We start from the raw sequence: 57,671 nt of genomic DNA, 5'->3' as shown, positions 1-57,671 counted from the left end.
GCCTCGACCTCGTCGGCCTCGATCGTGCCCTTGGCCGCGAACTTCTCCAGCGACGTACGGATGCCGGACAGGCCGCGGCGGGTGGCGGCGTCGTCGAGGTCGCGCAGGGTGACCTGCCAGCCCGCCCGCGCCGCGACCTGGGCGATGCCCGAACCCATCAGACCGGCCCCGATGACCGCGAGTCGACCCGCCATGTGCTCACTCCTTCGGCTGGTTTGTGTCCTCGCAGAGCACCTTAACGGTCGACCCGACCACCGCTACCCGCCGGTAACAGGTGCGCGGCGGCGGCATCCGGGGGCACGTCCGCCGGAGCCGCCGGCCGACGGTGACCGCCGCGGGGCCGCGACGGGTCAGCTGGCGCGCAGCGGCGCGAGCGCGGTGCTCCAGGCGACGGTCTGGTCCAGTACGACGCCGAGGGCGTCCGCCTGGTGCGAACCGGGAATGAAGACGCTGTAGTTCTCGAAGTCGGTGTGCAGTGAGAGCGCCACCTGGGCCCGTACGTCGGCCATCATCAGCTCACCGGCGATCAGACGCAGGTGCTCGACCGCCCGGGCCCCGCCGACGGTGCCGTAACTGACGAACCCGACCGCCTTGTTGTTCCACTCGGCGAAGAGGAAGTCGATGGCGTTCTTCAGGGCGCCCGAGGTGGAGTGGTTGTACTCCGGCGTCACCATGACGAACCCGTCGAACGAGGCGACCTTGGCGGCCCACTCCAGGGTGTGCGGGTTCGCGTACTGGCCCATGCTCGGCGGGATCGCCTCGTCGAGGTGCGGCAGCTTGTAGTCGAGCAGGTCGACCAGCTCGTACTCGGCGTCGGTGCGTTGCCGGGCGATGTCGTACACCCAGCGGGCCACGGCCTCGCCGTTGCGGCCGGGACGAGTGCTGCCCAGGATGATGCCAATTCTGGTCATTGCTGATTTTTCTCCTCTGAATTGCGCAGCACTCATGTGCTTGCCGCGTCAAGCAAATAACCCGATAGTTGCTTTGTCAAGCAACCGCCGTGCTAGTGTGTTCTCCATGACAGCCCCGTTGCCTCCGTTGAGCAGCGAGGAAGAAGCCGTCGTCCGGGCACTGGGCCGGGCGATCATCGTCGTGCCGCGGGCCCTGGACGCCGACCTGACCCGCGAGCAGCACCTGTCGATCAACGAGTACAGCGCGCTGATGCACCTCTCCGAGGCGTCCGACCGCCGGATGCGGATGAACGAGCTGGCCACCGCCTGCGACCTCTCGCTGAGCGGAATGACCCGGATCGTCACCCGGCTGGAGCAGCAGGGCTTCATCGAGCGGATCCGCTGCGCCGAGGACGCCAGGGGCTGGAACGCCGTGCTCACCGACGCCGGGCTGGCCCGGCTGGAGGCGGCCTACCCGACCCACCTGGCCAGCGTCCGGCGGCACATCGTCGACCACCTCGACGGGCTGGACCTCGGGCAGCTCGCGGACGCGCTGCGCCGGTTCGCGACGACCGGCACCTGCGCGGAGCACTCGGACCCGGAGTCCCGGTCCGCCTCCTGAACTGGCCGGCCGCCGCCCGGTCACAACGTGAACGCCGGCTCTTCGGGAGCGGTCGCCCGCTCCACCTCGACCCCCAGGCTCCGCAGGTCGGCGATGAAGTCCGGATAGCCCCGGTCGACATGGTGCACGTGCGAGATCTCGGTTACCCCGTCGGCGCAGAGTCCGGCGATCACCAGGCCCGCACCGGCCCGGATGTCGGTGGCCCGCACCGGGGCGCTGGAGAGCCGCTCCCGGCCGCGCACCACCGCGTGGTGCCCGTCGGTCTTGATGTCCGCACCCAGCCGGGCCATCTCGTTCACGAACATGAACCGGCCGTCGAAGATGTTCTCGGTGACCAGCGAGGCTCCCTCGCTCACCGAGGCCAGCCCGATCGCCATCGGCAGCAGGTCGGTGGCGAAGCCCGGGAAGGGCAGGGTCACCACGTCCACCGCCGACGGCCGCCGGTCCAGTTGCACCCGGAACGCGTCGGTCCGGGTCTCGACCAGGCACCCGGCCGAGACCAGCTTGTCGAGCGCGATCTCCAGGAAGGCCGGGCTCGCGCCGGTCACCGTGACGTCGCCCCGGGTCATCGCCGCCGCGAAGGCCCAGGTGCCGGCGACGATCCGGTCGCCGACCGTGGCGTGCCGGACCGGGCGCAGCTCCGAGACGCCCTCGATGCGCAGCATGGAGGTGCCAGCCCCGTCGATCTTGGCACCCATCTGGGTGAGCATGGTGCAGATGTCCACGATCTCCGGCTCGCGGGCGGCGTTGTCGATCTCGGTGACGCCCCGGGCGAGTACCGCCGCCATCACCAGGTTTTCGGTGGCGCCGACGCTGGGGAAGTCGAGCCAGATCGTCGCGCCGTGCAGCCCCCGGGGTGCCGAGGCGATGACGAAGCCGTGCTCGCCGGAGATCTCCGCACCCATCCGGGCCAGCCCGGCCACGTGCATGTCCAGCCCGCGCGAGCCGATGGCGTCGCCGCCGGGGTGCGCCACCCGGACGTACCCGCGCCGGGCCAGCAGCGGGCCGAGCACGCAGATCGAGGCGCGGAGCCGGCGTACCAGGTCGTAGTCGGCCTCGGTGCCGGGATCCGTCGGCACGTCGATCGTCACCGAACAGGACCGGGGCGGGCCGCCGTCCCCGCCCGCCGCACCCTCACCCTCGTCGTCGGCGAACGACACCGCACAGCCGAGCCGGCGCAGCACCTCGGCCATGATCGCGATGTCGGTGATCCGGGGTACGTTCGTGATCACGCTCCGCCCCGGGGCGAGCAGCGCTGCCGCCATCAGTTTCAGCGCGGAATTCTTGGCACCCACGACGTGCACCTGGCCCTCCAGCCGGGCGCCGCCACTGACTCTGATCACGTCCACGTCGCAAATCGTAGAGTCGTCCGCCCCACCCGGCCCGGTGCCGTCCGGCCAGCCCTGGCCGGTTCCCGGCTCGGGCCGGGCCGGCGTCGCCGGGCTCGACGTCCGTACGCTGTTCGTCATGGCCGTCCACCTCACCCGCATCTACACCAGGACCGGCGACGCCGGCACGACCAGGCTGAGCAACAACGAAGAGGTCGCCAAGACCGACCCGCGGATCGGCGCGTACGCCGACGTCGACGAGTGCAACGCGGCGATCGGGGTGGCGCTGGCCCTCGGGCAGCTCGACGAGGACCTCCGCACCGTGCTCGGCACGATCCAGAACGACCTCTTCGACGTCGGCGCCGACCTCGCCACCCCGGTCGAGCCGGAGCCGGCGTACCCGCCGCTGCGCGTCACCGAGGAGTACGTGCGGCGGCTGGAGGGCTGGTGCGACCGGTACAACGCCCGACTGGCCAAACTCGACTCCTTCGTCCTGCCCGGCGGCACTCCGGGAGCAGCCCTGCTGCACGTGGCACGCACGATCGCCCGGCGGGCCGAGCGCTCGGCATGGGCCCTGGTCAGCTCCGAACCAGATCGAACCAGCACTCTTCCGGCAAAGTATCTCAACCGCCTCTCGGATTTGCTGTTCATCCTGGCAAGAACCGCAAATCCGGCCGGAGATGTGCTATGGGTGCCCGGTGGCCAGCGCTGACCCGACCGGTCCCGGCGACGCCCCGAGCGGGGTGACCCCCGACCGGCCCTCCGTCCCGCCTGGCGGCTTGCACCACGTCGAGATCTGGGTACCGGACCTCGACCGGGCCACCACGAGCTGGGGCTGGCTCCTCGGCGAGCTGGGCTGGACGCCGTACCAGAGCTGGCCGGCCGCTCCTGGCGGCACGGCCCGACCTACCTGGTGCTGGAGGAGTCCCCGCGCTGTCGTCCCGGCGGCACGACCGGCTCGCGCCGGGCCTCAACCACCTGGCCTTCCACGCCGGCCCGCCCGCCGCCGTGGACCGGCCGGTCGCGCTGGCCCCCGGGTACGGCTGGTCGCTGCTCTTCGCCGACCGCCACCCGTACGCGGGCGGGCCGGAGAACTACGCCGGCTACCTCTCCCCTAGGGGCAGTCCCCGTCGGGATCAGCGGAACGCTGGCGGGACGGTGCCCGGAGTGCTGTCGTCGCGGGTGGTGCTGTCCCGGCCGGGTCCGTCCAGGCCGATCGGCCGGAAGTCGTCGTCGACCAGACCGAGCCGGTGCGCGACCACCGCGGCCTGGACCCGGTTGCGCAGCCCGAGCTTCTCCATCGCCGCCGAGACGTGCGTCTTGACGGTGGTCACCCCCAGGTGCATCCGGGAAGCGATCTCGGCGTTGGAGAGCCCGGCGCCGACCAGGGCCAGCACCTCGCGCTCCCGGCCGCTGAGCAGCCGGCGCCCCGACGGCCGTACGGCGTCGGAGCCGCGTTCGGTGTCCTCGGTGTGCGCCTGCAACGCCCGGTGCACGATCCGGGCCAGTACGGCCGGCGCCAGCAGCGGCTCACCCCGGGCGGCCCGGCCGACCGCGTCCACCAGGTCCTCCGGGGCGCCGTCCTTGACCAGGTAGCCGATCGCCCCGGCGCCGAGCGCCCCGTAGATGTTGGCGTCGTCGGCGAAGGTGGTCAGCACCAGTACCCGGGTCGCGGGATGCTGGTCGAGGATCCGCCGGGTGGCCTCGATGCCGTCCATCCGGGGCATCCGCAGGTCCATCAGCACCACGTCCGGGCGGAGCCGCTCGGCCAGCCGGACCGCCTCCCGCCCGTCGCCGGCCTCGCCGACGATGTCGAACCCGCCGGCGGTGCGGAGCAGCAGGGTCACGCCGGCCCGGACCAGGGCCTGGTCGTCGACGACGAGGACTCGTACGGTCACCGGGACCGCCCGGTCGGCTCCGCGTCGACCGCCCGGGCCGCCGGCTTCGCGCAGATCGCCGCCGTCTTCTCCCGGATCGGCAGGTGCGCGGCGAGCCGCCAGCCACCGCTGCCGGTGGGGCCGGCGAGCAGCGTGCCGCCGAGCAGCCGGACCCGTTCCCGCATCCCGGCCAACCCGTGCCCGGAGGGCGGCAGCAGGGACGGCCGGGGCTGCTCCGGGCCGGTGTCGAGCACCTCGACCAGCAGGCCGGTACCGTCCGGCCGGATGTCCACCGAGGCGGTCGCGCCCGGTCCGGCGTGCTTGAGCGTGTTGGTCAGCCCCTCCTGCACCACCCGTGCGGCGGTGGTACGCACCACCAGCGGCGCCTCGCCGACGTCGGTGGCCAGGTTCATCCGGACCGCCACCCCGGCCGCCCGGACCCGCTGCTCAGCGTCCATGATCAACTGCTCGGGCTCGATCGGCGGTCCGCCCGCCACGATCGCGTCCGGGTCACGCAGCACCTCCAGCAGCGCCCGCAGTTCGTCGAGCACCTGGCCGGCGGTGACCCGCAACTCCCCCAGCGCCTGCACCGCGTCGTCCACCCGGCCGGTACGCCGGGCCGCGTACTGCGCCGCGCCGGCCTGCAATGCGATCGCCCCCACGTGGTGCGCGACGATGTCGTGCAGGTCCCGGGCGATCGCCGCCCGCTCGGCCAGCCGGGCCGCCCGGGTCTGCACCTCCTGCTGCGCCTCGACCTCCCGGGCGCGCTCCTCGGCCGACTGGGCCACCCGGCGCACCCGGCCCAGATAGCGGGCCAGGACGACCGGGGCGACGGAGATCCCGAAGAAGCCGGCGAGCTGGACGAACCCCTGCTGCCCGGGAAGCAGCCCCTCGCTGTCGGGGCCGATCAGGTGGACCAGCAACGCCGCGTACGACAGCCCCAGCGCCACGGCGGTGGCCGGCCAGTTCGCGGCGTACGCGATGATCCCGAGCGCGGTCAGGGCGCCGAACTGGGCGACGTCGCCGCCCAGCGGGGCGGTCCAGTTGGCGACGCTGAGCAGCAGGCACTCGACCAGCAGCACCGGCCAGGGCCACCGGCGGGCCGCCACCAGGATCAGCCCGGCGGCCACCGTCAGCAGCAGTGGCAGCGGTTCGCTCCGCACCACGGGCCAGCCCAGCTTGGCCAGCCCGAAGGCGCCTCCGACCAGGCCCATCAGCACATCTGGCCACCATCTCCGCCGCACCCGCACGCCGCAACGATACGGAGCCGCAACTCCGGCTGCGACTCCTGCCACCGATCTCGGCGCCTCCTCCGAATGGCCGGGTACACCGGCCGGCCGGATGACATCCGAGATTGATCAGTTCGCCTAGCTTCGGTCCGTGCCCACCGAGATGATCTCGTTTCTGGCCCAGTTGGCCCGCGACCCCCGGGCGGTCGGTGCCATCGCGCCCAGCGGAACGCCGCTCGCCGAGCGGATCACCGCGACGATCCCCCGAAGCGGGCAGCCGCTGGTGGTCGAACTCGGCCCCGGCACCGGGGCGTTCACCCGGGTGATCCAGCGCCGGCTGGCCGGTCAGGGCCGACACCTCGCGGTGGAGGTCAACTCGACCTTCGCGGACCGGCTGGCCCGGGAGCATCCGGCGGTCGACGTGCTCCAAGCCGACGCCGGAGCGCTGGCCGGTCTGCTCTCCGAGCGGAACCTGCCACCGGCCGAGGTGATCGTCAGCGGCCTGCCGTGGGCCGTGTTCAGCGCGCAGAAGCAGCGGGAGATCCTCACCGCCGTCGTCGCGGCGCTCGCCGACGACGGGGTCTTCACCACCTTCGCCTACCAGCACGCCCGCTGGTCGCCGCCGGCCCGGCGGCTGCACCGCAACCTCCGGGAACTGTTCGAGGAGGTCGTGGTCGGCGGGACGGTCTGGGCCAACCTGCCGCCCGCGGTGGTCTACCACTGCCGGCGGCCGATCCGGCAACCGGCCGGATCGGCCGGCGAGGAGCGCGGCGGACCCGGTCGGCACCCCGGACCGGTCCGCCCGGGAACCCGCTCCGCCTCGCGCGGCCCGGAGCCGAGCCGCCCCTGATCCCCCGTCCGCTCCCCGCCCCGGCCGCCCGCTCGATCAGGCGGACCGGGGCACAGTCGTGCCGGGCGACGGGTTGGCGGCCGCCGGGAGGGTCGGCTTCGCCGCTCACCGGCGCAGAGTCGTGTCGGACCGACCGGTGACCGGCCGACGGGTGGCCTCGCCGCGAACCCGGCTCAGTCGCGGAGGACCAAATGAGAAACCGCCCCCGGAGGGGCGGACTCAAGCCAGGAGAGAAAACCGGTGACCGTGGACTTCGCCATCGCGATCTCCACGGGTGCCTGGTGACTGACACATCGCAGGATCACCCAGTCGGCGGGCATGATGAGCCGTTCCTGACCCTCGGGCAGCCGGCGGCGCTCCACCGCGAGGCCGCGCCGGGAGAGTACCCGCTTCGGCCGGAGCGCGAAGCTGAACATCCGGTACCAGCGGAGTTCGGTCTCAGCGAACCGCGCGAAGCCCGGCGACCAGCCGCGACCGTCGAGGATCGTCGAGACCCGCACGCTGAGCCGGATGATGCCGCCGGAACGGGTCATCAGGGCCCGCCGAACGAAGAGTGCCGCAACCGCGAGGAGCAGCACCAGGACGCCGATTCCGATCCAACGCAAGACCAGCATCGACGTGTCGGGTCAGCGGCTCGAGGACTCGGTCACCGGGCTGGCGCTCTCGGCCAGGACCGTTACCCCTGAGCTGGTCACCGAGAGGAAGCCGCCGTTCACGTCGTAGGCCAACTGCTCGCCGCCGGCCAACTTGATGCGTACCTGGCCGGGCTCGGCGAGCTGCCCGAGCAGCGGCGCGTGTCCCGGCAGCACTCCGAGCTCACCGTCGGTCGTCCGTGCGACGACCATCTCGGCCTCGCCCGTCCAGATCTTTTCCTCGACGGCGACGAGTTCGACCTGAAGCTGTGCCACGCTGTCTCCTTGCTGCGGCGGCGGGATTGTGGAAAGTCTAGTCCGGCTCCCGCCGCCGCTCCCAGCCGGGTGGCTCCGACCGGTACCGCTCACTTGACCTTGTTCAGCAACTCCGGATTATTGATCACAAAGCTGTCGACCGTCCCGCCCTTGATCGCGGCGAAGAACTCCTGCGCGATCGGCTTGAACTGCTCGCCCTTGTAGTTGTTGCCGGTGCCGACACCGCCCCCGGGCAGCTTGATCATCTGGATCGAGTCCGACCTCAGGTTGCGCAACGCAAAGCCGAAGTCGAGCAGCTTGTGCCCACGGCCGCTGAAGATCAGCGACTTGCCGGCCGCCTGGATCACCTTGTCCAGCTTGATCGGGTTGGTCACCACGTCCTTGCTCAGCGCCTGGTCGGCCATGGCCCGGACGAACTGCTGCTGGTGCCGCTGCCGGCCGTAGTCGCCGTCGGTCACCCCGTTTTCCGGGTACCGCTGCCGGACGTAGTCCAGGGCCTGCCAGCCCTCAAGGTGCCGGGTGCCCTTCTTGTACTGCGCCTGCGGGCCGACGTAGCCTTCCCCGACGGATTTGTGCGTCCGGTGCGTACCGTCCGGGCGGCGGTGCTCCGACTTGACGTTCTGATCGATGTACATCGTGACGCCGCCCATGGCATCGACGATCTTCAGGAAGCCGCCGAAGTTGATGATCGCGCCCGCGTCGAACCGCTTGATCCCGGTCACCTTGGAGACCGTCAGGGAGAGCAGTTCGAAGCCCTGGGCCGCGCTCGGCAGCTTCTGGCCGGGCACCTTGCTGCCGTACGACATCGCGGCGTTCAGCTTCGTCCGGTCGCCCGGGAAGTCGGCCTTGGCGAACCGGGGTATGTCGACCAGCAGGTCCCGGGGCATCGAGAAGAGGTACGCCGAGTCAAGCGTCTCGTTCACGTGCAGCACCATGATCGAGTCAGCCAGCGGCGGGGTCTCCGGCTTCCGCGGGTCGATGCCGACCAGCAGGATGTTGAGCGGGCCCTTGATGTCCGACTTCTTCTCCGCCGCCGGTGCACCGACGGCCTGGTCGCCGAAGAGGTCCTCCTCGGTCACCGCGCCCTCGAACCGGGCCAGCACCGCCTCCAGGCCGACCAGCACGCCGCCGCTGAGCACCACCAGCACGGCGCCGAGGATCGTGCAGAGCCGGGCCCAGGTCGGCACGGACGACTTCTTGCGCCGCCCCTGGATGATCGGCCGTCCGCCGCCCGACAGGTCACCCACCCCACCGTGGCCGATCAGTCCGACGTCGCCGTCCCGGCCGCGTTCCGACCGACCCGCCCGCCTGGTGGACCGGCCAGCGCCCTTGCCACCCTCGCTCACTGCATCTCCATCCGTCGCGCCCTGCGAATTCTGCGCCCGTCAATAAGGACGGGCCGACGGGGCGGAAATGTTGCAGAGACTAGCCATGGATCCTGGTGCCTGTGGCGCCGGTACCCGGCGCCCCGGCCGCACCAGCGCGGATGTCCCGGATGGCTCCGGCACCGAGCGGCTACTTCGCCTTGTTCAGTAGTTCGGGGTTGTTGATGACGAAGCTGTCGACGGTGCCGGCCCTGATCGCGGCGAAGAACTCGTCCGCGATCGGCTGGAACTTCTCGCCCCGGTATGAGCCGCCCTGGGTCACCCCACCACCCGGCAACTTGATCATCTGGATCGAGTCGGACCGGAGCCCGCGCAGCGCGAAGGCGAAGTCGACCAGGTCGTGACCGCGACCATTGAAGATCAGCGACTCGCCGGCCGCGCGGAGCACAGAATCCAGCTTGATCGGGTTGGTCACCACGTCCTTGCTCAGCGCCTGGTCGGCCATGGCCCGGACGAACTGCTGCTGGTGCCGCTGCCGGTCGTAGTCGCCGTTCGGCAGGCCGTACCGCTGCCGGACGTAGTCCAGCGCCTGCCAGCCCTTGAGGTGGGCGTTGCCCTTCGTGTACTGCGCCTGCGGCCCGGTGTACCCGCCACCACCCGGCTTCAGCGTGCGCATCTTGCCGTTCGGCTGCCGGTGCTCCGACTTGACGTTCGTGTCGATGTACATGTCGACGCCGCCCATGGCGTCGACGATCTTCTGAAAACCGTTGAAGTTGATGATCGCCCCGGCGTCGAACCGCTGGATGCCGGTCACCTGGGAGACGGTCCTGGAGAGCAGTTCGAAGCCCTGGGCCGCGCTCGGCAGCTTCCCGCCAGGCACCTTGCTGCCGTGCGCCATCGCGGCGTTCAGCTTCTCCGTACCACCGTCGTAGTCGGCCTTGGCGAAGGCCGGGATATCCACAAGCAGGTCCCGGGGCATCGAGAAGAGGTACGCCGAGTCCAGCGTCTCGTTCACGTGCAGCACCATGACCGAGTCGGCCAGCGGAGCCCACTCCGGCGTCCGCGGGTCGATCCCGACCAGCAGCACGTTCAGCGGGCCCTTGATGTCCGACTTCTTCTCCGGCACCGCGCCGGCCGCCTCGTCGCCGAAGAGGTCGGCCTCCCGCACCGCTCCTTCGTAGCGGGCGAGCACCGCCTCGAAGCCGACCAGCCCGGCGCCGCTGACGAGCACCAGAAGCGCACCGAGCATGGTGCAGACCCGGGCCCAGCGCGGCGCACTGGACCTGCCCGGGTGCCGCTGACCCGAGCCCGTCCGCCCGGGACCCAGCCGCTCCGGGCCAGGCTCGTCGGCGGCCGGGTGCCCCGACGTGGCGCGCCGCCGCTGCCGGGCCAACCGGTGGGTCCTGCCGCCCGACCGACCGTCCCCGCTGCCGCCTTCACCCACCAGACACTCCGTTCGTAGCACCCCGTGACCAGGACGGGCCCACTGCACAGAGACGTTCGCCGGTCAGCCGGGGTTGCGGGCCGCCCACGACGGTACCCGGCAAAGTCGGGTTACCAAAGCACCGGAACCGGATGAAGATCGAGCAAATCGACCAGAGCGCACTGGTGAACAGCGGGTGAAGACGCCGGAGCCGCACCGGCGACTGCCGGTGCGGCTCCGTACGCGTCCTCGCCGGTGAACTAGTCCTTCATCAGCTCACGGGCGTTGCGCTCCAGGTCGTCGAGCCCACCGCACATGAAGAAGGCCTGCTCCGGGAAGTGGTCGTACTCACCCTCGCTGATCTTCTTGAACGCCTCGACGGTGTCCTTGACCGGCACGTACGAGCCCTTGATGCCGGTGAAGACCTCGGCCGCGTAGGTGTTCTGGGAGAGGAACCGCTCGATCCGGCGGGCCCGGCCGACGGTGAGCTTGTCCTCCTCGGAGAGCTCCTCGATGCCGAGGATGGCGATGATGTCCTGCAGGTCCTTGTAGCGCTGCAGGATCCGCTTCACCTCGGAGGCGACCGCGAAGTGCTCGGCACCGACGAACTCCGGCGCGAGGATCCGGGACGAGGACGCCAGCGGGTCCACCGCCGGGTAGATGCCCTTGTCGGAGATCGACCGCTCCAGGTTGGTGGTGGCGTCCAGGTGGGCGAAGGTGGTGGCCGGCGCCGGGTCGGTGTAGTCGTCCGCCGGCACGTAGATCGCCTGCATCGAGGTGATCGCCTGGCCCCGGACCGAGGTGATCCGCTCCTGGAGCTCGCCCATCTCGTCGGCCAGGGTCGGCTGGTAGCCCACCGCGCTCGGCATCCGGCCGAGCAGGGTGGAGACCTCCGAACCCGCCTGGGTGAACCGGAAGATGTTGTCGATGAAGAGCAGCACTTCCTGCTTGTTCACGTCCCGGAAGTACTCCGCCATGGTCAGCGCGGAGAGCGCCACCCGGAGCCGGGTGCCCGGCGGCTCGTCCATCTGGCCGTAGACCAGCGCGGTCTTGTCGATGACGCCGGACTCGGTCATCTCGTGGATGAGGTCGTTGCCCTCACGGGTCCGCTCACCCACCCCGGCGAAGACCGAGGTACCACCGAAGTTGTTGGCGACCCGGGTGATCATTTCCTGGATGAGCACCGTCTTGCCCACACCGGCACCGCCGAACAGGCCGATCTTGCCGCCCTTGACGTACGGGGCGAGCAGGTCGATGACCTTGATGCCGGTCTCCAGCATCTCGGTCTTCGGCTCCAGGTCGGCGAAGGCCGGCGCCTTGCGGTGGATCTGCCACCGGTCGGCCGCCTCGAAGGTCTCACCCTCCTTGAGGTTGAGCACCTCGCCGATGGTGTTGAAGACCCGGCCCTTGACCGCGTCACCGACCGGCACCATGATCGGCGAGCCGGTGTCCCGGACCTCGGTGCCCCGGACCAGACCGTCGGTCGGCTGCATCGAGATCGCCCGGATCATGTTGTCGCCCAGGTGCTGGGCGACCTCCAGGGTCAGCGTCTTGGTGCCCCCGGAGAGGGTCACGTCGACGTGCATGGCGTTGAAGATTTCCGGCATGGCGTCGCGCGGGAACTCGGCGTCGACGACCGGGCCGATGACCCGGACCACGCGGCCCGTCGCGGTCTTGGTCTCTGAAGGAGCAGTCATCACACTTCACTTCCCGACGCGGCCAGCGCGTTGGCGCCGCCGACGATCTCACTGATCTCCTGGGTGATCCCGGCCTGGCGGGCCGAGTTCATCTCACGCGTGTAGGTTTCGATCATTTCCTCGGCGTTGTCCGTCGCGCTCTTCATCGCCCGACGACGCGAGGCCGACTCGCTGGCCGCCGATTCGAGCAACGCCGCGTAGATCCGCGTGTTGATGTATTTCGGCAGCAGCGCGTCCAGCAGCGCGTCCGCCTCCGGCTCGAACTCGTACGCCGGCAGCAGCCCCTCGGAGCGCGGCCGGTCCTCGACCTCCATCGGCCCGATGATCCGGGCCACCGGGGTCTGCGACATCAGCGACTTGAACTGCGTGTAGACGATGTGCAGTTCGTCGACGCCGAGCACGCCGTCGATCCCCGGGTCACCGCCCTCCAGGTCGTCCGCGCCGGAGACGAACGCCTTGATCAGCGTCTCGCCCACCTGCTTGGCGTCGGCGAAGGTCGGCTGCTCGGAGAAGCCCGTCCAGCTCGCCTCCACCTTCCGCTGCCGGAACCGGTAGAAGCCGACGCCCTTGCGGCCGATGACGTAGAGCACCGGCTCCTTGCCGTCGGCCTTCAACCGGGCGATCAGCGACTCCGCCGCCTTGATCGCGTTGGAGGTGTAACCGCCGGCCAGGCCGCGGTCGCTGGTGACCACGACCACCCCGGCCCGGCGGACCTTCGGCCGGGCGGTGAGCAGCGGGTGGTCGATGGCCGCGTTGGACGCCAGCGCGGTGAGCACGCCGGTGATGGCCTGGGCGTACGGCAGCGACGCCGCGACCCGGGACTGGGCCTTGGCGAGTCGGCTCGTCGCGACGAGCTCCATCGCCTTGGTGATCTTCTTCATCGACTTCGCCGAGCGGATCCGTTGACGAAGAACGCGTACCTGGGCAGCCACCGGTCAGCCCTACTGCTTCTCGGCCGGGGCCGACTCGCCGCCGCGGTACCGGGTGACCGTCTCGCGGTCCTGCTCGCCCTCCATCGGCTGGGCCGGTGCCTCGTTGAGCCGCACCTCGTCCTCCTTGCCGAGGAACATCTGCTTAAACCGGGTGACGGCCTCGTTCAGCGCGTTGATGATGTCGTCGTCCCAGTTGTTGTCCGCGATCGACTGCATCGTCGGCTTGTACTGGTGGCGGAGGAACTCCAGGAACTCGGACTCGAAGCGCCGGACCTCGCCGATCGGGACGTCGTCCAGCTTGCCCTCGGTGCCGATCCAGACCGAGACGACCTGCTCCTGCACCGGGAACGGCGAGTAGTTGGTCTGCTTCAGCAGCTCGACCAGCCGGGCACCCCGGCTGAGCTGGTCCTGGGACGCCTTGTCCAGGTCCGAGGCGAGCGCGGCGAACGCCTCCAGCTCGCGGTACTGCGCCAGGTCCAGCCGGAGCCGGCCGGCCACCTTCTTCATCGGCTTCACCTGGGCGGCGCCGCCGACCCGGGAGACCGAGGTACCCACGTTGATCGCCGGCCGGACACCCTGGTTGAACAGGTCGGTTTCCAGGAAGATCTGGCCGTCGGTGATCGAGATCACGTTGGTCGGGATGAACGCGGAGATGTCGTTGCCCTTGGTCTCGATGATCGGCAGACCGGTCATCGAGCCGCCGCCCATCTCGTCCGAGAGCTTCGCGCAGCGCTCCAGCAGCCGGGAGTGCAGGTAGAAGACGTCACCCGGGTACGCCTCGCGGCCCGGTGGGCGACGCAGCAGCAGCGACACCGCCCGGTACGCCTCGGCCTGCTTGGTCAGGTCGTCGAAGACGATCAGGACGTGCTTGCCGGCGTACATCCAGTGCTGGCCGATGGCCGAGCCGGCGTACGGGGCGATGTACTTGTAGCCGGCCGGGTCGGAGGCGGGCGAGGCGACGATGGTGGTGTACTCCATCGCGCCCTGCTCCTCCAGCAGGCCCTTGACCGAGGCGATCGTCGAGCCCTTCTGGCCGATCGCCACGTAGATGCAGCGGACCTGCTTGGCCGGGTCGCCGGAGCGCCAGTTGTCCCGCTGGTTGAGGATGGTGTCCAGCGCGACGGTGGTCTTGCCGGTCCGCCGGTCGCCGATGATGAGCTGGCGCTGGCCCCGGCCGATCGCGGTCATCGCGTCGATGGCCTTGATGCCGGTCTGCAACGCCTCGTTGACGCTCTGCCGGGCCATCACGTTCGGCGCTTGGAGCTCCAGCTCGCGGTAGCCCTCGTTGGCGATGTCGCCGAGGCCGTCGATCGGCTGGCCGAGCGGGTTCACCACCCGGCCGAGGAACGCGTCGCCGACCGGCACCGAGAGGACCCGGCCGGTCCGCTTGACCCGCTGCCCCTCCTCGATGCCACCGTAGTCACCGAGCACCACGACGCCGATCTCGCGGACGTCGAGGTTGAGCGCCAGCCCGAGGGTGCCGTCCTCGAACTCCAGCAGCTCGTTGGTCATGGTCGAGGGCAGGCCCTCGACGTGGGCGATGCCGTCACCGGCGTCGGCGACGGTGCCGACCTCCTCACGGGAGACGTCGGGCGAATAGGAGGAGACGTAGCGCTCCAGCGCGCCGCGGATCTCCTCCGACGAGATGGTCAGCTCGGCCATCCTCTTCTTCCTCTATTCAGGGCCCGGTTAACCGGAACGGCGTGGATGTCTTTCTCGGCGCTACGCGGAGGCGTCAGTGGTGGTCAGCCCCGCGCGAGCGCGTTTCTGGTGTCGGTGAGGCGGCGCAGGATCGTGCCGTCGTAGAGGTCGGACCCGATCTGGACGCGCAGCCCGCCCAGCACGGTCGGATCCACCGTCTGCTTGACGCTGACCTCCCGACCGTATAGCTCGGTGAGCTTGCTACCCAACCGGCGCTCCTCCTCCTCGGCCAGCGGGGCCGCAACGGTGACGTACGCCACCTGACGGTCCCGCCGGTCAGCGGCCAGCTCGACCAGCCGGGTCAGCGCCCCGGAGAAGGAGCGCCCGCCGAACCCGGCGAGCGCGACCTCGACCAGCTTGATCGTCACCGGTCTGGCCTTGCCGGACAGCAGCGCACCGGTCAGCTCGGCCCGCTGCGCCACCGGCGCGATCGGGTCGGAGAGCGTGTTGCTCAGCTCCGCGTCGGCGGCGACCACCTGACCGAAGCGGAACAGCTCGTCCTCCACCTCGCCCAGGTCGCCGGCCCGGTCGGCGCTGGCCAGCAGCGCCTCCACCCCGAGCCGCTCGGTGCCCTCGAGTAGCTGGGACGGCGCCGACCAGCGGCCGGAGACCAGCACGCGGAGCAGCTCCCTGGCGTCCGCGTCGACCTTGTCGCCGATCACCGACTCCAGCAGTGCGGCCCGGTCCTCGCCGGCCCGTGCCGGGTCGGAGAGCGCCCGGCGCAGCCGCGGCTCGCGCCGCAGCAGGCCGGCGACCGACCCGAGGTCGTCACCGGTGGCAACGATCCGGTCCGCGTCCGTCTGGCCGGCGTACGCGTCGAGACGCTGCCGTGCGGCGGCGTACGACTCCCGGCTGGCGGCCTGCATCAGCTCGCCCGTACGGCAGAGCCGTTGGCCGAGCCGTTGCCGGCGCCGACGCCTTCCAGGTCGGCCAGGAACCGCTCGACGGTGCCCTTGCGCCGTGCCTCGTCGGCCAGCGACTCACCGACGATCCGGCTCGCCAGGTCGACCGCGATCGTGCCCACCTCGGTGCGCAGCTCGCGCACGATGGTGGCCCGCTCGGCGGCGAGCTGATCCTTGCCGGCCGCGATGATCCGGTCGGACTCCTCCCTGGCCTTGGCCAGGACGTCCTGCCGGATGCCCTCGGCGTCGGCCCGGGCGTCGTCGCGGATCTTCGCCGCGTCGGTCCGCGCCTCGGCGAGCTGTGCGCGGTACTGCTCGAGGAGCTGGTTGGCCTCGGCCTGGGCGGCCTCGGCGCGCTTGATCCCGCCCTCGATGGCGTCCACCCGAGCCTGGAAGGTCTGCTCCATCCGCGGGAAGACGAACTTCATCAGCATGAAGCAGAGGATGGCGAAGGCGATCGACCCGATCACGATCTCCCGCCAGTCCGGCAGGATCGGGTTGTGGGTAACGCCCTCCGCAGCCCAGTAAAGCATCAGAACCTCCCGGTTCGAGGAGTACGGCTAGACGCTGAAGGCGTAGCCGAAGGCGATGCCCAGCAGCGCCAGCAGCTCGATGACGGCGAAGCCGATCCAGACGTACGGCAGGGTGATCCGGGACGACTCCGGCTGCCGGGCGGTCGACTGGATGTAGGCGCTGAAGACCAGGCCGACACCGATACCCGGACCGATGGCCGCGAGGCCGTAGCCGATGGCGCTGAGGTTGCCGGTGATTTCAACGGCGGCGAGGGTCGACGACAACATTAGTTGGTTCCTCCTGGAATCACGCGTGAGGGCTCACGCGGGACGACAACGGGTGTGCGGTTGTATGCGGGTCGGTGTTCGTCGGGTGCGCGTCAGTGTTCGTCGGCGAGCGCGCCCTGCACGTAGCTGGCGGTCAGCACGGTGAAGATGTAGGCCTGCAGGACGATGACCAGCGCCTCCAGGAAGGTGATCGCGATCGACACCGCCCAGGAGAGCACCGAGATCGGCTTCAGGAAGAACGACTCCGAATTCAGCAGCACGAAGCCGCCCATCGTAAAGACCAGCAGGATGATGTGCCCGGCGAACAGGTTGGCGAACAACCGCAGCGCCAGCGACACCGGCCGGGCGATGAACGTCGAGAAGAGTTCGATCGGGATCAGCAGCGGCTGCATGAACCACGGCGCCGGCGGCATCAGTGAATGCTTGAAGAACTTTCCGAAACCGTGGTGCCGGATGCCCACCCAGATGAACATCACGTAACTGATGATCGCCAGGAGCGCCGGAAACGCGATGTGTGACATCGGCGAGATCTGGACGAACGGAATAATCTGCCACAGGTTGTTGATGAAGATGAAGCAGAACAGCGTGGCGAGGTACGGCGCGAACGCCACGCCCCGGTGCCCGATCATGTCGACCGCGATGCTGTTCCGGACGAAACCGTAGATCGACTCCGCGATCCACTGCTTCTTGGTCGGCACCAGCTGCGGCTTCCGGTAGGTAACCAGGAAGAAAATGATCGTGACGGCGGCGCCCAGCCATATGAGTGCGGTGAACTTGGTGAACCACACACTGTGCTCGCCCCACGGCACGATGCTCGGCAGAAAGAAATCCTCCACGCTGGGTGGAAACGGAACCTTGCCGTCCTCCGCCAGGACGATCGACTGTCCGATCACCGCGTCCCTTTCCTAGCTAGGGGTGCCGAGTCGGCGGATGACCAGGTAGACACCCCCGGCTCCGCCGAGCAGGAACCCGATCCCGGTGGCCAGGCCACCTGTTTCGAGCCACTGGTCGACCAACCAACCGATGCAGCCCCACACCGCCAGACCTCCGATGAGGTATGCCAGCGCGGTCCACCCCTCGCCGGCCTCGGGAGTGCCCGAGCCACCGGGGGGTTGGGGGGTTTGGTCACCGGTCATGACGGCCGAACGATATCAGCCGGGGATACGAGGCTGTGCCTCACCCCCCGCACAACCTCGTTGTGTGGGCCTCTGGGCGGGCGCGTCGTCTGTGGGCACGCTACTCCGGTTCCGCCACCGGGAAAATGACCGATCACTGACAGTTTCCTGTGCCGTCCCGTCAACGGGACTCGGAGCAGGCCCGACCCGAGGCTGGTGACCCGGATCACGCCTCGGGCGGCCGGTGCGTCCGTACGGCGTGCACGGTGGCCACCCACCAGATGTTCGCGCCGGTCCAGGCCACCACCCCGGCGAGGACTCCCCAGCCGAACGGCTCCAGCCCGGCCCAGCCCCGGCCGGCGACCCCGGCCATCACCACACCGATCACGCTGAACTTGGCGACGTACATCGCCACACCGAACGGCAGCACCAGGGTGGGATGGACGGAGTCGGCCCAGGCGATGACCAGCGTGGAAGCCAGATAACTCAGCGTGACCAAGCCGACCCCGGCCGCGGCACCGGCCGCGCCGATCCGGCCGCCCAGCAGCGCACCGAGCACGGTGGCCAGGACCAGCAGGCCCGCGGACGCCCCGAGCACCACCGGCAGGTGCGCCAGCCGCCAGTGCCGGTCCGCCGTGCCGGGCGCGTCGGCCGGCGGCGACCCGCCGGCACCGCCCGCGGCGGCCACCTCCGGCTCCGCCGGCCGGTCCGCCACCTCGACCGGCTCCGCCCGGTCAGCCACGGGGGTACGCCGGGAACGCGGCCACCAGGTCGGCGACGTCCGCGCCGATCGCGGCGAGGGCGTCGGCACCCCCGGGCGCGGCCGGGTCGGTCCGGACGGCCCGGGAGATCAGTTCACCGATCCGGCGCATCTCCGGCTCGCCCATGCCCTGGCTGGTGACGCTCGGGGTGCCGACCCGGATGCCGGAGGCGACCATCGGCTTCTGCGGGTCGTACGGGATGGCGTTCTTGTTCAGGGTGATCGCGGCGGCGTCGCAGCGCGCCTCGGCGTCCCGGCCGGTGATCCCGGCCTCGCGCAGGTCGATCAGCGCGAGATGAGTGTCGGTGCCACCGGAGACCGGGCGCATCCCCTCCGCCGCGAGGGCGGCGGCCAGCGCCTGCGCGTTCGAAACCACCTGGGCAGCGTACGCCTGGAAGGCCGGAGACGCCGCTTCGCGCAGCGCCACCGCCTTGGCCGCCACGGAATGCATCAACGGTCCGCCCTGGATGAACGGGAAGACCGCCTTGTCGATCCGCCCGGCGAGTGACTCCCGGCACAGGATCATGCCGCCCCGCGGCCCGCGCAGCACCTTGTGCGTGGTGGCGCAGACCACGTCGGCGTACGGCACCGGGGACGGGATCGCCCGGCCGGCGACCAGCCCGATGAAGTGCGCCGCGTCCACCATGAGGTAGGCGTCGACCTCGTCGGCGATCTCCCGGAACCGGGCAAAGTCGATCAACCGGGGGTACGCGGTGGCGCCACAGATGATCATCTTGGGCCGGTGCGCCAGGGCCAGCTCGCGTACCTCGTCGTAGTCGATCAGTTCGGTGTCCCGGCGCACCTGGTAGCCGGCCGGGGCGAACCACTTGCCGGAGAAGTTGACCCGGCTGCCGTGCGTCAGGTGGCCGCCGTGCGGCAGGTCCATCGCCAGCACCGTGTCGCCGGGCTGCACCAGCGCGGCGTACGCGGCCAGGTTGGCGCTCGCTCCGGAGTGCGGCTGGAGGTTGGCGTGCTCGGCCCCGAACAGCGCCTTGGCCCGGTCGATGCCGATCTGCTCGGCCCGGTCCACCTCGGCACAGCCGCCGTAGTAGCGCCGGCCCGGATAACCCTCGGCGTATTTGTTGGTCAGGGTGGAGCCGAGCGCCGCCAGTACGGCCGGGGAGGTCAGGTTCTCGCTGGCGATCAACTGCAACCCGCCGCGCAGCCGGTCGAGCTCGTCGAGCAGCACCTCGGCGATCTCCGGGTCGGTCCCGGCCAGCTCGTCGAAGTCCGGCCCCCAGAACGTCGGCTCCCCGGCACCGAGCCGACCCGTCCGCTCGCTCAGCTCGCTCACCCCGGCACCTTCTCGTCGCGCTCGGCATTGGGCCGGGTCCGAGTCTATGGGGGGTACCCGGGACGCCGCCCGACGACCTGCCGGAGCGCACCGGCCGGGTGAGGCCGGTCGGACCTCGGCGGGGTGTGACCAGCGGGACGCGGGCAGCGGGTGCGTCAGCGGGAGGGGGCCGGCGGCGGGACCGGTGGCGTCGGCCGGGGCGCGACCACGGCGGGGCCGGGCGGCGTCGGGCGTACCGGACCCCGCGCCGTGGCGGTGGGTCGGGGTGGAGCCGGCGACGGTGGCGTCGGGCGGGGGACGGCGGCGGTGGGAGCCGGGACCGGCGGCGTCGGTACCGGCGCCGGGGCGAACGGATCGGGGCCCGGTCCGGCCGGAGTGGGGCCGAGGTCGCCCGGGCCGTCGCCGAAGGCGATCTCCCGACCCGGCGGAGTGAAGTCCTGCCGCGGCCTCCCCGCAAGCGCCGTGGCCAGGGTGGTGGCGACCGCCTCGATGACCTTCCGCTGCACCGGCTGGCCGACCGCGTCGCTCGGGTCGTCCGGGTTGGCGGCGATGGCCGCCGCCGCGAGCTGCGGGGTGAAGCCGACGAAGGTCTCCGTGGCGTACCCCTCCGCGCTGCCGGTCTTGCCGGCCACCGGCTGGTCCCCGAGGATTCTCGCCACCTCGGGGGCGCTGCCGCCGTCGCACTGGGCGTACGCCGACTGGGCGCCGACCGGGCACCGGGCCGCGTCGGTCGCCGCCCGGGCCACCTCCGCCCTGAGCATCTTTCCGCAGCTCGGCGCGGCGGCAGGCAGCGACCGGCCGGTGGAGTCGACGATCGAGAGCACCGGCAGCGGCTTGCAGTACCTCCCCTCGGCCGCCAGTGTCGCGTACGCGTTCGCCAGGTCCAGCGGGGTGGTGGCGGCCACGCCGAGGGTGAACGCCCCCCAGCCCTCCGCCCCGTACGTGGCCAGCCGGGCGTCGTCGTCGGCCCGGAACACGATGCCCAGCCGCTCGGCCATCCGGACCGCCCGGTCCGCGCCGATCCGCTGTTGCAGCGCCACGAAGTAGGTGTTGACCGAGCGCCCGAAGCCGGTCCACATGGTGCGGTAGCCGTCCATCCATCCCGGGTTGGCGTTGGCCGGGCACCAGTAGCCGCCGCAGGCGTTCGGCCCGTCGATCGGATAGCTGGTCAGCAGCCGGGACGGGGCCAGATAGCCCGAGCTGAGCGGCATCCCCTCCTCCAGCGCGGCGAGCAGGGTGAATATCTTGAACGTCGACCCGGCCTGATAGCCGTCGATGCCGCCGCCACCGGCGATCAACTGGTTGACGGTGTTCGGATAGTTGCGCTGCCCCGGCGGGTTGGGATCGAGCCGGTAGTGCCGGTTCACCGCCATCGCGAGTACCCGGCCGGTGCCGGGCTGCACCACTGCCATCGGCGCGGCCCGGCGGTCGGAGTATTCGTACACGGTCAGGGTCTGCCGCAGCGCGGTGGCCTGGATGGCCGGGTCGAGCGAGGTGGTGATCCGGTAGCCGCCCCGGCGCAGCGTCTGCTGCCGCTCGTCGACGGTGAGCCCGAATGCGGGGTTCGCGTTCCACCACTGCTGGAAGTAGTCGCAGAAGAAGCCCCAGTCGGAGCGCCCGTCCGGGATGCCGGCGCAGTCGTTCGGCTCGGCACCGGGCCGCAGCCGGATCGGCTCCGACTGGGCCCGGGTGGCGGTCTCGGCGGGGATCACTCCGGTCTCGGCCATCTGGCGCAGCACATAGCCGCGGCGGGTCAGGGCGGCGTCGGCGTCCCCGCCGATCGGGCTGTCCGTCTCCGGCGAACGGAGCAACCCGGCCAGCAGGGCGGCCTCGGCCAGCGTCAGCTGCCGGGCCGACTTGGAGAAGTACCGCTGGCTGGCGGCGGCGATGCCGTACGCCCCGGCACCGAAGTAGGCGATGTTCAGGTATCGGCTGAGGATCTCGTCCTTGGAGAGCCTGCGCTCCAGCGCGAGCGCGTACCGCATCTCCTGGATCTTGCGGCCGGCGCTGGTCTCGGTCGCCTCCGCACGCTGCTCCGGCGTCAGGTCGGGGTCGCTCTTGAGCACGTTGCGGACGTACTGCATGGTCAGCGTCGAGGCGCCCTGCCGCACCCCGCCACCCACCTTGTTCGCCACCAGGGCCCGGAGTACGCCCTTGAGGTCCACGCCGCCGTGCGAGTAGAACCGGGCGTCCTCGGTCGCCACCGTCGCCTGCCGCATCACCTCGGCCACCTGGGCCAGCGGCACGTTCGTCCGGTTCTCGTCGTAGAACGAGGTGATCGGGGTACGGCCGTCGGCCGCGAAGAGGTAGGAGCGCTGGGCGGTCGGCGGGGTACGCAGGTCCTGCGGCAGGTCCTCGTAGCGGGCGCCGATCGACTTCACCCCCACCGCCAGGAGCACCGAGGCCGGTAGCGCGGCGGCGGCCAGGATCGTCCCGGCCAGGATGCCGGCCAGGGTCATGGTCCAGAGCTGGTTCAGCCGCTGCCGGAGCATGCCGTACCTCCCGGGCGAGACAGCGTTTGACGCGACCCGGACAATCTGCCGGGTTCGGGGACCCCGTCAGCCTGACGGCTCATTCCGGGCGCTGCACCCGTTTCATGGCAAACCGGGCCAGATTCACAAGCCGGAGTGACGGCGGTCGAGTACGCCTGGCGGGAGATCTCCCACCTCGCCGGCGGTTCCCCCGGTCAGGGCAGCAGGACGGCGGCGAGCGGCCGGACGGCATCCTCGATCTCGTCGGCGACCCGGCTGAAACACTGGTCGCCCCGGCCCCACGGGTCGTCGAGGTCGTCGCCGGGCAGCGGGGAGGAGCCGCTGCGCGCCGCCGCCACCGCAACCACCAGGGCGGTGCCCCGGGCGTAGACCGCGTCCGGGTCGCTCGGGTCGGCCGGGGGCAGGGCCGTGGCGTCCACGGTGGGCAGCAGCCGGCCGAACTCGCCGAGCACGAAGGTGCGGTCGGCGGCGTCGGGGCGCAGCGCCACGACGTACTCCTGCTGGTCGGCGGTTGCGGTCAGCACCAGGTCGGCCGCGTCGATGTGCTCCGAACGGAGCTTGCGGGCGCCGAAGTCGGCCACGTCCCCGCCCCGGGAACGCACCTGCCGGGCGGCCGGCGGGTTCATCTCCTCACCCGCGTGCCAGCCGCCGGTGCCGGCGCTGTGGCTGTGCACCAGGCGGTCGGCGTCGTCCGCGTCGGCCGCCCGCCGGGCCAGCCGTTCTCGTACGGCCAGCGCGAGCAGCCGCTCCGCCATCGGCGACCGGCAGATGTTGCCCAGGCAGACGTGCAGGACCGTGAACGGCGGCACTCAGGACACCTGGCCCTGAATGTCCGGTACGACGTCGCGGAGCTTCTCCAGCGGGATCGCGCCCTGGCGCAGCACCCGGGGGACCTCGCCGGTGACGTCGACGATGGTGCTCGGCACCGGCTCCGGACACGGCCCCGCCTCCAGGTAGGCCCGGACCGCGTAGCCGAGCTGCTCCCGGGCCTCCTCGGCGGTCACCGCCGCCGGCTGGCCGGTCTTGTTCGCCGACGAGACGGCCATCGGCCCGGTCTCCCGGAGCACCTCCAGCGCGACCGGGTGCAGCGGCATGCGCACCGCCACGGTGCCGCCGGTGTCGCCGATGTCCCACTGGAGGCTGGGCGAGTGCTCGACCACGATCGTCAGCGCGCCGGGCCAGAACGCGTCGGCCAGGTCCCGGGCGGTGCTCGGCAGCATGAAGACCAGCCCGTCCAGCGTGCGCCGGGAGCCGACCAGCACCGGCGGCGGATGCTGCCGGTCCCGGCCCTTCGCGTTGAGCAGCGCCTTGACCGCGTAGGGGGTGAAGGCGTCCGCGCCGATCCCGTAGACCGTGTCGGTCGGGATCACGACCAGTTCGCCGTTCTTGACCGCCTCGACGGCCGCGGCGACGCCTCGGTCACGGTCCGCCAGTGACCGGCAGTCGTAGAGCATCACGAGGAGCCAGTCTGCCACGCCGGAGCGCCCACCGTGGCACGGGGACTTCCGGCCGGTTACCGGCGGGCGTCGGCCCGGCGGGCGGTGGCGAACCGGGGCCGTCCGACCAGGTCCGGATGATCGGCGATCTCGACGAACCGGCCGTGCGCACGCAACAGGTCCGGGACCGCGGTGCCGTGCGTGTCGTCGTGCTCGACGCCGACCGCCCCGCCCGGGCGCAACAGCCGGGCCGCCCGGTCCAGCACCAACCGGATCACCGCCAGGCCGTCCGGGCCGCCGAAGACCGCCTCCGCCGGGTCGTGCCCGGCCACGTCCGGCGGTACGGGGGTGCCGTCCGGCACGTACGGCGGGTTGCAGAGCAGCACGTCCACCCGGCCGGCGTACCCGGCCAGCAGCTCCGGGTCGGCCACATCCCCGGCCACCACCTCGATCGGCCGGTCGCCGGCAACGGCCCGCTCGGCGGCGTTGCGGCGCAGCCAGTCCAGCGCCGCCGCCGACCGCTCGACCGCGACCACCCGGGCCTCGGGCACCTCCTCCGCGACCGAGAGCGCGATCGCACCGCTGCCGCTGCACAGGTCGACCACCAGCGGCCCGCCACCGGCCGGGTCGGCGCCGGAGCGGTCGGGCGAGCGGCCGGCGGCGGTCCCGGCCGCTCCGACCCGCCGGGCCTGCTCGATGCCCCACCCGGCCAGCAGTTCCGTCTCCGGCCGCGGGACGAAGACCCCCGGACCGACCGCCAGCTCCAGATACCGGAACGCCGCCGAGCCGAGCAGGTGCTGTAGCGGTTCGTGCCGGGTACGCCGCTCGACCAGCTCCGCCAGCCGGTCCCGCTGCTCGCCGGTGAGCGGGCCGGCCACGGCCAGCGCACCGCGCGACACGCCGAGGACGTACGCCAGCAGAAGTTCCGCCTCGGTCCGGGCGGGCCCGACACCGGCCCGGGCCAGCGCGGACGTCGCGGCCGCGATCGCGACCGACGGTCGGGTCCGTTCTGTTGCTTCGTGGGGATGCCGGGGGATACGCGTCACGACATAATCATGAAACGTCGGCCGGGAATCATTGCGTTGCGGGCGCGTTTCCACCCCGGATCGACTGGATGCTCAGACCGGTCGAGCGTCCCGGCGGGCACCGTGCCTCCGGGCGACCGGTCGGCTCCTCGACTCCGCGGGGCTGACTGGCGAAGCGATGGAGGTTGTGCGTGAGTTGGCTCGACCGGGTCGGTGACCGGGCCGAGGAGTTGAGACACGCCCGTTCGCTCATGGAGAGCAGCCGATCCGCCGAGGCATGTCTGATCTTCGAGCAGGTGATCAGCACCACCGACGACCCGTACTCCCGGGCCGACGCGTTGCTCCAGCGACTCTCCGCGATCCTCAACCTGGGCCGTACCGCGGAATACACCCGGGCGGTGGAGCAGGCCTTCGACGCCGCCCGGGACCTGCCCGAGCCGTACCTGCACGGGCACCTGCACGCCCTGGCCGCGCTGGCCGCGCACAACCAGGGCGCGCTGGACCGCTGCGTCACCCACCTGGTCCGGGGCGCCCGGGCGCTCGGCTCGGTGCACGAACCCGACCGGGAGACCGCCTGGGGCTGGCACGACCTGGCGATGGCCTACTCCTACCTCGGCTTCCACGGCTACGCACTCGGCGCCATCGAGCGGGCCCGCCACCTGGGGCTGGCCGCCGGCATTCCCGAGGAGACCTTCGCCGCGCCCGGCATCCGGCTGCGCAACGCGGTCGCGCTGGACCACCACGGGGACAGCGACGGCTGCCTGCGGGTGCTCCGGGACGTCGGCTGCGACCTGGAACGGTTCGTCGGGGCCGGCACCGCCGGCCAGTTGCGGCCGAGCAGCCGGGCGGCGTACGGATACGCGCTCGCCCGGCAGGCCGCCCTCGGGGCCGCGACCGGCGGGTCGGCAGTACCGGAACTCGATCCCGACTGGCTGCTCGGCAACGGTGGGGACAGCGCGCGTACCCGGGACATGCGGCAGCTCGGCGGGGCGTGCCTGGCCATCGCCGCCGGTCGACCGGCCGAGGCGCTGGCCCGGCTGGAGACGGTGCACGTCTCGGCCGAGACGCTGGGCGCGGCCGAGCACGCCCGGCTCTCCAGCCTGGCGTACGCCCGGGTCGGCGACCACGCGGCGGCGCACCGGGCCGACCGGTACGCGTTCCGGCTGGCGACCCAGCGCAACGACCGGCTCCGGGACGTCTACGTCGACGGCATCGCGGCCCGGATCGAGCACGAGGAGATGCGCCGGGAGGCGGCCCGCTACGAGGGCGAGGCGCTGACCGACCCGCTCACCGGGCTGCCGAACCGCCGCCGGTTGGAGCGGTACGTCGCCGGGATGGTCGGCCGGGGCGAGCGGGCGGTGGTCGGCGTGGTCGACCTCGACGGCTTCAGGGCGGTGAACACATCGCACGGCCACCACTCCGGTGACCTCGTGCTGCAACGGATCGCCGGAGTGATCAACCGGGTGATGCGGCGCGGCGACTTCGTGGCCCGGTACGGCGGCGACGAGTTCGTGGTGGTGCTGCCGGGCGCCGGGATGGCCGAGGCGGGTGAGGTCGGCCGGCGGATCAGCGCGGCGGTCGCCGCCGAGGACTGGGAGTCGATCGTCCCGGGCGCGCCGGTCGGGGTGAGCGTCGGCTTCGCCGAGGTGCACGGTCCGGGTACCGAGCTGCGGGACCCGCTGAGCGTCGCCTTCGAGCTGGCCGACCGGGAGATGGTCCGGGCCAGGGCCAGGGCCGCGCGGTGAGCTGACGGCCAGCCCGGTGAGCCGGGCATGGCTCAGCGGCGGGACAGCTCCGTCTCGCCAGCCAGCCGGGCCGAGCGGTCCGCCTCGGCGAGTGCGTCCAGCACGCCGTCCAGCTCACCGGCGAGCGCCAGGTCGAGGTTGTACGCCGTGTAGCCGATCCGGTGGTCGGTGATCCGGTTCTGCGGAAAGTTGTACGTCCGGATCCGCTCGGACCGGTCGACCGTACGCACCTGGGAGCGGCGGGCGTCCGAGGCGGCGGCGTCGGCCTGCTCCTGGGCGTTGGCGAGCAGCCGGGCCCGGAGGATTCGCATCGCCTGCTCCCGGTTCTGCAACTGGGACTTCTCGTTCTGGCAGGAGACCACGATCCCGGTCGGAATGTGGGTGATCCGCACCGCCGAGTCGGTGGTGTTCACCGACTGGCCACCCGGCCCGGACGACCGGAACACGTCGATCCGCAGCTCGTTCGGGTCGACGGTGACGTCGACGTCCTCGGCTTCCGGCAGCACCAGTACGCCGGCTGCGCTGGTGTGGATCCGCCCCTGGGACTCGGTGACCGGCACCCGCTGTACCCGGTGCACGCCGCCCTCCCACTTGAGCCGGGACCAGACCCCGTTGCCGCCCTCGGGCACCCCTTTGGCCTTGACCGCGAGCGAGACGTCCTTCACCCCGCCCAGGTCGGAGTCCTGCGCGTCCAGCACCTCGGTCGCCCAGCCGTGCCGTTCGGCGTACCGCAGGTACATCCGGAGCAGGTCACCGGCGAAGAGCGCGGACTCCTCGCCGCCCTCACCGGCCTTGATCTCCAGGATCACGTCCTTGGCGTCGTGCGGGTCGCGCGGGATGAGCAGCTCGGCGAGCCGACCCTCCAGGGCGGGCAGCGCCGCGGCCAGCGACTCCGCCTCGGCCGCGAACGACGGATCCTCGGCAGCCAGTTCGCGGGCGGCGGCCAGGTCGGCCCGAGCCTGCTCCAGCTCACCGGCGGCCTTGTGCAGCGGGGTCAGCTCGGCGAACCGTCGGCCCACCCGACGGGCGGTGGCCTGGTCGGAATGGATCGCGGGGTCGGCGAGCCGCCCTTCCAACTCCGCGTACTCGGCGAGGAGACCGGCCAGCCGATCGCCGCTCATGCTCGTACTCCTTCTGCCGGAACGTGGGACGGGCGGTAACGGCACGACGGCGCCCGCCCCCGGCGACGAACCGGAGGCGGGCGCCGTCGACGCGGCTACTTGGCCTTCTTGGCCTGAACCTTGGCGTACTTCTGCTGGAACTTGGCGACCCGGCCGGCGGTGTCGAGCACGCGCTGCTTACCGGTGTAGAACGGGTGGCAGGCGCTGCAGGTCTCGACGTGGATCGAGCCGCCCTTCGCCGTGCTGCGGGTCGTGAAGGTGTGTCCGCACGAGCAGGTGACCTCGGTGGTCACGTACTCGGGGTGGATGTTGGGCTTCATGTCGCCTCGGTCCTTTCGTGGATGGTCGCCGGGTCGCCCTCGGCATCCGTCGACCGCGAAATCGGGATGTCGCGGGGCGATGACGGACTCGGGCGTGAACCGGAACCGGTGGCCGACTGACCAGTGTGCCATGGCGGATGGGCCACCCCGAAATCGGGCTGCACACGTGATCCGTGACGGATAACGTCACTCCTCCCTCCCGCATTCCCACCCCGCCGGAAGGCACACCCGTGGTCACCTCCGCGTCCGATCCCACCCTGCTCGCCCCGGCCACCCGGCTCGCCGAGATCCTCGATCCGGCGGCGCTGGCCGCCGCGCTCGCCGACGGCCAGGTCCGGGTCCAGCGGCATCCGGAACGCCCGATCGCGATCTACAACTACAGCGAGGCGTGCACCTACGCGGGAAACTGGACGCCGGTGACGTTGGCCTGCCGAGGGCTGATCGTGGACGAGTCCACCGGGACGGTGCTGGCGCGGCCGTACCCGAAGTTCTTCAACCACGACCAGCCCGGCGCACCGGCGCTCCGGCCGGACGCACCGGCGGTGATAACGGACAAGGCCGACGGAAGCCTCGGTGTGCTGTATCCGGACGGCGACGGCTTCGCGGTCGCCACCCGGGGCTCGTTCGCCTCCGACCAGGCCCGGCACGCCACCGCCGTACTCCGGACCCGCTACCCCGGCTTCACCCCGCCGCCGGGGCGGACCGTCCTGGTCGAGATCGTCTATCCGGCGAACCGGATCGTGCTCGACTACGGCGGCCTGGACGACCTGGTACTGCTCGGCACGGTGGAGATCGCCACCGGGCGCAGCTTCGGCCCGGAGACGGTGCCGGACTGGCCCGGCCCGGTGGTCGAGCGGCTGCCCCACGGCACGCTGGCCGAGGCGATGGCCGCGCCGGCCCGGGACGGCCGGGAGGGGCTGGTGGTGCACTGGCCGGACACCGACGAGCGAGTCAAGATCAAATATCCGGAGTACGTCCTGCTGCACCGGCTGACCTTCGGGCTCAACGCCCGGGTCGTCTGGGAGTGCCTCGTCACCGCGCAGGACCTCGCCGCCCGGATCGCGCCGCTGCCGGACGAGTTTCACCGCTGGGTCGACTCCGTCGTGGCCGAACTGACCGCGACCGTCGAGGCTCGGGCCACGAAGATCGAGCAGGCGTACGGTGAGCTCGTGGCCGGGTTGCCTGTCGGATGGACCCGCCGCGACTTCGCCGAGCGGGCTGCCCAGCACCCGGAGCGCGCCTTCCTCTTCCTGCGTCTCGACGGCCGCGACTACCGCCCACTGCTCTGGCAGCAGGCCCGCCCGCCGGCAGACTGGACGCCGCACCACGGCGAGTGAACCGGCGCCCGAGGTCGACTGAACGGGTGCCCGAGGTCGGCGCAACCGGTGCCCGAGGTCGGCAGGCGCTCGGTCGACAGGGGTCATGATGGCGACGAGCGGAGTAAGGGAGAAGCATGGCGCGACTGATCGTCACCCGGGGACTGCCCGCCTCCGGGAAGACCACCTTCGCCCGGAAGCTGCAACCCGGGGTGGTCCGGGTGAACCGCGACGACCTGCGCCGGATGCTGCACGGGGAACGGCTCTTCACCCAGTGGGCCGAGGGCCAGGTCACCGTGGTGCAGCGGGCCCAGGTCGAGGCGCTGCTGCGGACCGGGGCGGACGTCTGCGTCGACGACACCAACCTGCGGTCCCGGACCCTGCGGGACTGGGCGCAGCTCGCCGCGCGCTTCGGGGCCGACTTCGAGGTGCACGACTTCACCGACGTACCGGTGGACGAGTGCGTCCGGCGCGACGCCGAGCGGCCCGAGCAGGACCGGGTCGGCGAGGAGGCGATCCGGCGGCTGCACGAGCGGTACCTCGCCGGGCGGGCACTGCCGCTGCCGGTACCGACCGTCGAGCCGGGCGGGCCGGCGGCCGTCTACACCCCGCCGACGGACGAGGCGCCGGAGATCGTACTGGTGGACATCGACGGCACGGTCGCGTTGATGTCCGGGCGCAGCCCGTACGACATGACCCGGGTCGGCGAAGACCGACCCAACACCGCCGTCATCTCGGCGGTCCGGGCCATGCACGCGGCCGGGTACGGGGTGGTCTTCTGTACCGGGCGGGACGCGTCCTGCCGTGAGCCGACCGAGCAGTGGCTGGCCGAGCACGTCGGGGTGCCGTACCTCGCCCTGCACATGCGGGCGGTCGGTGACCAGCGCCGCGATTCGGTGGTCAAGCGGGAGATCTTCGACCGGGAGATCCGCGACCGCTACCGGGTGGTCGGGGTCTTCGACGACCGGATGCAGGTGGTCAAGATGTGGCGCGGCCTCGGCCTGACCGTCTTCCAGGTCGCCGAGGGCGACTTCTAGTCCGTCGACCGGCCCGCCCACCACGCACGCCCGCCACCGCTGCCCCGGACGCCCACCACCGCTGACCCGAGCGCCCACCACCACCCACGTCACACGCCACCACACACGGACCGCCCCGGCCACCCACGTCACGCGTCGCCGCACGCGGACGCCCGCTGCCGACCTGGACACCAGAGGCGCTACCGCTGTCGGATAACGCCTCTGGTGTCCAGGTCCGTCTGGATGCTGGCGTGGAGGGGACGTCACCCGGGCTACCGGCGCATGTGCGGGGACGGTCGCCCGGGTCCGCCGGGCTAGCGGCGGGTGAGCGGGACGGTCGTCCGGGTGGTCACCCCGTTCACCGTGACGGCGAGTTGGACGGCACCGCTGGGGCGCAGCCCGGTCAATCGGCCGGTGGCCGGGTCGAACCAGGCGGCGTGCCAGGGCCGCAGTCCTCGCACCGGTCCGATGTGGAGGTTCGGCGAGCCGGACCAGTCGGCCGAGAGCGGGGCGGCGACCGGCACCTGCCGGCCACCGGGCTGGGTCACCGTGGCGGTGACCGCGACCGTCGACCCCGCCGCCAGGCTGGACGGGGCGGCCAGGGTCAGCCCGTCCACGTGCGCCCGGGTCTGCGCGCTCACCCACTCCGGCCCCTCGGCCAGCGGGTCGCGTCGGGCCGCCGCCGCCTCGGCCGGACTGACCGGGTCGACCCCGAACATCGTCCAGCCGCTGAACCCGCCCAGGTGCGGCGCGGTCGACGGGTTCTTGCCGGCGTTGCCGTTGATCAGATACGGCACCCCGTCGACCCGGTCGGCGGAGAAGCTGCCGACGTGTCCGCCCACGAAGAGCGCCCCCTTGCCGGTCTCGCGCTGGAACTCGGCGAGCCACCGTTCCAACAGCGCCGCCTCCTTGCGGTCGCCGAGCTGGCTCGCCCTGGCCGGCGTCGGGTCCCGGGGCGCGTGGTGCTCCAGTACCACCACCGAGCCGACGGCGGGGTCGCGAGCCGCGCCGTCCAGGGCAGTACGCAGCGCCAGTACCTGCCCGATGCCGCCGCCGCGCAGGCTGCCGGTGGAGGTGTCCAGGGTGACGAACCGGGTCCGGGTGCCGCCCCGGCGCGGGGTGTGGTCGAAGACCCGGTAGGTCTGGCCGAAGACCGACCGGAAGTTCGTGATCGGCGCCCCCATGATCTCGTGGTTGCCCGGCACATAGTGGTACGGCAGCGCGCCGCCCAACTCCTCGTCCAGGATCCGCTTCGCCAGCGCGAAGTCCTCCGGATAGGCCGTGTCGACGAAGTCCCCGTTGATCACCAGGAAGTCCGGCCGGGCCGCCTTCACCTCGCGCAGCGTACGGCGGGCCTGGGCGACCAGGTCGCTGTCCGGATCGGCGGCCACGAACTGGGCGTCGGAGAGCACCGCGAACCGCCAGGGCGCCCGGTCGACGGTGCCGTCGGTCAGCACCACCCGGTCGGTGCGGAGCGGCTCGGCCGGCGCGGTCACCTCGGACGGTACCCGGGCGACGATGTCGTCGATCACCACCTCCCCGGTGTACGCCGCCGCCGCGTCGGTCTCGGCCACGTAGAACCGGCGGATCCGGACCGGGTACACCACGCCGGCCGGTACGGCCAGTTCGACGTAGCGCCAGCCGGTCCAGTCGAGGTACGGGCCGCGCAGCACGTGCTGCTGGTCGAGCGCGTCGTGCAGGTGCAGGCTGGGCCACTCGCCGTGCCCGTTCGCGTATATCCACATCCCGAACGACTGCGGCTGCCCGGCCACCGGGATGTACGCGGGTGGGTCGGCGTACGCGGCCCGGGTGCCGGTGGACTGGCCGAAGTCGTACGCCAGCTTCAGGCCGGTGCCGGTGCGGCCCGGCACCGGGGTCGCCGAGCCGGTGGCCCGGGCGGCACTGAACCGCCAGCTCGCCGCGTCGTCGAACATCGCCACCGGTACGTCGGTGAGCCCGACCGTCACCGGCAGCAGCGTACTGGCCGCACCGACCCGTACCGTGACCAGCCCGGCGCCGCTGTCCACCCTGGCCTTCACCGCGAGGCTGCCGTCGGCGGCCGGGGTGATCTCCAGCAGCTCCCGGTCGTACTCCAGGCGCAGGTCGGCCGGCTCGATCGGCGCGATGTTCCCCTCGGCGTCGTAGCCGACCACGCCGAACGACCCGGTGCCGCCCGTGCCGGCCAGCCCGACCTTGTCGACCGTGCCGTCGATCCGGGCCAGCGGACCGAGCACGGTCAGCGGCAGTTCGCCCCGCGCCCGGCCCCGGGAGGCGGTGACGGTCACCTCGCCGGAGCGCCGGGCCCGGAAGACTCCGGCGGAGTCGACGGTGCCCCGGGACGACGGTTCGGTCCGCCAGTTCGGCGCACCGGCCGCCGGGCCGTACGTCTCGTCGTAGCCGGCCGCCGACAGCCGCCGGGTCAGGCCGGGGAAGACCCGGTCCGGGCGCCCGCCGCGCACCGGCCCGACGCCCGGCGCCGCCACCGGGTCGAGCACGGTCTTCACCCAGTACGCCCGCAGCCGCCCGCTCCCCTCCGGCGCGAAGAGCGCGAGCCCGTTCGGCACCGGCCGCTCCGAGCCGTCCGACGGGCTGTTCTCGACCCGGACAGCCGGCTGGCCGGGCTCGCGGGCGAGCAGCGTCGACGAGCCGCCACCGTCGAGGTTGAGCGCGTTGTGCGCGCCGAGTTCGGCCATCATCCGGCCCAGCTCGGTCAGCGTCACGCCCCGGCTGTCCGCCTGCCGTCCGTCCACCGTGAGCAGGAACATTTTCCGGCCGTCGGCGGAGAACCCGACCGCGGTCCGGGGTTCGGGGTTGACGTCACCGATCTCCTGCGGGACACCGTCCCGGACGAGTACCCGGTTGCCGCCGACCGCGGCGCGCAGCGTGCTGCCGTCCGACGGCTTCGGCGCGTACCGCAGGTCGACCGGGTCGCCGGGGCGCAGTGCGGCGAGCGCGTCGGCGCCGGCCTCCCGGCCGAGCAGCACCGTCGTACCGGCCGGGATCGGGCCGCTGCCGGCGGCCGGGGTGACCGTGCCGACCCGCCCGCCGACCAGGGTGACCTCGGTGACCCGGCTGGCGCCCTCGACCGCCCGGGTCCGGGAGTACGACCCCCAGAGCGGGGTGAAGACGCCGACGCCGCCGGGCGCGACCATGTTGTTGAACTGGGTGAGGGTGACCGGTCCGGCCGGCAGGGTGGCGGTGCCGTCGAAGTGCACCTGGACCACCCGGCCCACGCCCTCGGCGGTCACCCCGACCGCCTCGTGGTGCCCGGCGACCGGCGACTGGACCAGCTCACCGTCGCGGATGCCGATGCCCTGGGCCGCGCCGGAGTTGTTGATGTCGAAGAAGTCCCCGTTGACCGCGGCCACCGCACCGGCCCGGTCGACGGCCCGGCGCAGCGGTTCGGCCCGGGCGACCTCGCCGGAGTTGACGTAGTCGACGGTGAGCCCGCCGGTCAGGTCGGCGGTGAGTGCGTCGGCCCGCAGCCAGCCGTTGGCGTCGTACCGGTCGAAGGAGGTCAGGTGGAGCCCGGGCGCGACCGGCCGGGTCCGGGTGTCGGTCACCAGCCCGTCGTCGGCGGCGGCCGGGACCGGCGCGGACGACGGTGCCGGGTACGACGAGGCGGCCGGAGCCTCCTCCGGCGCGGTGGCGGCGGCCGGCACGGGCTGCGGCGGCACCCGCACCGGTTCGGCGTACGCCGGGACCGGACCGGCGAGGATGAGGGACGGCACCAGGAGCAGCAGCCCGGCGAGGCGGGCGGTTCGGCGGCGGGTCACCATGCCCGGTAGTCAACCGGACGGCGTATAGAACTTTCAATAGTTGACGATTGAACCGAAGGAAAATTCCATCAGCCGCCCCGGGTCCCGTTCCCGGACGACACGTCGGCGCCGGCCGGCCGGTACCCGCCGCCGAGGACGTGCTCCCGGCCCCAGGCACCGAGCGGCTCCAGCGCCGCGTTGAGCGAGACACCGAGCGGAGTCAGCGAGTACTCGACCCGGGGCGGCACCTCGTCGTAGACCTCGCGGTGCACGATCCCGTCCGCCTCCAGCTCCTGCAGGTGCGAGGCGAGCACCTTCTCGGTCACCCCCGGCACCAGCCGGCGCAGCTCGCCGAACCGGCACACCTGTCCGCCGAGTGCCCAGAGGATCAGCACCTTCCACTTGCCGCCGACCACGGCCATCGCCGCGTCGATCCCGCAGACGTACGCCCCCGGCACTCCCGGCCGCCGTACCGTCGGCATCGCCACCCCTCCCCACCAGCCCACTTCCCCCGGGGTAACCACCCACTTCACAGTGCGTACTTGAGCGCCCGGCGGGCGGCGGCAAGTCTACGAGCATGGAACAGGACACCGCCGCGAGAACTCCGCTGACCCTGCTCGGGCTCGGTGCCATGGGTACCGCACTCGCCCGCGCCTGGCTCGCCGCCGGGCATCCGCTGACCGTCTGGAACCGCACCGCAGCCCGGGCCGCACCGGTGGCCGCCGACGGCGCCAGGGTCGCCGGCACCGCTGCCGAGGCGGTGGCCGCGAGCGGCCTCGTCGTCACCTGTCTGCTCGACGACGCCTCGGTCCGGCAGGCGCTGGCCGACGCCGACCTGACCGGGCGGGACCTGGTCAACCTCACCACCAGTACACCCGGCCAGGCCCGCGCCCTCGCGGACTGGGCGCACCAGCGCGGCGCCCGGCTGCTGGACGGCGGGATCATGGCGGTACCACCGATGATCGGCGTCGCCAGCTCCGGCGGCTACGTCTTCTACAGCGGCTCCCGGGACCTCTTCGAGGTACACCGGGGCGTGCTCGCCGTACCGGCCGACACCCGGTACGTCGGCGCGGATCCCGGATTCGCCGCCCTGCACGACGTGGCGCTGCTCAGCGCGATGACCGGGATGTTCGCCGGAGTCGCGCACGCCTTCGCGCTGATCCGCCGGGAGGAGATCCCGCCGAAGGACTTCGCCCCGCTGCTGGAGGGCTGGCTTACCGGGATGGCCCCGTTCGTGCACCTGGCCGCGGCGCAACTGGCCAGCGGCGACTACGTCACCGGTACCGGGTCCAACCTCGCGATGATGGTGGCCGCGAACGAGACCCTGCTGACCACGGCCCGGGAGCAGGGGGTCAGCACGGAACTGCTGACGCCGTACCTGGACCTGATGGCCCGCCGGCTCGCCGACGGGCACGCCGCGGAGAGTGACACGGGAGTGATCGACCTGCTGCTCCGTTGACCCGGCCCGGAAACCCACCGTGGGGCCCGGCCGAACTCGGCCGGGCCCCACGAACGTGCCCTCAGGGTGTCGGAGGTGTCACTCCCCCGGCGTCGACTTCGCGATCTGCATCAGGAATTCGATGTTGGTCCGGGACTGCTTGAGCCGGTCCAGCAGCAGATCCAGCGCGGCCTGCGAGTCGAGTGAGTGCAGCACCTTGCGCAGCTTGTGCGTGATGGCCAACTCCTCCGGGGCCAGCAGGATCTCCTCCTTACGGGTGCCGGAGGTGTGGATGTCGATGGCCGGGAAGACCCGCTTGTCGGCGATCTTCCGGTCCAGCTTCAGCTCCGCGTTGCCGGTGCCCTTGAACTCCTCGAAGATGACCGTGTCCATCACGGAACCGGTCTCCACCAGCGCGGTGGCCAGGATGGTCAGCGAGCCGCCGTTCTCGATGTTCCGCGCCGCGCCCAGGAACCGCTTCGGCGGGTAGAGCGCGGTGGAGTCGATACCGCCGGACATGATCCGACCACTGGCCGGTGCGGCCAGGTTGTACGACCGGCCGAGCCGGGTCACCGAGTCGAGCAGTACGACCACGTCGTGGCCCAGCTCGACCAGGCGCTTGGCCCGCTCGATCGCCAGCTCGGCGACCGTGGTGTGGTCCTGCGGCGGACGGTCGAAGGTGGCCGCGACGACCTCGCCCTTGACCGAGCGCTGCATGTCGGTGACCTCTTCGGGCCGCTCGTCGACGAGCACGACCATCAGGTGGCACTCGGGGTTGTTGTGGGTGATCGCGTTCGCGATCGCCTGCAACACCATGGTCTTACCGGCCTTCGGCGGCGACATGATGAGCGCCCGCTGACCCTTGCCGATCGGCGTCACCAGGTCGATGACCCGGGTGGTCAGGATGTGCGGCTCGGTCTCCAACCGGAGCCGCTCCTGCGGGTAGAGCGGGGTCAACTTGTAGAACTCGGGACGCCGCTTCGCCTCGTCCGGGTCCATCCCGTTGATGGTGTCGAGCCGGACCAGCGGGTTGTACTTGTCCCGCCGCTGCTCGCCGTCCCGGGCCGCGCGCACCGCGCCGGTGACCGCGTCACCGCGACGCAGGCCGTACTTCTTGACCTGGGACATCGACACGTAGACGTCATTCGGACCGGAGAGGTAGCCGGTGGTCCGGACGAAGGCATAGTTGTCCAGCACGTCGATGATGCCGGCCACCGGGACGAGTACGTCGTCCTCGTTGACCTGCGGCTCCCGGCCGCCACCGCCCTCGCCGTTCTCCGCCCGGTCGCCCCGGCCCCGGCGCCGGTCCCGGAAGCGGCTCCGCCGGCTGCGCCGGCCGCCGCCCTCACCGTCGTCGTCGCCGTCGTTGTCCCGGTCCGCCGAACGCTGTCCACGGTCGTTCCGCGACTCGCCGCGCTCGCCCCGGTCGTTCCGCTCGTTGCGGTCCCGGCCGTTGCGCGACTCGCCCCGGTCGGCGCGGTCTCCGCGCTCGCCACCGTCGGTCCGCTCGGCACCCTCGGCCCGCTCCTGGCGGTCACCGCGGTCGGCCCGCTCTGCGCGGTCACCGCGGTCGGCCCGCTCTGCGCGGTCACCGCGCTCGGCCCGCTCTGCGCGGTCACCGCGCTCGGCCCGTTCCGGACGGTCGGCCCGCTCCGCCGGCGCCGCCTCGGTCTCCACCTCGGCGGTGGCGGCAGCGCCCCGGCTGGACCGGCGCGACGTCCGGGCCCGACCCTCGCCGCCAGCGGCGGCGGTGGCGGGCACCTGCTCGGCGGCCCGGCGCTCACCGTCCGGCCGGTCGGCGCTGTCCCGCACCTCGGCCCGGACCTCTTCGCGAGCCGGTGCGGCCGCGGCCGACACCTCGGCACGCGGGCGTGGCGCACCGCCGCCCGCGGTGTTGGTGGCACCAGCCTGCCGTTCCGAGATGGCGGCGATCAGCTCGCCCTTGCGCATCCGGGCCGTACCGGAGATGCCGAGCGACGCGGCCAGGCTCTGCAACTCTGGCAGCAGCATCGCCGACAGCCCGGTGCCGGTCCGCCGACGACGGGTGGCGCCTGCGGTGGCTTCGCCAGCGACGTTGGAAACATCCGACGTCACGTCGGTGGTGTCGCTCAATGGATTCCTTCCCTCGATAAGGCCGGGGCTGCCCGTGGCCCGAAGTGCTGGCTGGCCGGGCGGCCTCGGTACACCCGTCTCGCTTGACGCGTCACGGGAGTCTGTAACACAGCAGCCGGTTGGTTTCCCGACCCACCAACATCGGTGGGCAGGTCTCGCCGCCTGCGGCGACCTGTGGAAACTGCGGTGCGGCGTAGACCTAGGCAGGGGTGAGACGGGCTGACCGCCGAGAGCTTCGGGGGTGCACCGACCCGCAGGAGTCGCATTGCTTCGCGGCTGTGCTAAGTCTAGAGCGTAATCAACTCTTCCGACCTGCGGCAACAGGGCCCCGCTCGGCGTGTCCCAGTCTACCCCTATCGACCCGCGCCCCGGCTACGTCTATGGGCAACCTTTGCGCAGTCCAACCCATTCCCGCCGGGAAATTCTCGTCGCTGCCGGTGAGTGCGAGAATCGACGGGCCCGCCCCACTGACCACAGCGGCCACACCAGCCGCACGCAACTCGGCGAGCCGGGCAGCGGTGCCGGGCATCCCGGCCGCCCGGTAGGGCTGGTGCAACCGGTCCTCGGTCGCCTCGAAGAGCAACTCCGGATCGGTGGTCAGGGCGTGCACCAGCAGGGCGGCCCGGCCGGCGTTGCGGGCCGCGTCGGCGTGCGGCACCGTCGCCGGCAGCGCCGCCCGGGCCGTCTCGGTCAGCCCGCGCTCCTCGGGTACGAAGACCGTGGCCCGGACCTGCGGCGCGACCGGCAACCGGACCGCCCGGGCCGTACCGTCCGACTCCGTCCAGGCGATGGTGAACCCGCCGAACAGACACGGCGCGACATTGTCCGGATGTCCTTCCAACTCGGCCGCCAGCCGCAGCGCCGCCGCGTCGCCGAGCTGCCGCGTCCCGTCCTCGACCAGGGCCCGGGCGAGTTGGATCCCGGCGACGATCGCCGCCGACGAGGAGCCCAGGCCGCGCGCCTGGGGGATCCGGTTGACACACTCCACGGCCAGTCCCGGCGGCTGACCGCCGAGAGCGTCGAAGCCGGCCCGCATGGCCCGAACGACGAGATGGTCGTCGCCGGTCGGCAGCTCGCCGGCGCCCTCTCCGGTCACCTCGACCCGACAGCCGCCCGGCGCCGTCCGGGCACTGACGTCGTCGTAGAGCGCCAGCGCCAGGCCGAGCGCGTCGAAGCCCGGGCCGAGGTTGGCGCTGGTCGCCGGCACCCGGACCCGGACCGGTTCGGAAACGAAGGTCGGCCGCATCGGCTCATGCTAGGCGGCCCGGGGCCGGCGCCGGGCTCCACCGTCCGGGCCCTGGGACGGCACCGACCGTCCCGGGACCGGGCGTGCCGATCAGGCCGGCTCGGAATCCTCCGGCACACCGCTGCCCCGCTCCGTACTGTCCGGCCGGCTGCCGTCCGCGCCAGTGCCGTCCGCGCCAGTGCCGTCCGCGCCAGTGCCGTCCGCGCCAGTGCCGTCCGCGCCAGTGCCGTCCGCGCCAGTGCCGTCCGGCTCCGCCGGTGGCCCGGCCGGGCCACCGGCCCGGGCCGGCTTCGCCGGCCGGCCGGCCGAACGCAGGGCCAGCCGCAGGGCGTACTCGATCTGGGCGTTGACGCTGCGGATGTCGTCCGCGGCCCACCTCGCGATCGCCTCGTAGACCTGCGGGTCGAGCCGGAGCAGAAGTTTCTTGCGTTCCGCCATGGGCGCGCGAACCTAGCCGTAGAGGGAACCGGTGTTCACCACCGGCTGGGCGGCCCGGTCACCGCAGAGCACGACCAGCAGGTTCGCCACCATCTGCGCCTTCCGTTCCTCGTCCAGCTCGACCACGTGCTCCTCGCGCAGCCGCTCCAGCGCGTTCGAGACCATACCCACCGCGCCTTCGACGATCTTGAACCGGGCACCCACGATCGCACTCGCCTGCTGGCGGGCCAGCATCGCCTGGGCGATCTCCGGGGCGTACGCCAGGTGCGTGATCCGGGATTCCAGCACCTCCACGCCGGCCAACTCCACCCGTTCGCGCAGCTCGGAGGTCAACTCGTCGCTGACCACCGCGCTGTCCCGCAGGCTGGCCCGGCCGGAGTCGTGCGCCTCGTACGGATAGCTGGTGGCCAGGTGCCGGACAGCCGCCTCGGACTGCACGGCGACGTACTCGACGTGGTCGTCGACCGCGAAGGCGGCCCTGGCGGAGTCGACCACCTGCCACACGACGACGGCGGCGATCTCCACCGGGTTGCCGTCGGCGTCGGAGACCTTGAGCCGGGCGGTCTCGAAGTTGCGCACCCGGAGCGTGACCTTCTGCCGTGCGGTGAACGGCCAGGTCCAGTGCAGGCCGGCCTGCCGGACGGTCCCCACGTAGCGGCCGAAGAACTGCACCACCTGAGCCTCGTTCGGGTTGACCACCGTGTATCCGGTGGCGACCACCGCGGCAAGGAGGGCGTAGCCGACCGCGACCACCGTGATCCGGAGGTCGACACCCGGCTCGTCGAGCAGCGGCACGATGATCGCCACCCCGGCGGCGGCGAGGACCAGCATGAGCGCGGTCGGAATGAACCCGGAGATCCGGAAGGCGGCTCGTTCCATGACATCTCCCTGCCCAGCGATGTGATATCACGATGATATCGGACGAGCGCCACCGCGTCGACCCGGCACCGGGCTGTCAGTGTCGACTCCGGTACCGGGCCGGCAGAACGTCGTCAGGGCAGTCGGGTCTGGTCCTCGGCGGCGTCCCGACCCCGCTGCGAGGCCGCGTAACTGACCACCCGCAGCCGCTGGAGCAGGCCCCTGGGCCGCAGTTCCGAGCCGCGCCGGCCGTCCGGGTCGAAGGCGAGCGCGGCATCCAGCTCGGCGGGCAGCCGGGTGCCGAAGACGACCCGGCCGAAGGCCCGCCACGGGCCGCGTACCCCGGCCGCCAGCAGCTCCAACCGGGCCTCGTCGCGGGCGGCGACCTCGGCCACCTCGTCGAGGGAAGACCCGAGGGGACGGTCGGCACGCGCCAGCAGGTACCTCCGACGACCGTCGAACCGGTACGCCAGCAGGCTCCCGTACGGCCCGGCGAAGTCCCTGCGCGGCACAGGCAGGTGCCGGAGCAGCGGCGGCCGGCCGGTGCTGGAGAGCAGCAGGTCGAAGGGGCCACCGCCAACGTGCAGCCGGACGGCGAGCCCCAGCACGTCCGGCCAGCCCTCCGGGGTCGGGGTACCCCGGGAGAGCCGCACGGTCCCCGGGTACCGGCCGGAACCGCCGGCCAGGCGGTCGGCGAGCGGCCCCGACAGCTCGACCTCGCCGGTGAACGAGAGCCCGCGCGGATGCAGTACCCGGCCACCGCGCCACCGCGCGAGGCGGCTGCTCGCCCCAACACCCGTCACCGTATCGATGCCCTCTCCTACCCACCCGTTCCCCGGATACTCACTCCGGAGGGGACCCCGCGCGGCCGGACGGTCAGGAGGCGGCGCGGGGTGGGTCGGCGGGGGTGGCGGGGGTGGCGGCGGCGAGGGCGGGGCTCTCGTCTTCGGACGGGTCGAGGCGGCGGGTGGCGACCCACCAGCCGAGCGCGTACACCAGGGTGGTCAGGCCGCAACCGGCCAGCACCACCCGCTGGTCGACGTGGTCCACCACCCCGGCCACCACGAGCTGGCTGAGCGCGATGGCCACGGTCGCCAGCATCATGTCGGTGGCGAAGACCCGCCCCCGCAGCCGGTCCGGCACCTCATCCTGCAAGGCGTAGTTGGACATCACCCAGTTGCTGCCGCCGGCGAGGTGCGCGACGAAGACCAGGACCAGCACCAGCGGGAACCAGCGGGTCACCGACACACCGAGGTAACCGAGCCCGTACAGCGACATCGACAGGGCGAGGCCGGTGAAGAGCCAGGACCGGTGCTTCAGCACCCGACGCATCAGCAGCGGACCGACCAGCGCGCCGGCACCGCGTACCGCGAAGAGCAGGCCGGTGCCGATCGGGCCGACCCCGTAGAGGGTGGCCAGCAGCGGAAAGACGGTCAGCACGCCGTTGCCGAGGCCGACCGCGCTCTTCACGGTGACCAGCGCCAGCACCCGGGGGCGGTGCCCGATGTACCGCATCGACTCGCCGAGCGCCGCCCACGGGTTCGGCGCCGGCAGGTCGTGGTCGCGCGACTGCTGCATCGGCCGGCGGATCAGCCAGGTCAGGCCCGCGGCCACCGCCAGGGCGCCCAGGGCCACCCAGAAACAGGTGTACGGGCCGACGGCGGCGGTCAGCACGCCGCCGAGGGACGCCCCGACGATGCTCATCGTGCCCCACGCCGAACCGGCGACCGCGTTCGCCGCGGCCAGGTCCTCCGGGTCCACCACGTTCGGCAGCGCGGCCGAGGCGGCGGGCGAGTAGAACGCCTTCGCCACCGCCACCGCCCCGACCGCCACCAGTGCCAGCCAGGCGGTACCGGGACCGCGTACCCCGAGCAGCAGCACGATCGCGGCCAGGGCGGTGAGGTTCGAGGCGATCAGGATCCGCTTGCGGTCCAGCCGGTCCGCGACCGTGCCGGCGTACGGCAGCAGCAGGGCGAGGATGCCGTTGTCGACGGCGAGCACCAGGGCTCCCCACACCCCGCTGCCGGTCAGCTCCGGCAGGAGCACCAGCAGCGGCACCATCACGAACCAGTCGGCCCCGAAGACCACGAGCTCGGCGCTGAAGAGGCGGCGGAAGTCCCGATTCCGGGTAAGGACTGAAACGGCAGACGACACGTACCAGGACCCTACCCGCCCCGGGGCCGCGCCCCCGTGCACCGACGAGGACCGGTCCACAGGTGGCGATAACCACGGCCACCCGCGACCGGTCCTCGTCGTGCGCTCCGGCCGGTCAGCTCTCCGGCCCGTCAGCTCAGCCGGTCAGCTCTCCGGCCGGTCAGCTCTCGGTCGGCGGCAGCGGCGACTTCCGGCTCTTCGGCAGCCGGAGCACCTCGAACTGGTCGGTACCGTCGATCAGCGCGCCGGACGGCGCAGGGTGTGCCGGCACCGGGCCCGGTGAACCACCGGCGCGGGCGCCGGCACCGACCGGCACCGGCTCCCCGGCCGGTACGCCCGGTACGCCCGCCTCGTCGCCGCCGGCCGACCCTGCCCCGGACCGGCGCCGCCGGATCCGCTCCTTGGCGTTCTCCACCATCGTGTAGAGGGTCGGCACCAGCACCAGGGTCAGCAGCGTCGAGCTGATCAGGCCGCCGATCACCACGATCGCCAGCGGCTGCGAGATGAACCCGCCCTCGCCGGTCAGCCCGAGCGCCATCGGCAGCAGGGCGAAGATGGTCGCGATCGCGGTCATCAAGATCGGCCGCAGCCGGCGGCGGCCACCCTCGACCACCGCCTCGACCACGCCCATCCCCCGGGCCCGGTACTGGTTGATCAGGTCCATCAGCACGATCGCGTTGGTGACCACGATGCCGACCAGCATCAGCACGCCGATCAGCGCCGGAACGCCCAGCGGGGTGCCGGTGGCCAGCAGCAGGCCGATCGCGCCGGTCGCCGCGAACGGGATGGAGACCAGCAGGATCAGCGGCTGGATCAGGCTGCCGAAGGTGGCCACCATGATCACGAAGACGATCGCGATCGCGGCCAGTACCGCCAGCCCCAGATCGGCGAAGGCCTCCTGCTGCTCGGCGCTGACGCCACCGATCTCGAACGTCGCCCCCGGCACCTCGATCCCGTCCAGCTTCTCCCGCAGCGCGGTGGTGGTGGCGCCCAGGTTGGAGCCGGTCGACGTACCGCTGACGGTGATGCTGCGCTCGCCGTCGATCCGGGTCACCGCGAGCGGCCCCTGCACCTCGGTCACGTCGGCGATGTCGTCCAGCTTCACCGCACCGGCCGGGCCGGGCGGCCCCACCCGCAGGGCCCGGAGCGCGTCGATCCCGGCGGGCGGCTGCCCGGTACGCAGCACCACGTCCTGCTGCCGGCCGTCCAGCGACACCTGGCCGAGCGGGCTGCCCCGGAACTGCTGCGCGACGAGCTGCCCGACGGCCGCCTCGGAGAGCCCGAGCCGGGCCGCGGCGGCCCGGTCCACCTTGACGTCGATCCGGGGGGCGCTGTCGGCCAGGCTGCTGCGTACGTCGGTGACGTCCGGCGTCTCCGCCATCGCCCTGCTCACCTGCTCGCTCGCCCGGGCCAGTACGTCCTGGTCAGCCGCGCGGACGATCACCTGGATCTCGTTCACCGCACCGCCGCCGGGCCCGCCGGCCCCGCCGAAGCTGAGTTCACCGGCGCCGGTCAGCTTGTCGAACTCCGCCCGGAGCGCATCCTCGACCTGCCCGGCGTCGGCCTCCTCGGCCAGCGCCACCGAGAAGCTCGCCTCGTTGGCGCTGCCTCCGCCGCCGAACGGGTTGCCGCCGCCCCCGCCCACGGTCACCTGGTACGACTCGACCCCGTCGGTGCCGGAGAGCACCCGCTCGACCTGCTTCGCGGCCGCGTCGGTGGCGGCCAGGCTGCTGCCGACCGGGAGTTCCTGGCTGATGCTCAGGGTGTCCTGCCCGGAGTCGTCCAGGAAGTTCGTCTCCAGCCGGGTGGCGAGGCCGAAGGTGCCGAGCAGCACCACCAGGCCGAGGGCGACGGTGAGCCAGCGCCGCCGGGTCGCGAACCGGATAACCGGCAGGTACCCGCGCTGCAGCGGGCTGCGCAGTTCCTTCTCCTCGGCCGCCCGCCGGACCGCCTCCTCGGTCGCGCCACCGTTCGCCGGCCGGAGGAACCAGTACGCCAGCACCGGAATGATGGTCAGCGACACCAGCAGCGAGGCGAGCAGCGCCACCGTGACGGTGATCGCGAACGGTGCGAAGAGCTGCCCGACGAAGCCGCCGACCAGCACGATCGGGGTGAAGACGGCGACCGTGGTCAGCGTGGAGGCGACGACCGCGCCGGCCACCTCGCGTACCCCGCCGAGGATGGCGGTGCGTTTGTGCTCGCCGTATCCGAGATGTCGTTTGATGTTCTCCAACACCACGATGGAGTCGTCGACCACCCGGCCGACCGCGATGGTCAGCGCGCCGAGGGTGAGCAGGTTGAGCGAGTAGTCGCCGATCCAGAGCGCGATCAGCGCCACCAGCACCGAGAGCGGGATGGAGACCGCGGTGACCAGGGTGGACCGGACCGAGAGCAGGAAGACCAGGATCACGAGTACGGCCATGACCAGGCCCAGCAGGCCCTCGGTGGTCAGGCTCTCGATCGAGGACTCCACGAACGGCGCCTGGTCGAAGACCACGGTGAGGGTGGCACCGGAGGCGGTGCCGAGGTCGGCGAGCCGGTCCCGGATGTCGTGCGAGATCCGCACCGCGTTGCCGTCCGGCGTGGCGGTGACCATGATGCCGAGGCTGTCGACGCCGTCGGTCCGGGTGAACGAGGTCGGCGCGGCGAGCTGCTGCTGCACGGTGGCCACGTCGCCGAGCCGGACCGGCTGGCCGCCGGACCGCCCGGGCAGGAAGATGCCGGCGAGTTCCTCGACCGAGCCGATCCGGCCACCGACCTGGACCGTCCGGGTCTGGTCCGCCTCGGTCAGCGCCCCGGCCGGGATGGTCACGCCGTTGGCGCGCAGCGCCTCGCCGATCGCGGTCGGCGCCACGCCGGAGGCGGCCAGCCGGGCCGGGTTGGGGGTGATCACCACCTGCTCGTCGCGGGCCCCGGTCACCTCGACGGTACGGACACCGTCGATCGACTCCAGCTCCGGTACTACCGTCTCGGCGAGCTTGTCGGCCAGGGCCCGCTCGTCGCCGTTGCCGGCCGCCGCCAGCACCACCGCCGGCAGGTCGTCGGTGCTGCCGGCGATCACCTGCGGCTCGACGTTCTCCGGGAGTTGCGCCTCGATCCGGTTCAGCGCGGTCTGCATCTTGTTGACCGCGTCGTCCAGGTCGGTGCCGAACTCGTACTCGACCTGGAGGGTGGCGCTGCCCTCCTGCGAGGTCGAGGTGACCTTGGTCAGCCCGGCGATCCCCTGGATGCTGTTCTCGATCGGCTCGGCGACCTGCTCCTCCACCACCTCCGGCCCGGCGCCCGGGTACGGCGCGATGATGAAGGCCGCCGGAAACTCCAGCGAGGGCAGGAGCTGCTGCTTCAGCGACGGTACGGCGTACACGCCGAACGCCGTGACCACGATCGCGATGAGCGCGACAAGCCCTCGGTTGGCGAGACTGAGTCTGGCGAGGAACGACATCAGCGGCTCACTCCTGTTATCGAGTTGGCGCGAGAATGCGATCGCGCGAGTCCCGACTCGGCGCGGCAGGGGAGAGTCTGCCTGACCCGGAACTCCGCCCCGGCGTCGGGGCGCTGGCCGCAGCCTGCGAGTCGACCGGCCCCGGGGACAACTCCGGCTCAGCCACCTCTCAGCAGCTCCCGCCGTGCCCGGTGCCCGGCGGGCGGGATCTCCGGACGGGGGTCAGGCCAGGTCGAGGGCGCGGGCCGCGGTCGGCACGTCGTTGCGGATGGTGATCGGCGAGGGGGCGGTGGAGATCGCCCACTCCGGGTCCTTGAGACCGTGCCCGGTGACCGTGCAGACCACGGTGGAGCCGCTCGGCACCCGCCCCTCGGCGGCCTGTTGCAGCAGCCCGGCGACGCTGGCCGCGCTGGCCAGCTCGACGAAGACCCCCACCTCGCGGGCGAGCAGCCGGTACGCCGACAGGATCTCCCGGTCGGTCACCGCCGAGATCAGCCCGCCGGAGGCGTCCCGGGCGTCCACCGCCTTGGTCCAGCTCGCCGGGTTGCCGATCCGGATCGCGGTGGCGATGGTGGAGGGTTCGCGTACCGCCTCGCCGGTGACGATCGGGGCGGCCCCGGAGGCCTGGAAGCCGTACATCTTCGGGCGGCGGGTGGCGTTGCCGGCCTCGGTCTCCTCCGAGTAGCCCATCCAGTACGCGGTGATGTTGCCGGCGTTGCCGACCGGCAGGCAGTGGATGTCGGGGGCGTCGCCGAGCGCCGCGACGATCTCGAACGCGGCGGTCTTCTGGCCGTGTAGCCGGTCGATGTTGACCGAGTTGACCAGGGCCACCGGGTAGTCCATGGCCAGCTTGGCGGCGAGCGCCAGGCAGTCGTCGAAGTTGCCGTTGATCTGGAGCAGCCGGGCGCCGTGCACCAACGCCTGGGCCATCTTGCCCAGCGCGATCTTGCCCTGTGGCACCAGCACGGCGCAGGTGAGCCCGGCCCGGGCCGCGTACGCCGCCGCCGAGGCGCTGGTGTTGCCGGTGGAGGCGCAGATGATCGCCTTGTTGCCGGCCTCGACCGCCCGGGAGACCGCCAGCGTCATGCCGCGGTCCTTGAACGAGCCGGTCGGGTTGGCGCCCTCCACCTTGAGATAGACGTCACAGCCGAGCCGTGCGGAGAGCACCGGAGCGGGCAGCAGCGGGGTGTTCCCCTCGTTGAGGGTGATCACCGGCGTGGCCTCGCTGACCGGCAGCCGATCCCGGTACGCCTCGATCAAGCCCCGCCACATGTCGCTCTCCTCGCGTCGCGGTCCCGCCCCGGCCGTCGGCGGCGGGCACCTCCTCCACGGTGACCCAGGGTCGCCGATCCGGTGCGCCCGCACCACCCGCTAACCATCTGGCGGGACAGGGCCGATCAGCCGGACACGCCCCGGCTAGCGGTCGCCCCCCTCGACCCGGAGCACGCTGGCGATCGACCGGACGATGTCGAGCCGGCGCAGCTCGTCGACGGTGGCGGCGAGCGCGGCGTCCGGCGCGGTGTGCGTGACGATCACCAGGATCGCGTCGCCGCCCCGGCCGACCGGTCCGGCCGCCCCGTCCGCCGGGCCCGCCGGGGCGGGCGCCTGCCGCACGGTGGCGATCGACACGTCGTGCCGGGCGAAGACCCCGGCGACCGCGGCCAGTACCCCAGGTCGGTCGGCCACGTCGAGGCTGATGTGGTAGCGGGTGACCGCCTCACCCATCGGCCGGATCGGCAGCGCGGCGTACGCCGACTCGCTCGGTGCGCGTACCCCGGCCAGGTGGTTGCGGGCCGCCGCGACGACGTCGCCGAGTACGGCGCTCGCGGTCGGCGCGCCGCCGGCACCGCGCCCGTAGAACATCAGCTCACCGGCGGCGTCGGCCTCGACGAAGACCGCGTTGAAGGCGTCACCGACGCTGGCCAGCGGGTGGCTGACCGGGATCATCGCCGGGTGCACCCGGACGCTGACCGACTCGGCGCCGGCCGAGTCCGGTCCCCGGGAGGCGATGCAGAGCAGCTTGATGGTGCAACCCATCGCCTTGGCGCTGGCCATGTCGGCGGCGGTGACCTCGGTGATGCCCTCCCGGTGCACGTCCGCGGCGGTGACCCGGGTGTGGAACGCCAGCGAGGCCAGGATGGCCGCCTTGGCGGCGGCGTCGAAGCCCTCCACGTCGGCGGTCGGGTCGGCCTCCGCGTAGCCCAGCTCGGTCGCCTCGTCCAGCGCCTCGGTGAAGCCGGCACCGGTGGTGTCCATCGCGGAGAGGATGAAGTTGGTGGTGCCGTTGACGATGCCGGTGACCCGGGTGATCGAGTCGCCGTGCAGCGACTCGCGCAGCGAGCGGAGCAGCGGGATGGCGCCGGCCACCGCCGCCTCGTAGTAGAGGTCCGACCCGCCCTCGGCGGCCGCGTCGTGCAGCGCCCCGCCGTCCTCGGCCAGCAGCGCCTTGTTGGCGGTCACCACACTCTTGCCGGCCCGCAACGCCTCGACCAGCCAGCCCCGGGCCGGCTCGATCCCGCCGACGACCTCGATCACCAGGTCGATGTCGTCCCGCTTGACCAGGCCGAGCGCGTCGGTGGTGAACAGCGCCGGGTCGATCGGCAGCTCACCCCGGTCCCGGCCGAGTCGGCGTACGGCGATCCCGGCGAGTTCCAGCGGCGCACCGACCCGGGCCGTCAGGTCGGCGGCCTGCTCGTGCAGCAGGCGTACCACCTCCGCGCCGACGGTGCCGCAACCGAGCAGTGCCAGACGGACAGGCTTCGTCAAGGTCAACCCACATCCAATGCCAGCAGATCGTCTTCGGTTTCCCGCCGGACGATCACCCGCGCGCGGCCGTCCCGGACCGCCACCACGGGCGGCCGGGGAACATGGTTGTAGTTACTGGCCATGCTCCGGCAGTAGGCGCCCGTTCCGGGCACGGCGAGAAGATCTCCGGGCTGCACGTCGGCGGGCAGGAATTCATCCTTCACCACCACATCCCCAGCCTCGCAATGCTTTCCCACCACCCGGGCCAGAATCGGCTCGGCGGTCGACCGCCGGGAGGCGACGGTCGCCGAGTACGACGCCCCGTACAGCGCGGTACGGATGTTGTCACTCATCCCGCCGTCGACGCTGACGTACGTGCGGATCCCGTCCACATCCTTGACCGTGCCGACCTCGTAGAGGGTGAAGACCGCCGGGCCGATGATCGCCCGACCGGGCTCGATCGAGAGCCGGGGCACCGCCAGCCGCAGCCCCTCGCACTCCCCGTCGACGATCTTGCCCAGCCGCTTCGCCAGGTCGTGCGGTGGCGACGGATCGTCCTGGGTGGTGTACGCGATGCCGAAACCACCGCCGAGGTCCAGCTCCGGCAGCTCGACCCCGCGGGCGTCCCGGATCTGCGCCTGGAGGCCGAGGATCCGCCGGGCGGCCACCTCGAAACCGCTGGTGTCGAAGATCTGCGAACCGATGTGCGAGTGCAGTCCCCGCAGTTCCAGCACGTCCTCGTCGAGGATCCGGAACGCGGCGGCGGCCGCCGCCCCGCCGGCCAGCGAGAAGCCGAACTTCTGGTCCTCGTGCGCGGTGGCGATGAACTCGTGGGTGTGCGCCTCGACGCCGACGGTGACCCGGATCAGCACCTCCGGCCGGACGCCCCGCTCCCGGGCCAGCGTGGTCAGCCGGTCGATCTCGTGGAACGAGTCCACGACGATCCGGCCCACCCCGGCGTCGACCGCCCGGGCCAGCTCGGCCGGGGACTTGTTGTTGCCGTGGAAGCCGATCCGCTCGGCCGGCATGCCGGCGGCCAGCGCCACCGTCAGCTCCCCGCCGGAGCAGACGTCCAGGAACAGGCCCTCCTCGGCGATCACCCGCACCACCGCGCGGCAGATGAAGGCCTTGCCGGCGTAGTAGATGTCCTGGTCCGGGAAGGCGGCCCGGAAGTCCCGGCAGCGGGCCCGCAGGTCGTCCTCGTCGAGCACGTAGACCGGGGTGCCGAACCGTTCCGCCAGCTCGCGCACGCCGAGCCCGGCGACCACGAGGGCGCCGTCGGCGTCGCGCGCCACGTTGCGCGGCCACAGTTGCGGCACGAGCGCGTTGACGTCCTCCGGGGTACGCAGCCAGGCCGGCCCTCGGACCCCGAGGTCGCCGTGCAGTGCCCCCGCTTCGTGAGCGCGCATCTGTCGTTCTCCTTACCGCACGCGCGTACTTCCGACCGGCCCGCTACGCCGGGAGCCGGAGATGACTCACATCTGCTCCGGCGCGGAGACCCCGAGCAGCGCCAGGCCGTTGGCCAGGACGATCCGGGTCGCCTCGACCAGCCAGAGCCGGGCCTGGGTGAGCTGCTCCGACACCGGCTGGCGGCCGAGCGGCAGCACCTGGCAGGCGTCGTTGAACCGGTGGTACGAGCCGGCCAGCTCCTCGAGGTAGCGGGCGATCCGGTGCGGTTCGCGCAGTTCGGCCGCGGTGGCCACCACCCCGGGAAACTCGCCCAGCGACTTGAGGAGGTCGTTCTCCTTCTCGTGGCTGAGCAGGCCCGGGTCGAAGTCGTCGCCCCGGCTGATGCCGAGGTCGACGGCGCGGCGCAGCAGCGAGGCGATCCGGGCGTGCGCGTACCGCACGTAGTGCACCGGGTTGTCGTTCGAGTTCTTGGTGATCTCGTCGATGTCCAGGGTCAGCGGCGAGTCGGTCGAGGACCGGGCCAGCGAGTAGCGGGCCGCGTCCACGCCGACCGCGTCGACGATCTCGTCCAACGTGATGATGTTGCCGGCCCGCTTGGAGAGCCGGACCGGTACGCCGTTGCGGACCAGGTTGACCAGTTGGCCGATCAGGATCTCGATGTTGAAGTCCGGGTCGTCCCCGGCACAGGCGGCGATCGCCCGGAGCCGGTTGACGTAGCCGTGGTGGTCGGCGCCGAGCAGGTAGACGCACTTGTCGAAACCGCGCTCCCGCTTGTCGATGTAGTATGCCGAGTCGGCGGCGAAGTAGGTCAGCTCGCCGTTGCTCCGGATCAGCACCCGGTCCTTGTCGTCGCCGAAGGCCGTGGTGCGCAACCAGATGGCGCCGTCGGCGTCGTAGACGTGACCCTGCTCGCGCAGCCGGCCCAGGGCGTGCTCGATCGCGCCGCTGGTGTGCAGGGTGCGCTCGGAGAACCAGACGTCGAAGTGCACGCCGAACCGCTCCAGGCTGGCCCGCATCTCGTCCAGCATGAGCTGGTAGCCCCGGTCCCGGAAGACCGGCACCGCCTCCTCGGCCGGCAGGTCGGGCAACTCGGGGCGCTCCGCGACGATCCGCTCGGCGATCTCGCTGACGTACTCGCCGGCGTAGCCCTCCTCCGGGGTCGGCCCGCCCGACGCCGCCGCGTACAGCGACTGGCCGAACCGGTCGATCTGGGCGCCCGCGTCGTTGACGTAGTGCTCGCTGGTCACCTCGGCACCGGCGGCGGAGAGGATCCGGCGCAGCGAGTCACCGACCGCCGCCCACCGGGTGTGCCCGAGGTGGATCGGGCCGGTCGGGTTGGCCGAGACGAACTCCAGGTTGACCCGCTGCCCGGTGAGCCGGTCGCTCCGCCCGTACGCCTGACCGGCCCGGACCACCTCGCGGGCGAGCTGCCCGGCGGCGGCCGGGTCGAGCCGGAGGTTGAGGAAGCCCGGCCCGGCGATGTCGACCGACTTCACGCCCGGGGTCCGGGCCAGCTCCTCGGCGAGGGCGGCGGCCAGCTCCCGGGGCGGCAGCCCGACCCGCTTGCTCAACTGGAGGGCGATGGTGGAGGCGTAGTCGCCGTGCTCGGGGTTCCGGGGTCGCTCCAGCGGCACGGACTCGGGCAGTACCGAGTGATCCAGACCACGCCGGTCGAAGACGGCGTGTGCGGCGGCGAGAACGGCCTCGGCGAGGTTGGCGGGAGTCACCGAACCATGCTAGCGGGGGTAGACTCGGTCACTCGGTGGCGACCCTGCGCATGTGCGGCCCGCCATCCCCTGACCGACCGACCTGACGAGGGACCATGAGCATCAGCACCTCGGGCGGCGAACAACGCCGTCCGTCCGTGGTCAGCACCGGCAAGAAGGCGCCGGCCGGCGGTAAGCCCGCCGAGGGCGAGAAGGGGGCCGGGGCCAAGCCCGCGGGGACGGCCGCCAAGTCCGGCTCCACCGGGAAGGCCGGCTCCACCGGGAAGGCCGGGGCCGCCGGCAAGTCCGGCGCGGGCGCCCGGGTGCCGGCCGGACGCAGCGGCGGCGGGGGCGGGAAGAAGCCCCAGCAGCGCCGTCCGGTCACGCCGGTCAGGGTCAGCCAGGGCCGCTCGTGGGGCTCCATCGGCCTCTTCGTCGCGGTCGGCGTCGTCGCCGTCGCCATCATCGGGTACGGCGCGTACGCGGTGATCCAGAACGGCAAGAAGTGGGAGGACAAGGCCGCCGCGATCGACGGGATCGTGAACTTCCGGGAGAGCGACCCCTCGGCGGTGAACCCGCTGCCCGGCAAGGAGTCCCACGTGGCCGGCCCGCTCACCTACAAGGTCAACCCGCCGGTCGGCAGCTCGCACAACAACGCCTGGCAGAACTGCATGGGTGACGTCTACGACGCGCCGATCGCCAACGAGCACGCGGTGCACAGCCTGGAGCACGGCGCGGTCTGGATCACCTACAAGTCCGACCTGCCGGCCGAGCAGGTCGAGCAGTTGGCCAGCAAGGTCCGGGGCAACGAGTTCATGCTGATGAGCCCGGTGCAGAACCTCGACCGGCCGATCTCGCTGCAGGCCTGGGGCTACCAGCTCAAGCTCGACAGCGCCACCGACGGCCGGATCGACGACTTCATCGAGGCACTGCGGCAGAACGCCAGCATGGAGCCGGGCGCGGCCTGCTCCGGCGGCATCACCGCCACCGGTACGACCCCGCGGGACAACGTCCCGGGTGACCAGCAGCAGCCGGTGCCCCCGGCGGGCGGTTGATCGGCGTGACCACCGAATCGGGGGCGGTGGCGACCACCGCCGCCCCGGAGGAGGACGAGGGCGTCGGCCGGGGCTCGGGCAGGTGGAGCGCCGGCACCGCCGCGCTGGCCCTCGCCATCCTGCTGGGCCTGCTGCTCGGGTTCGCGGGCGGGCTGCTCGCCCCCGGCCTGCTCCGGCCCGGGGACAGCTCGCCCGAGGCCGGGTTCGCCCGGGACATGTCGTCGCACCACGCCCAGGCGGTCGAGATGGCGATCCTCGCCCACGAGAAGACCACGGACCCGGACGTCCGGACCCTGGCGGCGGACATCGCACTCACCCAGCAGGCCCAGATCGGCATCATGCAGACCTGGCTGAAGGAGTGGGGCCTGAGCCCGACCGGTCGCCAGCCCCGGATGGCCTGGATGCCGGACGGCGCGGGCGCGGTCAGGAACGGGCTGATGCCGGGCATGGCAACCGACGCGCAGCGGGCCGAGTTGCGCGCCGCCACCGGCCGCGACTTCGACGCCCTCTTCCTGAAGCTGATGCTCGACCACCACCTCGGCGGCATCCACATGGCCGAGGGGATTCTGGACCTCTCCGACGACGAGCAGGTGACCGCGATGGCCGAGTCCATGGTCGCCGGGCAGAAGAAGGAGATCTCGTTGGTCCGGACCCTCCAGGGCAGGATCGGCGCCCGCTGACCCTCGCCACCCGTTCCGCCTGATCCGGCGGCCGTCCGACGGGACGGCCGCCGGTTCCGTTTCCAGCGGCGACGGTGCCAGGTGTATCCGTTAAGCCCGTGTTCGGCTTCTTGCCCGCTTTGGCGACCTTTCTCCATACATAACGTGACCAGTCGGGATCTGCGGTCGTTGTCCTAGACATGACGGTTGCTCTCCGGGACGGACGTCGGTCGGTCACCAGCTGGTGCCGTCGACACACCATCGGCGGGGACGGCGCGGTCGCGGCCGTCCGGCGCGGACAGCGGTCCGGCGAGGCGGGGACGCTCAGCCGCGAACAGGAACTGGAACTGATCGAGACGCTGCGCGGGAGCTACCCCGACACGTTCGGGCTGGACGACGAACTCTGGACCCGGCAGAGCGTCGCCAGCCTCGTCCACCACCGGTACGACCTGCCCGTCGACAGCGCCGAGATCGGCAGCTACCTGCGGGCCTGGGGCCTCGGCCCGCGACAGCCCACCGAACGGGCCTGCGGGCTCTGCGTCGACGCGGTGGCCCTCTGGGTGGAACGGGAGTATCCGGCGATCGTGCGCACCGCCCAGGAGCACCGGGCCGAACTGTGCTGGATCGGCCGTACCCGCCTGCACGGGGTGGTACCCGCCGCCGACGTGCTCTCCGCCGTCTCCGTACGCGGCCGGGTGCGGTTCCTCATCACCACCCCGAACGTCGATTCGGCCCTCCCCCGGGACTTCCTGCTCCGGCTCAGTGGGGCGGAGGAGGACGCCGTACACGTCGTGGTCGACGGCTCCTTCACCCGGGCCGAGTGGCCCCGCCGACTCCCGCCCCGGATCGTGCTGCACCCACTGCCGAGCTGCGGCCGGTAACGGGGGTCTTCCCTGGTAGAACGGGCCGGACAGACACGGCGGATACCGATTCGTGCCCGGGCGCCCACGCCTGCTACTCTTCCTGGGTCGCTGAGCCCCCGTAGCTCAGGGGATAGAGCACCGCCCTCCGGAGGCGGGAGCGCAGGTTCGAATCCTGCCGGGGGCACTCTTGACGACCAGCACAACGACGCTCCTGACAAGGAAATCCGGTCAGGAGCGTTTTTGGTGCGCCCGGCTGCCGACGGTGGTGCCCGGCCGCTGGCGGGTGGCCGCGCCGAATGGGTGCCGAGGTTCGTGGCCAGTCAGTCGTAAATCTCGGGGTCGCGTGCATTCCGCCCGCAGGTCGACCCGGGCATACTGGGGCACCGGTGCGCAGAGAAAGTGAGCCGTGGCCGCTGCGATAGACGGATACCTCGCCGAACTCGACCGTGCCCTGCGAGGGCCACGGCGGGTCAAGTACGGCCTTCTCCGGGAGGCCCGGGACAGCCTGGTCGACGCGACCGAGGCGTACTCGGACCTCGGCCTGGCCCCCGAGGTCGCCGCACGGCGCGCGGTCGACGACTTCGGTGAGATCTCCCGGATCGCCCCCGGATACCAGGCCGAGCTCGCGCTGGCCCAGGGCCGGCGGACGGCGCTGCTCGCCTTCGCCAGCCTCGTCGCGCAGCCGCCGATCTGGCACCTGGTCGCCTGGAAGGCGGCCGAACCGGACCCGCTGCCCGGACTGGCCGGGTTCCTCGACACCCTGGTGAGCTGGCTGGGGATGCTGGCCGTGGCCGTCGCGCTACTGGCCACCTGGGCCTCCGGCGCCGGGGTACGGCGGCTCGGCACCAATCCCCGGCGCATCCGGCTCACCGGGATCTTCGCCTGCACCGTGGCGGCCACGTTCAGCGCGATCGGCCTGATGCTCGCGCTCGTCAGCCCGATCACCGGCCCGATGGCCCTGGCCCGGTTGCCCATCGCGGTGGTCTTCCTGATCCTGCCGATGCTTCTCGTGGCACTGAACGGGGCACGCTGCCTCGCGACGGCACGCGCGGCGACGACCTCCCGCTGAGCCCCGCACCCCGACCCACCTCGCGCTCCCGCTGACGCCGCAGACCGGCTGACGGCGGCCCTGGCGCCCGTCGACTCCACCCCAGACGAGCCCGTCCGCGCACCAGGAGGCCCGTCCACCGCCACCCGTGCCCCTCCAGCGGGACCGTCCTCGCTTACGTAGCTATCCTACATGTAGATTGCTAACGTATCGACGGACTGGTCACGGAGCGACCAGTGGGTGGACCCGAGAGCGCGAGGAGAGCCGACAATGCCGACCGAACCAACTCCTGCCGACCGGCCCGACGGCGAGGTGCCGGACGGGACAGGCACGGCCGTCGCCGGCAGTACCGGGCCGGCCGGAGCCGGTCTCTTCGCCCGGGTGGCCGGGTGGGCGTACCGGCGGCGCTGGGCCGCCCTGCTGACCTGGGTCGTCGTGCTGGTCGGCCTCGCCGTGGCCGCCCAGGCGGTCGGGACGGACTACCACAACGACCACTCGCTGCCCGGCACCGAGTCCCAGGCCACCACGGACACGCTCCGGGAACACGGCTCACGGCAAACGGCGGGCAGCTTCCAGATCGTCCTGCACCAGCCACGCGGCATCGACACCGCCGAGGTCCGGCAGCGCGTCGAGCCGATGCTCGGCCAGGTGCGCGGGATGGCCTCGGTGGCCGAGCTGACCAGCCCGTACGACGACCGGGGCGCCGTCTCCGCCGACGGCACCATCGGGTACGCCACCGTCACCCTCGACAGGCCCAGTGAGGAGGTGCCGGCCGACGACGTACGGGCCGTCATCGAGGCCGCCCGGGCGGCAGCCGGGGACGGGCTGCGGGTGGAGTTGGCCGGTGACCCGGTCCGGGCCGCCGAGGAGAGCGAGGGTGGCCCGGCCGAGGGCGCCGGCCTGCTCGCTGCCCTGGTCATCCTGGTGATCCTCTTCGGCTCCCTGCTCGCCGCCGCGATGCCGATCGGGATCGCGATCTTCGCGGTGGGCAGTACGCTCAGCCTGGTCGTACTCGCCTCGCACGTCGCGACGGTCGCCGACTACACCGCCCCGCTGATGGCGTTGGTCGGGCTCGGCGTCGGCATCGACTACGCGCTGCTGGTCTTCTCCCGCTTCCGGTCGGAGTTGCTGCACGGCGCAGACCGGGCCACCGCCACCCGGATCGCGTTGGACAGTGCCGGTCGTACCGTCTTCTTCGCCGCCTGCACGGTGGTGATCGCCCTGCTCGGCCTCATCGTCCTCGGCCTCGGCTCGCTCCAGGGCGTGGCCGTGGCGGTGGCGCTGACCGTGCTGGTCACGATGCTCGCCTCGCTTACCCTGCTCCCGGCGCTGCTGGCCATCGTCGGCGGTCGCGTCGAGCGCGCCATCCGGCGCCGCGCGGAGCGGGCGAAGCGGGCCGAGGGCGCGGTATGGCGGCGCTGGTCCGGCTTCGTGCAGCGCCGGCCCTGGCTGGCCCTGCTGCTGCCCACGGCGCTGCTGGTGCTGCTCGCGGTGCCGGCCCTGGACATGCGGCTGGGCTTCGCCGACGCCGGCAGCGACGCGCCGACCTCGACCAGCCGGCAGGCGTACGACCTGATCTCGACCGGGTTCGGCCCGGGACAGAACGGTCCACTGGTGGTGGCCGTCGAGGGCGGCCAGCCGGCCGCGACCGAGGTGGGCGGCGCGCTCGCCGGAGTCGAGGGCGTCGCCTCGGTGACCCCGCCGTTCCCGGCACCCGACGGGCAACTGCACACCCTGCTGCTCTTCCCCACCTCCGCCCCGCAGGACGCGGCGACGATGGACCTGGTGGACCGGCTGCGTACCGAGGTGCTGCCACCGGTGGAACGGAGTACCGGGGTACGGGTCTCGATCGGCGGCGGTACGGCGGCCGCGGTCGACTTCGCCGACGCGATCTCCGACCGGCTGCCGCTCTTCGTGGTCGTGGTGGTGGGCCTCTCCGCGCTGCTGCTGGTACTCGTCTTCCGGTCCCTGCTCATCCCGGTCAAGGCGGCGGTGCTCAACCTGCTCAGCGTGGCCGCCGCCCTCGGCGTGATCACCTACGTCTTCCAGTACGGCAACCTGGGCGTCCAGCCCGGTCCCGTCGAGGCGTTCGTGCCCGTACTGATCTTCGCCATCGTCTTCGGGCTCTCGATGGACTACGAGGTCTTCCTGGTCTCCCGGATGCACGAGCACTGGGAACGGCACCGGGACGCCGAAGGCGCGATCCGGGAGGGCCTGGCCACCACCGGGCGGGTGGTGACGGCCGCCGCCGCCATCATGATCGTGGTCTTCAGTGCCTTCCTGTTCGACCCGGGCCGGATGCTGCAACAGTTCGGGCTCGGCCTGGCGGTCGCGATCTTCGTGGACGGCTTCGTCATCCGCTGCCTGATCCTCCCCGCGGTGATGCAGCTCTTCGGCGCCCGCGCCTGGTGGCTGCCGTCCTGGCTGGGCCGCTGGCTGCCCCGGGTCGCCCTCGAACGTCCCGAGGCGGCCACCCCGGTCACCGCCGGGGCCCCGAGGTCCACTCTGGTCTGATCCCCTGCGGCGTCCGGGCCGGACGGACCCCACCACCTCCGGCCCGGACGCCGCACCGCCCCCGACCCAAGGTGTTGCCGGCCCCGCATCTCGCCCGGGCG

Annotated in this window: 50 protein-coding genes and 1 tRNA gene (1 of these 51 running past the window's edge); 13 read left to right on the top strand and 38 right to left on the bottom strand. The window is 72.1% G+C overall.

The window, feature by feature from the left end:
- Together R6Y94_RS06120 and R6Y94_RS06115 are read right to left on the bottom strand one after the other, a co-directional pair.
- Positions 1 to 194: the beginning of a 3-hydroxyacyl-CoA dehydrogenase family protein gene (locus tag R6Y94_RS06120; protein ID WP_318394780.1), read on the bottom strand. The gene continues 655 nt to the left of window position 1, outside the view; only the first 194 of its 849 coding nucleotides appear in the window; the start codon lies at positions 192 to 194; its stop codon lies beyond the left edge, outside the window.
- Between the two features lie 156 nt (positions 195 to 350).
- On the bottom strand, positions 351 to 911 hold the full coding sequence (locus R6Y94_RS06115; RefSeq protein ID WP_318394779.1) for an NAD(P)H-dependent oxidoreductase: 561 nt from the start codon (positions 909 to 911) through the stop codon (positions 351 to 353).
- A 106-nt stretch (positions 912 to 1,017) separates the two neighbouring features.
- On the opposite strand from R6Y94_RS06115, the gene R6Y94_RS06110 reads away from it, so the two are divergent.
- Positions 1,018 to 1,512, top strand: a complete 495-nt coding sequence (locus R6Y94_RS06110; protein ID WP_318394778.1) for a MarR family winged helix-turn-helix transcriptional regulator — start codon at positions 1,018 to 1,020, stop codon at positions 1,510 to 1,512.
- Between the two features lie 20 nt (positions 1,513 to 1,532).
- On the opposite strand, the gene murA is transcribed toward R6Y94_RS06110, so the two are convergent.
- Positions 1,533 to 2,981: a UDP-N-acetylglucosamine 1-carboxyvinyltransferase gene (murA, locus tag R6Y94_RS06105; RefSeq protein ID WP_318394777.1), complete on the bottom strand. Its 1,449-nt coding sequence runs from the start codon at positions 2,979 to 2,981 to the stop codon at positions 1,533 to 1,535.
- On the opposite strand from murA, the gene R6Y94_RS06100 reads away from it, so the two are divergent.
- Positions 2,980 to 3,552 carry a cob(I)yrinic acid a,c-diamide adenosyltransferase gene (locus R6Y94_RS06100; RefSeq protein WP_318394776.1) on the top strand — a complete coding sequence of 191 codons (573 nt, stop codon included), beginning with the start codon at positions 2,980 to 2,982 and terminating at the stop codon, positions 3,550 to 3,552. The genes murA and R6Y94_RS06100 overlap by 2 nt on opposite strands.
- Positions 3,553 to 3,976: 424 nt before the next feature.
- On the opposite strand, the gene R6Y94_RS06095 is transcribed toward R6Y94_RS06100, so the two are convergent.
- Both R6Y94_RS06095 and R6Y94_RS06090 read right to left on the bottom strand, forming a co-directional pair.
- Positions 3,977 to 4,738, bottom strand: coding sequence for a response regulator transcription factor (locus R6Y94_RS06095; protein ID WP_318394775.1), 762 nt, complete (start codon positions 4,736 to 4,738; stop codon positions 3,977 to 3,979).
- Positions 4,735 to 5,931, bottom strand: a complete 1,197-nt coding sequence (locus R6Y94_RS06090; protein WP_318394774.1) for a sensor histidine kinase — start codon at positions 5,929 to 5,931, stop codon at positions 4,735 to 4,737. Before R6Y94_RS06090 ends, R6Y94_RS06095 begins: the two co-directional genes overlap by 4 nt.
- Positions 5,932 to 6,097: 166 nt before the next feature.
- Here R6Y94_RS06090 and R6Y94_RS06085 point away from each other — a divergent pair, with 166 nt between their 5' ends.
- On the top strand, positions 6,098 to 6,796 hold the full coding sequence (locus R6Y94_RS06085; RefSeq protein WP_318394773.1) for an SAM-dependent methyltransferase: 699 nt from the start codon (positions 6,098 to 6,100) through the stop codon (positions 6,794 to 6,796).
- A 173-nt stretch (positions 6,797 to 6,969) separates the two neighbouring features.
- On the opposite strand, the gene R6Y94_RS06080 is transcribed toward R6Y94_RS06085, so the two are convergent.
- From R6Y94_RS06080 to prmC, 18 genes are all read right to left on the bottom strand, one after another.
- Positions 6,970 to 7,410, bottom strand: a complete 441-nt coding sequence (locus tag R6Y94_RS06080) for a DUF2550 domain-containing protein (protein ID WP_107260442.1) — start codon at positions 7,408 to 7,410, stop codon at positions 6,970 to 6,972.
- 12 nt (positions 7,411 to 7,422) lie between these two features.
- On the bottom strand, positions 7,423 to 7,704 hold the full coding sequence (locus R6Y94_RS06075) for a F0F1 ATP synthase subunit epsilon (RefSeq protein ID WP_318394772.1): 282 nt from the start codon (positions 7,702 to 7,704) through the stop codon (positions 7,423 to 7,425).
- An 89-nt stretch (positions 7,705 to 7,793) separates the two neighbouring features.
- A complete protein-coding gene (locus R6Y94_RS06070) occupies positions 7,794 to 8,921 on the bottom strand; it encodes an LCP family protein (RefSeq protein ID WP_412102701.1) in 1,128 nt (375 codons plus the stop codon).
- Positions 8,922 to 9,219: 298 nt separating this feature from the next.
- Positions 9,220 to 10,356, bottom strand: coding sequence for an LCP family protein (locus R6Y94_RS06065; RefSeq protein ID WP_318395065.1), 1,137 nt, complete (start codon positions 10,354 to 10,356; stop codon positions 9,220 to 9,222).
- Between the two features lie 356 nt (positions 10,357 to 10,712).
- Positions 10,713 to 12,149, bottom strand: coding sequence for a F0F1 ATP synthase subunit beta (gene atpD / locus R6Y94_RS06060; RefSeq protein WP_318394771.1), 1,437 nt, complete (start codon positions 12,147 to 12,149; stop codon positions 10,713 to 10,715).
- A complete protein-coding gene (locus R6Y94_RS06055) occupies positions 12,149 to 13,081 on the bottom strand; it encodes a F0F1 ATP synthase subunit gamma (RefSeq protein ID WP_318394770.1) in 933 nt (310 codons plus the stop codon). The genes atpD and R6Y94_RS06055 overlap by 1 nt, the downstream gene beginning before the upstream one ends.
- Before the next feature lie 9 nt (positions 13,082 to 13,090).
- On the bottom strand, positions 13,091 to 14,743 hold the full coding sequence (gene atpA, locus R6Y94_RS06050) for a F0F1 ATP synthase subunit alpha (RefSeq protein ID WP_318394769.1): 1,653 nt from the start codon (positions 14,741 to 14,743) through the stop codon (positions 13,091 to 13,093).
- Positions 14,744 to 14,826: 83 nt separating this feature from the next.
- A complete protein-coding gene (locus tag R6Y94_RS06045) occupies positions 14,827 to 15,648 on the bottom strand; it encodes a F0F1 ATP synthase subunit delta (RefSeq protein ID WP_318394768.1) in 822 nt (273 codons plus the stop codon).
- A complete protein-coding gene (locus R6Y94_RS06040; protein ID WP_318394767.1) occupies positions 15,648 to 16,217 on the bottom strand; it encodes a F0F1 ATP synthase subunit B in 570 nt (189 codons plus the stop codon). The genes R6Y94_RS06045 and R6Y94_RS06040 overlap by 1 nt, the downstream gene beginning before the upstream one ends.
- 27 nt (positions 16,218 to 16,244) lie before the next feature.
- Positions 16,245 to 16,484 (bottom strand): F0F1 ATP synthase subunit C, encoded by a 240-nt coding sequence (locus tag R6Y94_RS06035; RefSeq protein ID WP_318394766.1) that lies wholly within the window; start codon positions 16,482 to 16,484, stop codon positions 16,245 to 16,247.
- 92 nt (positions 16,485 to 16,576) lie between these two features.
- Positions 16,577 to 17,377: a F0F1 ATP synthase subunit A gene (gene atpB, locus R6Y94_RS06030; RefSeq protein ID WP_318394765.1), complete on the bottom strand. Its 801-nt coding sequence runs from the start codon at positions 17,375 to 17,377 to the stop codon at positions 16,577 to 16,579.
- Positions 17,378 to 17,389: 12 nt separating this feature from the next.
- Entirely contained in the window at positions 17,390 to 17,620 is a 231-nt protein-coding gene (locus tag R6Y94_RS06025; RefSeq protein WP_318394764.1) for an AtpZ/AtpI family protein, read from the bottom strand.
- A 205-nt stretch (positions 17,621 to 17,825) separates the two neighbouring features.
- Positions 17,826 to 18,287 (bottom strand): hypothetical protein, encoded by a 462-nt coding sequence (locus tag R6Y94_RS06020; protein ID WP_318395064.1) that lies wholly within the window; start codon positions 18,285 to 18,287, stop codon positions 17,826 to 17,828.
- Between the two features lie 46 nt (positions 18,288 to 18,333).
- Positions 18,334 to 19,653: a serine hydroxymethyltransferase gene (glyA, locus tag R6Y94_RS06015; RefSeq protein ID WP_318394763.1), complete on the bottom strand. Its 1,320-nt coding sequence runs from the start codon at positions 19,651 to 19,653 to the stop codon at positions 18,334 to 18,336.
- A gap of 155 nt (positions 19,654 to 19,808) precedes the next feature.
- Positions 19,809 to 22,145: a transglycosylase domain-containing protein gene (locus R6Y94_RS06010; protein ID WP_412102694.1), complete on the bottom strand. Its 2,337-nt coding sequence runs from the start codon at positions 22,143 to 22,145 to the stop codon at positions 19,809 to 19,811.
- Between the two features lie 194 nt (positions 22,146 to 22,339).
- A complete protein-coding gene (locus R6Y94_RS06005) occupies positions 22,340 to 22,954 on the bottom strand; it encodes a phosphotyrosine protein phosphatase (RefSeq protein WP_318394762.1) in 615 nt (204 codons plus the stop codon).
- A complete protein-coding gene (locus R6Y94_RS06000; protein ID WP_318395063.1) occupies positions 22,955 to 23,599 on the bottom strand; it encodes an L-threonylcarbamoyladenylate synthase in 645 nt (214 codons plus the stop codon).
- Positions 23,600 to 23,658: 59 nt separating this feature from the next.
- Entirely contained in the window at positions 23,659 to 24,627 is a 969-nt protein-coding gene (gene prmC / locus R6Y94_RS05995) for a peptide chain release factor N(5)-glutamine methyltransferase (protein ID WP_318394761.1), read from the bottom strand.
- A 170-nt stretch (positions 24,628 to 24,797) separates the two neighbouring features.
- On the opposite strand from prmC, the gene R6Y94_RS05990 reads away from it, so the two are divergent.
- On the top strand, positions 24,798 to 26,351 hold the full coding sequence (locus tag R6Y94_RS05990; protein WP_318394760.1) for a GGDEF domain-containing protein: 1,554 nt from the start codon (positions 24,798 to 24,800) through the stop codon (positions 26,349 to 26,351).
- A 32-nt stretch (positions 26,352 to 26,383) separates the two neighbouring features.
- On the opposite strand, the gene prfA is transcribed toward R6Y94_RS05990, so the two are convergent.
- Positions 26,384 to 27,472 (bottom strand): peptide chain release factor 1, encoded by a 1,089-nt coding sequence (gene prfA / locus R6Y94_RS05985; protein ID WP_318394759.1) that lies wholly within the window; start codon positions 27,470 to 27,472, stop codon positions 26,384 to 26,386.
- A 95-nt stretch (positions 27,473 to 27,567) separates the two neighbouring features.
- Positions 27,568 to 27,792, bottom strand: coding sequence for a 50S ribosomal protein L31 (gene rpmE, locus R6Y94_RS05980; RefSeq protein ID WP_318394758.1), 225 nt, complete (start codon positions 27,790 to 27,792; stop codon positions 27,568 to 27,570).
- A gap of 230 nt (positions 27,793 to 28,022) precedes the next feature.
- Here rpmE and R6Y94_RS05975 point away from each other — a divergent pair, with 230 nt between their 5' ends.
- A complete protein-coding gene (locus R6Y94_RS05975) occupies positions 28,023 to 29,129 on the top strand; it encodes an RNA ligase (RefSeq protein WP_318394757.1) in 1,107 nt (368 codons plus the stop codon).
- Positions 29,130 to 29,245: 116 nt separating this feature from the next.
- Entirely contained in the window at positions 29,246 to 30,145 is a 900-nt protein-coding gene (locus tag R6Y94_RS05970; protein ID WP_318394756.1) for an AAA family ATPase, read from the top strand.
- A gap of 293 nt (positions 30,146 to 30,438) precedes the next feature.
- Here R6Y94_RS05970 and R6Y94_RS05965 read toward each other — a convergent pair whose 3' ends face one another.
- Positions 30,439 to 33,903: a phosphodiester glycosidase family protein gene (locus R6Y94_RS05965; protein WP_318394755.1), complete on the bottom strand. Its 3,465-nt coding sequence runs from the start codon at positions 33,901 to 33,903 to the stop codon at positions 30,439 to 30,441.
- A gap of 68 nt (positions 33,904 to 33,971) precedes the next feature.
- Positions 33,972 to 34,364, bottom strand: coding sequence for a helix-turn-helix domain-containing protein (locus R6Y94_RS05960; protein ID WP_318394754.1), 393 nt, complete (start codon positions 34,362 to 34,364; stop codon positions 33,972 to 33,974).
- 95 nt (positions 34,365 to 34,459) lie between these two features.
- Here R6Y94_RS05960 and R6Y94_RS05955 point away from each other — a divergent pair, with 95 nt between their 5' ends.
- The gene (locus R6Y94_RS05955) at positions 34,460 to 35,341 is read left to right on the top strand and encodes an NAD(P)-dependent oxidoreductase (protein WP_318394753.1); all 882 of its coding nucleotides are present in this window, start codon (positions 34,460 to 34,462) and stop codon (positions 35,339 to 35,341) included.
- 78 nt (positions 35,342 to 35,419) lie between these two features.
- Here R6Y94_RS05955 and rho read toward each other — a convergent pair whose 3' ends face one another.
- The 11 genes from rho to argS form a co-directional block, all read right to left on the bottom strand.
- Positions 35,420 to 37,432, bottom strand: a complete 2,013-nt coding sequence (rho, locus tag R6Y94_RS05950) for a transcription termination factor Rho (RefSeq protein WP_318394752.1) — start codon at positions 37,430 to 37,432, stop codon at positions 35,420 to 35,422.
- Positions 37,433 to 37,730: 298 nt separating this feature from the next.
- A complete protein-coding gene (gene thrB, locus R6Y94_RS05945; RefSeq protein WP_318394751.1) occupies positions 37,731 to 38,678 on the bottom strand; it encodes a homoserine kinase in 948 nt (315 codons plus the stop codon).
- 90 nt (positions 38,679 to 38,768) lie between these two features.
- Positions 38,769 to 39,116, bottom strand: a complete 348-nt coding sequence (locus R6Y94_RS05940) for a hypothetical protein (protein WP_318395087.1) — start codon at positions 39,114 to 39,116, stop codon at positions 38,769 to 38,771.
- Between the two features lie 12 nt (positions 39,117 to 39,128).
- A complete protein-coding gene (locus R6Y94_RS05935; RefSeq protein ID WP_318394750.1) occupies positions 39,129 to 39,995 on the bottom strand; it encodes an SPFH domain-containing protein in 867 nt (288 codons plus the stop codon).
- A 113-nt stretch (positions 39,996 to 40,108) separates the two neighbouring features.
- Positions 40,109 to 40,777 (bottom strand): phosphodiesterase, encoded by a 669-nt coding sequence (locus R6Y94_RS05930; protein ID WP_318394749.1) that lies wholly within the window; start codon positions 40,775 to 40,777, stop codon positions 40,109 to 40,111.
- 73 nt (positions 40,778 to 40,850) lie between these two features.
- Positions 40,851 to 42,128, bottom strand: a complete 1,278-nt coding sequence (locus R6Y94_RS05925; RefSeq protein ID WP_318394748.1) for an MFS transporter — start codon at positions 42,126 to 42,128, stop codon at positions 40,851 to 40,853.
- 160 nt (positions 42,129 to 42,288) lie between these two features.
- Positions 42,289 to 45,570 (bottom strand): efflux RND transporter permease subunit, encoded by a 3,282-nt coding sequence (locus R6Y94_RS05920; RefSeq protein ID WP_318394747.1) that lies wholly within the window; start codon positions 45,568 to 45,570, stop codon positions 42,289 to 42,291.
- 222 nt (positions 45,571 to 45,792) lie between these two features.
- Positions 45,793 to 46,842 carry a threonine synthase gene (gene thrC, locus R6Y94_RS05915; protein ID WP_318394746.1) on the bottom strand — a complete coding sequence of 350 codons (1,050 nt, stop codon included), beginning with the start codon at positions 46,840 to 46,842 and terminating at the stop codon, positions 45,793 to 45,795.
- 144 nt (positions 46,843 to 46,986) lie between these two features.
- Complete coding sequence (locus R6Y94_RS05910) at positions 46,987 to 48,336, bottom strand: homoserine dehydrogenase (RefSeq protein WP_318394745.1); 1,350 nt, start codon at positions 48,334 to 48,336, stop codon at positions 46,987 to 46,989.
- Positions 48,337 to 48,338: 2 nt separating this feature from the next.
- On the bottom strand, positions 48,339 to 49,724 hold the full coding sequence (gene lysA / locus R6Y94_RS05905; protein WP_318394744.1) for a diaminopimelate decarboxylase: 1,386 nt from the start codon (positions 49,722 to 49,724) through the stop codon (positions 48,339 to 48,341).
- Between the two features lie 66 nt (positions 49,725 to 49,790).
- Positions 49,791 to 51,452, bottom strand: a complete 1,662-nt coding sequence (gene argS, locus R6Y94_RS05900) for an arginine--tRNA ligase (protein ID WP_318394743.1) — start codon at positions 51,450 to 51,452, stop codon at positions 49,791 to 49,793.
- A 95-nt stretch (positions 51,453 to 51,547) separates the two neighbouring features.
- Here argS and R6Y94_RS05895 point away from each other — a divergent pair, with 95 nt between their 5' ends.
- From R6Y94_RS05895 to R6Y94_RS05870, 6 genes are all read left to right on the top strand, one after another.
- The gene (locus R6Y94_RS05895; RefSeq protein WP_318394742.1) at positions 51,548 to 52,486 is read left to right on the top strand and encodes a DUF3105 domain-containing protein; all 939 of its coding nucleotides are present in this window, start codon (positions 51,548 to 51,550) and stop codon (positions 52,484 to 52,486) included.
- Between the two features lie 5 nt (positions 52,487 to 52,491).
- On the top strand, positions 52,492 to 53,166 hold the full coding sequence (locus R6Y94_RS05890; protein WP_318394741.1) for a DUF305 domain-containing protein: 675 nt from the start codon (positions 52,492 to 52,494) through the stop codon (positions 53,164 to 53,166).
- 179 nt (positions 53,167 to 53,345) lie between these two features.
- A complete protein-coding gene (locus R6Y94_RS05885; protein ID WP_318394740.1) occupies positions 53,346 to 54,026 on the top strand; it encodes a winged helix-turn-helix domain-containing protein in 681 nt (226 codons plus the stop codon).
- A gap of 94 nt (positions 54,027 to 54,120) precedes the next feature.
- Positions 54,121 to 54,192: transfer RNA gene (locus tag R6Y94_RS05880), tRNA-Arg, on the top strand.
- 222 nt (positions 54,193 to 54,414) lie between these two features.
- Positions 54,415 to 55,077 carry a permease prefix domain 1-containing protein gene (locus tag R6Y94_RS05875; RefSeq protein ID WP_318394739.1) on the top strand — a complete coding sequence of 221 codons (663 nt, stop codon included), beginning with the start codon at positions 54,415 to 54,417 and terminating at the stop codon, positions 55,075 to 55,077.
- Positions 55,078 to 55,326: 249 nt separating this feature from the next.
- On the top strand, positions 55,327 to 57,570 hold the full coding sequence (locus tag R6Y94_RS05870; protein ID WP_318394738.1) for an MMPL family transporter: 2,244 nt from the start codon (positions 55,327 to 55,329) through the stop codon (positions 57,568 to 57,570).
- The last annotated feature ends 101 nt before the right edge of the window (positions 57,571 to 57,671 follow it).

The organism is Plantactinospora sp. KLBMP9567 (assembly GCF_033446045.1).
GTDB lineage: Bacteria > Actinomycetota > Actinomycetes > Mycobacteriales > Micromonosporaceae > Plantactinospora.
Note: the sequence above shows the minus strand (reverse complement) of the source record. Positions and strands in the feature narration are given on the sequence as shown.

What these genes read in the sequence shown, in the direction of transcription:
- R6Y94_RS06115 (WP_318394779.1), bottom strand. Translation starts at nt 911, where the DNA reads ATGACCAGAATTGGCATCATCCTGGGCAGCACTCGTCCCGGCCGCAAC.
- R6Y94_RS06110 (WP_318394778.1), top strand. Translation starts at nt 1,018, where the DNA reads ATGACAGCCCCGTTGCCTCCGTTGAGCAGCGAGGAAGAAGCCGTCGTC.
- R6Y94_RS06100 (WP_318394776.1), top strand. Translation starts at nt 2,980, where the DNA reads ATGGCCGTCCACCTCACCCGCATCTACACCAGGACCGGCGACGCCGGC.
- murA (WP_318394777.1), bottom strand. Translation starts at nt 2,981, where the DNA reads ATGACGAACAGCGTACGGACGTCGAGCCCGGCGACGCCGGCCCGGCCC.
- R6Y94_RS06090 (WP_318394774.1), bottom strand. Translation starts at nt 5,931, where the DNA reads ATGGGCCTGGTCGGAGGCGCCTTCGGGCTGGCCAAGCTGGGCTGGCCC.
- R6Y94_RS06080 (WP_107260442.1), bottom strand. Translation starts at nt 7,410, where the DNA reads ATGCTGGTCTTGCGTTGGATCGGAATCGGCGTCCTGGTGCTGCTCCTC.
- atpD (WP_318394771.1), bottom strand. Translation starts at nt 12,149, where the DNA reads ATGACTGCTCCTTCAGAGACCAAGACCGCGACGGGCCGCGTGGTCCGG.
- atpA (WP_318394769.1), bottom strand. Translation starts at nt 14,743, where the DNA reads ATGGCCGAGCTGACCATCTCGTCGGAGGAGATCCGCGGCGCGCTGGAG.
- R6Y94_RS06045 (WP_318394768.1), bottom strand. Translation starts at nt 15,648, where the DNA reads ATGCAGGCCGCCAGCCGGGAGTCGTACGCCGCCGCACGGCAGCGTCTC.
- R6Y94_RS06040 (WP_318394767.1), bottom strand. Translation starts at nt 16,217, where the DNA reads ATGCTTTACTGGGCTGCGGAGGGCGTTACCCACAACCCGATCCTGCCG.
- R6Y94_RS06035 (WP_318394766.1), bottom strand. Translation starts at nt 16,484, where the DNA reads ATGTTGTCGTCGACCCTCGCCGCCGTTGAAATCACCGGCAACCTCAGC.
- R6Y94_RS06025 (WP_318394764.1), bottom strand. Translation starts at nt 17,620, where the DNA reads ATGACCGGTGACCAAACCCCCCAACCCCCCGGTGGCTCGGGCACTCCC.
- R6Y94_RS06010 (WP_412102694.1), bottom strand. Translation starts at nt 22,145, where the DNA reads ATGCTCCGGCAGCGGCTGAACCAGCTCTGGACCATGACCCTGGCCGGC.
- R6Y94_RS06000 (WP_318395063.1), bottom strand. Translation starts at nt 23,599, where the DNA reads ATGCTCTACGACTGCCGGTCACTGGCGGACCGTGACCGAGGCGTCGCC.
- prfA (WP_318394759.1), bottom strand. Translation starts at nt 27,472, where the DNA reads ATGAGCGGCGATCGGCTGGCCGGTCTCCTCGCCGAGTACGCGGAGTTG.
- rpmE (WP_318394758.1), bottom strand. Translation starts at nt 27,792, where the DNA reads ATGAAGCCCAACATCCACCCCGAGTACGTGACCACCGAGGTCACCTGC.
- R6Y94_RS05970 (WP_318394756.1), top strand. Translation starts at nt 29,246, where the DNA reads ATGGCGCGACTGATCGTCACCCGGGGACTGCCCGCCTCCGGGAAGACC.
- R6Y94_RS05965 (WP_318394755.1), bottom strand. Translation starts at nt 33,903, where the DNA reads ATGGTGACCCGCCGCCGAACCGCCCGCCTCGCCGGGCTGCTGCTCCTG.
- R6Y94_RS05960 (WP_318394754.1), bottom strand. Translation starts at nt 34,364, where the DNA reads ATGCCGACGGTACGGCGGCCGGGAGTGCCGGGGGCGTACGTCTGCGGG.
- R6Y94_RS05955 (WP_318394753.1), top strand. Translation starts at nt 34,460, where the DNA reads ATGGAACAGGACACCGCCGCGAGAACTCCGCTGACCCTGCTCGGGCTC.
- thrB (WP_318394751.1), bottom strand. Translation starts at nt 38,678, where the DNA reads ATGCGGCCGACCTTCGTTTCCGAACCGGTCCGGGTCCGGGTGCCGGCG.
- R6Y94_RS05940 (WP_318395087.1), bottom strand. Translation starts at nt 39,116, where the DNA reads ATGGCGGAACGCAAGAAACTTCTGCTCCGGCTCGACCCGCAGGTCTAC.
- R6Y94_RS05935 (WP_318394750.1), bottom strand. Translation starts at nt 39,995, where the DNA reads ATGGAACGAGCCGCCTTCCGGATCTCCGGGTTCATTCCGACCGCGCTC.
- R6Y94_RS05920 (WP_318394747.1), bottom strand. Translation starts at nt 45,570, where the DNA reads ATGTCGTTCCTCGCCAGACTCAGTCTCGCCAACCGAGGGCTTGTCGCG.
- thrC (WP_318394746.1), bottom strand. Translation starts at nt 46,842, where the DNA reads ATGTGGCGGGGCTTGATCGAGGCGTACCGGGATCGGCTGCCGGTCAGC.
- lysA (WP_318394744.1), bottom strand. Translation starts at nt 49,724, where the DNA reads ATGCGCGCTCACGAAGCGGGGGCACTGCACGGCGACCTCGGGGTCCGA.
- R6Y94_RS05895 (WP_318394742.1), top strand. Translation starts at nt 51,548, where the DNA reads ATGAGCATCAGCACCTCGGGCGGCGAACAACGCCGTCCGTCCGTGGTC.
- R6Y94_RS05885 (WP_318394740.1), top strand. Translation starts at nt 53,346, where the DNA reads ATGACGGTTGCTCTCCGGGACGGACGTCGGTCGGTCACCAGCTGGTGC.
- R6Y94_RS05870 (WP_318394738.1), top strand. Translation starts at nt 55,327, where the DNA reads ATGCCGACCGAACCAACTCCTGCCGACCGGCCCGACGGCGAGGTGCCG.